The following is a 54,700-nucleotide window of genomic DNA, read 5'->3' on the forward strand; positions in this document are numbered from 1 at the left end:
CGCCCGCACGCTGGTGGCGCTGGGGCACTATATCTTTACCCCGCGTGAGGACGCGTTATTGATCAACCTGTATGTCGGTAACAGCCTGCAGGTGATGGTCGGGGGGAAGCCGCTTGATATCACCATTAGCGGCAACTACCCGTGGGACGAGCAGGTTACGATAAGCATAAATTCGCCTGAACCGGTGGAGCATACGCTGGCTCTGCGCATTCCGGGCTGGTGCGACGCGCTAAAGGTGACGCTGAACGGGGAAGTGTATTGCGGGGCGATCGACAAAGGCTATCTGCACATTCACCGCAGTTGGGCGGCGGGCGATGTCATTACCCTCCAGCTGCCGATGCCGGTGCGCCGGGTGTATGGCAATCCACTGGTGCGCCACCTTGCGGGCAAAGTCGCCCTGCAGCGCGGCCCGCTGGTGTATTGCCTAGAGCAGGCGGATAACGGCAGCGAGCTACAGACCCTGTCGCTGGATAAGGGCAGCGAGTTTGTGGAAGTGGCCGGCACCGGTGTGATGGCGAATAAGATCCTGATTCAGGCCCAGGGTCATAGGCAGACGCTGGATGCCTCGCAGGACAAGCCCCTGTACCAGTTCGACCAACCGATGACCCGCTCCGCGCCGCAGACGTTGACCTTTATTCCGTGGTTTAGCTGGGCTAACCGTGGGGAAGGGGAGATGCGTATCTGGGTGGATGAAGACTGCTGACAACAAAAGCGCCGCCGGGATTGTCCGGCGGCGCGTGTATCAGCAGCTAAACGCCTTGTCCTTCGCCAGCAGGAACGGGCGCAGGTAAGCCACGGTATTCGACAGCGGGATCACCTCATCGGTGAGATTTATCTTCAGCACGTTGCGAATATAGTCCCGGCGGGTGGCGATCCGCTGCCACAATTCAGGATAGGCCGTCTGGATGTTGGCCTGCAACGCGGCATCCGCGAGGGCGATACTCTCTTCGGCACTGACCCCGGTATAGCCCGGCACGGAAGGGATAATATCAATCTGCAGGATCATCCCGCTTTTTAGCGTCTCGGCAGAGTGCGGATAAATCGGCGACGACATCCACTCTTCATCGGCGCACAGGTGCCCGGGGTTCAGGTGCCAGCCGTACTGTTTTTTATCGAGCACCTTTTCGATCAGGGCATACATTTCCCCGCCCGGCATCCCGATATGAATATTCTCAAGCCAATGGGCGACGGCGGTGAAATAAGGTCTGGCGACTCTGTCGAGATAATCTTTTTGATTGTCCGGCAGCTCGCTTTCATCGGCAATCACAAAGCCAGTCCGGCTTGATAGCCCCCCTTTAAAGCCGGTGGTCATCGACAGGGGCTGGCCGCGTTGCAGCCTGTTATAGGTGGGATAGAAATTGGCTTTGGCGAAACGCGGCCCGGCGGCGGCAATGGTGACGACCGTCTGATACTGACCTTCTGCTGCTAATAACGCGCCCAGCTCGGTTTCACGCACGCCGGGCTCCACCGCATTCATGGCGTCAAGAATGCAGTTCGACGCCAGATTCGCGCCGTATTCGTAATGCGCAATTTCGTTCGCGTTACCGGTGACTCGGGCCCCGTTATCACCACGGATAAACAGATGTGCCGCGTTTTCAAGCTGCGCACGGGTGCTGTTTTTAATCGCCTCGACGATAAAATAGGGTAAATCGAACAGCGCCTTATTATCGGCCACCGCCGAGGTGAACATTTTCCAGCCCACCAGACCCACTTTGGACAGGTTATTTAAACCGGCTTCGCTGAGTAATGTCTCAAGGGAATGCGCCTGTTCCATTGGCTGATTCGGCAGCGAAAAATACGCGCAATGTTGTAGCGTGACCGCAATACGCGAATGCTGGGCCATCTTCAGGTTTTCATTGCCGAGAATAACCGTTGCCTGACCCGTGTTATGCAGAATTAACAGGCCCTCTTCAAAGCGCGGAATAAACCCGGTCAGATACTCAAAGTTACCCCCATGCTCCTTGTCGGCATAAATAATGAGGGCCTCATACCCCTCGTCATTCATGCGCGTCAGCACTTTTTCTTTACGCTCAAGCAGCGTTTCATCGCTGAGCAGCACCGGCGGAACATCGGTGAATTTACGCGGTTCCGGGAGGGCCTGCAGCGGGATACGGTTAGCGATCATCTTGTTCCTCACGTTTGGCAAGAACCCGCGTCGTGGACGCCGGGGAGGTGACCAGTTTGTTCTGCGGGCGCACCGGGCGGCGCACCAGCTCGCCCTGGCAGTTAGGGCAGCGGTGGTTAAGGGCGGTTTCCGCGCAGGTCGCGCAGAAGGTACATTCAAAAGAGCAGATTCTGGCCTCGGGGGCGTCGGGCGGCAGGTCACGATCGCACCATTCACAATTTGGTCGCAGCTCAAGCATGGTTGTCTTCCTTCTTAGCGGGCGTGGCGGGGAACAATGGGATTCCTCACTATGCCAGAAAGCGGGTTTTGTTTTACATTTTTCAGCTTCCGGGATTATCCGGCGACGAGGTGAGTCATTAATAATGAAGGGGGGTAATGGAGGTTTTCTATTTATGAGCTTGATGCTTTTATTGTCGAGAATATAGTGGGTTAATAAATGGTTATTATGCAGGTTATGTTGCTGCATGTATTTATCATTGTGTGGCGTTGCGCATATTTAATAATTATGTTTGTGTTTAGTATATGTAGCTAAAATTTCAAATCTGCTTTCAAAAACCGCAATCCCATGGGGATGTTTACATATACAAGAGCGTTAAATTCAAGGATGACAATCATGGCATTGCCGCAAGCCTATTACTGGTTTTATCAGCAGGTCAGGAATCGGGGGCCGTGGGATTACAAACAGCAAAATCATAACCTGGCTAATTTCGGCAATTTTAATTATGGTGCTACTGGTTTTGCGGCAGGAATACCAGAGAACACGCTATACATGGCTGCTGGTTTCGCTCAGAAGCGCGCGGGCACATCCCAACCCCAGTGGGGAGCCTGGTACGGTGAACTACCCTATGGTGATGATCCCTATGACCAGTTCTGGATTAAACAAGGAATCGACTATGCCAAACAGCACGGTTATTAAAACGTTACACCGTATGCTGACGGCTGTGCTTGCACTCCTGGTGGTCGGCTTTAGCGTGTATCAGTATTACGCCACTCAGCCGCCCGAAGATGACCTATTTTCGCAGCAGCAAATCACACCCGACGTCTATTTGTACGTCACTAAATATAAGGGAGGAGGTGCTACGGTTTCCGATGTCTATCGTTATTATCTGGACACAAAACAAAAGGGCGACATTCTGCATTATCTGACATCGCGTAAGCCATTTTTAGTGGCTAACACGGGTAGTGCCAGAATTACCGGCTATGGCACACACGTTAACGCTACCATAACCGGACGAGTATTTTCGTTTACTAACGCCGATCTCTTTTATGCTGACGGCATGGCCGTAATACCCGTTATCAGCCTTAATGCAACGGGCGTGCGTTAATAAGAGACCAGAACACCTTACCGCCCAATCGCCGTGCCGCCATCCACCAGCAGTTCCGTACCAACGGTATAAGTGGACTCATCCGAGGCCAGATACAGCGCGGCCTTCGCCAGTTCGTCCGGCGTACCTAAGCGCCCCAGCGGCACCAGTTTGGCTATTTCGCTTTGCAGCGCGCGCTGCGCGTCGTCGTCGAGTCCCAGCTTACCCAGCGCCGGGGTGGCGACCGGGCCGGGGCTCAGGCCGTTAACGCGGATCCCGCGCGGCAGCAGTTCGATGGATAACGTGCGGGCCAGCGACAGCAAACCGGCTTTGCTGGCGGCATAGGCACTGCTGGTGGGGAGCCCGATATGGGCGCTCACCGAGCCGCATAAAATCACCGATGAAGGATTATTCAGCAGCGGCAGCAGCGCCTGAATTAAAAAGAATGGCCCCTTGAGGTTGGTGCCCATCAGCCGATCCCAGGCCTGTTCATTCCAGCTTTCCAGCGTGCCGTGCGTCACGTCTCCGGCGTTGATAAACACCGCATCCAGCCGCGGCCAGCGCGATGCAAGGGTGTCCGCCAGCTGCTGTTGTGCCCCGATTACACCTGCATCCGCATCAATCACCCAGGCGTTATCCCCAAGCCAGCGCTGCGCTTCGGCACGCGTTTCGGGGTTGCGCCCGGTAACGGCGACGTGCGCCCCTTCGGCGAGAAAGGCCTGTGCGGTAGCCAGACCAATGCCGCTGGTGCCGCCGGTGATCAGCGTATATTTACCCGTTAAACGACCCATCTTCTTCTCCTGATTTGTCTCTGGAGAAAGCACTATAGAAACGTTAGTATCCAAAAGAAACCAGGTACCAAATGGATACTAAAGAGGCGAGAGGTGTGCAATGGCGGAAATAAACGCGCGCGTGGACGAAAAAAATTTTCAGCAGCAACCCTGCCCGATGACGAGCTTTATCGGCCTGCTCTCCGGCAAATGGGCGATCCCGATTATCTACCGACTGATTGTGCTGAATACGCCGGTGCGCTTTGGCGATCTGCTGCGGGCGGCGACACCCATCACCCAGAAAGAGCTCACCCGACAGCTACGCCTGTTTGAACAGCGCGGGCTGGTCACCCGTACCGTGTACGCAGAGATCCCACCCCGGGTGGAGTACCACATCACTGACCTGGGTCTGACTCTGCAAAGTGCCCTCGATCCGCTGGCCGCCTGGATGCGGGAGTACGGCGACCAGCTTAAACGCTAGTCCTCAGCGCGACAGATAGCGTGGTGCCGGTTCGCCGGTGCGCGCGCTGTCAAACAGCGCCAGCCGCGCCTCTTCGTAGCGCGCCCACAATGATTCGTCGTGCATTGGCGGAATGGTGATCTGCTCACCTTGATCCAGTCCGGCCAACGCCGCATCAACCATATTGTCGGTGGTCATCACCGAACCTTCCGGCAGGTCGTTAACGGACACGCCCGAAATCTCCCATATTTCGGTGGCGGTGGCCGCAGGCAATACCGCCTGAATACGCACCTTGCTGTCGGCAAATTCTTCCTGCAGCCCACGGGTGAAATTCAGCACCCAGCCTTTGGTGGCGCTGTACAGCGCGCTGCCTGCCCGGGCATGAATCGACAGCACCGAGGCGATATTAATGAGCGTGCCGCGATTGTTTTCGGCAAGGCGCGGCAGCACGGCATAGGTCAGACGCATCAGGGCAGTGGTGTTCAGCATATTGATCGCCTGATGCTGCGCCACATCGCCCGCGAGGAACGGTGCCATCTGCGCGGTGCCGGCATTGTTGATCAGCGTGTCGATGGCGTTATTGCTGCGAAGCGCTTCCTCCACCGCGCGGATCCCGGTTTCCTCGGTCAGATCTGCCGTCAGGGTCGTGACCTTCACCCCGTAGCGCTGCTCTAACTGCGCCGCCAGCGCCTGCAGACGATCTTCGCGACGGGCCACCAGCACCAGGTCGTAGCCGCGAGCGGCAAGACGGTCGGCGTAAACCGCGCCAATCCCGGAAGATGCACCTGTAATCAGAGCCGTTGAATGTTGTGTCGTCATCGTGATACCTCAAGCATAGGGGGGTTAATGGTTTCAACATGAAACCAAATCAAGCGTGCGCCATTTGGTCCTATAATGCAACCAAATTGCGCGGTTTTTTTTGAACTGTGCGGTAAAGGGTTTGTGGCCGGGAAGGGAGCAACATTGAGGGTGAAAACGACAGGTATATTATTTTACTGTGCGGGTTAACAGGCGTTGAATTAACGATGTGGAATAAGCCCGCGCCACCCCGTCAGCAGCAGGCCCGGCAATAACGGTAATCACGCCTGCGGATACTGCGGTGCAATCTCCTCCGGCTGCAATTCCCGCCCGTCGCTGGCAATCAGCGCCAGCTTGCGCAGCGGCTGACGGTGCTCGGTATCCACCAGCACGGTTCCCACATCCCCCTCGGCATAGAGATGCGCATTTCCCCACTGGGAAAGAGCCACCAGCACCGTTTGCAGGGCGCGACCTTTTTCGCTCAGAACGTACTCCTGCCAGGCGCTGCCGTCGGAGGCGGGCTGCAGCACCAGGATGCCCTCATCCACCAGCAGCTTCAGCCGGGTTGCCAGCATGTTTTTGGCAATGCCGAGGCTTTTTTGAAACTCGCCGAAGCGCGTAATCCCGCGCAGGGCATCGCGCACAATCAGCAGCGACCACCAGTCGCCAATAATATCGAGCGAGCGGGCTACAGGGCAGGAACTCTCTTCCAGACGGGTGCGTTTCACGGTGACTCCTTATCAGCGGTAAGTTTAATTATAAAACCATTTTTTGCCGATCTGCAAAGTTAGCCGCCAGTTTGCGGGCCGGTTCCAGGTAATCCGTCACAAATCTGTCACACTCAATCTGACGATAAAAAAACACAATGAGGATTGAGGGATGAGAAAAGCACTAATCGCGGCCGCCGTGGCGGGCAGTATCGGCCTCTCTTGCGGCGTGCAGGCGCAGACTGCGCCAGAAGGGTATCAGCTGCAGCAGGTGTTGATCATGAGCCGCCATAATCTGCGCGCGCCGTTGGCCAATAACGGTAGCGTGCTGGAACAGTCCACCCCCAGCAAATGGCCGGAGTGGGATGTGCCGGGCGGGCAGCTGACCACCAAAGGCGGCGTGCTGGAGGTCTATATGGGCCATTATCTGCGTGAATGGCTGGCAGAACAGGGGATGGTGACCGCGGGCGAATGCCCAACGGCAGGCAGTGTGTATGCCTATGCCAATAGCCTGCAGCGCACGGTGGCGACCGCGCAATTCTTTATCACCGGCGCGTTCCCGGGCTGCGATGTGCCGGTGCATCATCAGGAACAAATGGGCACCATGGATCCTACCTTTAACCCGGTGATCACCGACAACTCTCCGGCATTCAAAGAGAAAGCGCTGCAGGCGATGGACAAAGAACGTCAGGGGATGCATCTCGGCGAAAGCTACAAACTGCTGGAGCAGATGACCGACTATGCGCAGTCTCCGTCCTGTAAAGAGAAGCAGGTCTGCTCCCTGAGCGACGCGAAAGATACCTACAGCGCCGACTACCAGAAAGAGCCCGGCGTCTCAGGTCCGCTGAAAGTGGGTAACTCGCTGGTGGATGCCTTTACGCTGCAATACTACGAGGGGTTCCCGCAGGATCAGGTCGCCTGGGGATCAATTAAAACCGACCAGCAGTGGCGCGTGCTGTCGCAGTTGAAAAACGGTTATCAGGACTCGCTGTTCACTTCGGCGGAGGTGGCGCGTAACGTGGCGAAACCGCTGGTGAAATACATCGATACTGCGCTGGTCACCGATCAGGCAAAAGCGCCGAAAATCACCCTGCTGGTGGGACATGACTCCAATATCGCCTCGCTGCTGAAAGCGCTCGACTTTAAGCCTTATCAGCTGCATGACCAGTACGAGCGCACGCCGATTGGCGGCAAAATCATCTTCCAGCGCTGGCACGATAAGAGCGGCAATCGCGATCTGATGAAGATTGAGTATGTTTATCAAAGTACGGAACAGCTGCGCAATGCCCAGGTGCTGAACTTAAAAGAACCGGCGCAGCGCGTGACGCTGGCGCTGAACGGCTGTCCGGTGGATGGCGAAGGGTTCTGTCCGATCGAGACATTTAATACTGTGCTGAATACGGCGGCGAAGTAATGGTCACCCTCTCCCATTGAGGAGAGGGGCTAAATGTCGGGTGGCGCTTTGCTTACCCGACCTACAAGATCCAAATGCAATTCGCATCCCGTAGGCCTGATAAGCGTAGCGCCATCAGGCGTTTTGCGTTTTAGACGTTTTTGCGATCGATAGTCTGCTCGCCCCAGAACAGCGAGTCTTTGTCGGTTTTTTCGAAGGCTAATACCAGCACTTCATCGTTGCCTTCTTCCCAGATTTTCTCCGCCAGTTTTTCGTCATATTTGGCGACTTCAAAGATCGCCTCGGCGATTTCCGGCGACGTATTCCGTAAGCGCGCAAATTCGCCGACGCGATGGGCTTTTGCTTCTTGAGTAGGCATGTAATCCTCCTGTTGAGAGTTAACCTTGCAGTTTAACGGCCAGTCCCGCGACGTGTTCACCCTGGTAGCGGGCAATATTCAGTTCAACCTCGGATGGCTGGCGCGAGCCGTCGCCAGCGGCAATGGTGGTGGCACCGTACGGCGTACCGCCACGCACCTGAGAAATATCAAACAGCTCTTTCGCGCCGTAGCCAATCGGCACGATCACCATTCCGTGGTGGGCCAGCGTGGTCCAGGTGGAGGTGATGGTTTGCTCCTGACCGCCGCCCGTACCGGTAGAGCTAAACACGCTGGCGATCTTGCCGTGCAGGGCATTTTTAACCCACAGCCCGCCGGTCTGATCGAGGAAGGTGCGCATCTGTCCGGCCATATTGCCAAAGCGCGTCGGGGTGCCAAAAATAATAGCGTCGTAATCCCCCAGCTCCTGCGGCGTGGCGACCGGGGCATCCTGGGCTTTACCGCCCGCGTTCGCAAAAGCCTCGGTGGGCATGGTTTCCGGGACGCGCTTAATCGTCACCTCAACCCCCTCGACTTTCCTGGCGCCGTCCGCCACTGCCTGAGCCATGGTTTCAATGTGTCCGTACATGGAATAGTAGAGCACCAGAATTTTCGTCATCTTGCTTCACTCCTCGGTTTTTATTCAGGCAGCCGCGTGCTGCATTCATTTAAAGATATGACGTGGCAGCGAGACTGCAAATCTGTAAACCATTTGTTTGATTTTAAACAACAAATTTTCACTGCATTGCGCTGTAGCAAAATGACACATTTTCCTTATCGCTAATTTTTAGAATGATAAGAAAGGCTTATGGGTTCGCTTTGCCGTCTTTCATGCGAAAGTCTGATTTCGTATTGCAGGATATTACGGTGCGCTGGCTGAATGGTCTCACTCCACTAAGCTTAGGTTCACGCGGCACAGATAAAGGCCCTGTTAATGAGCCGCCAGGTGATTGATTTCTCGCTCACCGCAGGTTGGATAAATTAATGTTTCGCAACTCTGGAGGTCAGACATGGCTAACCATCGTGGTGGGTCAGGTAATTTTGCTGAAGACCGTGAAAGAGCATCAGAAGCAGGTCGTAAAGGTGGCCAGCAAAGCGGGGGGAATTTCAAGAATGACCCTCAACGCGCATCCGAAGCTGGCAAAAAAGGGGGCAAAAATAGCCATGGCAGCAACAGGAATAACTAGCGTGCTGCCGTCTGAACGATTGGCCCTGTAACCAATCCCGCACCCCGCCGCCGGGCACTCCGGCGGTTTTTTTATGTCCGCATCATTGAACTGTCATCCCGGCCATCGCACACTAGTGGATTGATTATTTCTGCTGGTGCCTCATGTCCTCCTCCCGTTATGCCTTTTCCATCAAGCCACAGGAAGCGATCCTGATCCTCATTACCCTGTTCTGGGGTGGGACTTTTCTTGCCGTGCAGTACGCGGTCACCCTCAGCGATCCCTTTTTCTTTGTTGGCCTGCGCTTCGCCACCGCCGCACTGGCCGTGGCACTGCTGTGCCTGAAAACGCTGCCGGGCCTGACGATGACCGAGCTGAAAGCCGGGGTGGCGATTGGGGTGTCGATTGCACTCGGCTACAGCCTGCAGACCTGGGGATTGCAGACCATTCCCAGCAGTCAATCGGCGTTTATCACCGCCATGTACGTGCCATTAGTGCCGCTGCTGCAGTGGCTGTGCCTGCGCCGCACGCCGGGGTTGATGTCCTGCGTCGGAATTGTGCTGGCCTTTATCGGCCTGATCCTACTGGCGGGGCCGGGCGATAACCTGCTGGCACTGGGGCCGGGGGAGATGATCACCCTGGTGGGCGCGGTGACGATTGCTGCCGAAATCATACTGATCAGCGCCTGGGCCGGGAAAGTGGACGTCAAACGGGTGACCGTGGTGCAGCTGGCGACCGCGTCGCTGGTGGCCTTTATGGCGATGATCCCGGCCGGAGAATCGGTGCCGCCGATGGTGCCGGGGCTGTGGATCGTGGCGCTCGGGCTGGGTATTTTCAGCGCCATCATTCAGGTGACAATGAACTGGGCCCAGCGCAGCGTGTCGCCGACGCGGGCGACGGTGATTTATACCGGGGAGCCGGTGTGGGCGGGGATCTTTGGCCGTCTGGCCGGGGAACGTCTGCCGCTGCTGGCCCTGCTGGGGGCGGCGTTTATCATCGCAGGTGTGCTGGTCAGTGAACTCAAGCTCAAAAGAAAGAAAAAGGCGCTGTCGCAGATCGACAGCGCCACAGTGGATTAACGATCCTGCACCGCGACATCACCCTGCGTCGCGCTGGCCATCCGGCGGCTGAGCAGGGCGTTAAGAGCGATGGCGCCAAAGGTGGCCGTCCCGATCCCGCCCAACGTAAAGCCGCCGAGCGAAAGGGCAAAATCACCGGCCCCCAGTACCAGCGTGACGGCGACCATGATCAGGTTGCCGTTCTGACTGAGATCGACGTTGTTCTGCACCCAGATGCGCGCCCCCGCCACCGCAATCAAGCCAAACACCACAATCGACGCGCCGCCAATCACCGCCGCCGGGATGGTGTGGATCAGTGCGCCAAATTTCGGTGAAAAGCCGAGCAGGATGGCGATCGCTGCCGCCGCCACAAACACCAGCGTCGAGTAGACTTTGGTCACCGCCATCACGCCGATGTTCTCGGCATAGGTGGTCACGCCGCTGCCGCCCACCGAGCCTGACAGCATGGTCGCCAGCCCGTCACCGACAAAGGCGCGGCCCATGTACGGATCCATATTGCGCCCGGTCATCCCGGCTACCGCCTTCAGGTGACCGAGGTTCTCTGCCACCAGGATCACCGCCACCGGGGCAATCAGCATCATCGCCTGGCCGTTAAAGGTCGGCGCGGTCAGCTGGGGTAAACCAAACCAGGCGGCCTGCTGCACCAGGCTAAAATCGACCGGCGTGCCCAGCCCGAACAGGCTGGTCACTGCGGCATAGATCAGGCAGGCGACGATCAGCCCGACGAGGATCAGCAGCCGTTGGATCATCCCGCGCGTAAACACCGCCACCAGACCAATGCACAGCACCGTCACTACCGCCATCCAGCTGTCAAACGCCGAGCCGGAAACCCCTTTGACCGCAATCGGAGCAAGGTTCAGGCCAATCGCCATCACCACCGCGCCGGTCACCACCGGCGGCATCAGCCGTTCGATCCAGCGGGTGCCCATCTTCATCACCACAAAACCAATCAGGGTGTAGATTGCCCCGCAGGCGATAATTCCGCCCAGCGCCACGCTAAGCTGTGGGTTAACGCCCTGGCCGCTAAAGCCGGTGGCGGCGATCACCACCCCGACAAACGCCGCGCTGGAGCCCAGATAGCTCGGCACCCGCCCGCCGGTGATGAAAAAGAACAGCAGGGTGCCGATCCCCGACATCAAAATCGACAGGTTCGGATCGAGCCCCATCAGGATCGGCATCAGCACCGTGGCACCGAACATCGCCACCGCGTGCTGTACCCCCATTACCGCGGTTTGTCCCAGCGGGAGACGTTCATCCGGCGCGACCACGCCGCTTTCTGAAGAGGTCGATTTCAACTGCCAGTGAGGAAAATCGAATAATGCCATCAGCGGTCTCCTTAAGGAGGGTTAACAGGCGGGTCGCATTAGCGCGTGGTAGCCGCGATCAAACCACACCAGGCCTTGCGGCGCGGGGTGGCAGGTAAGAGAAACAATGTCGCAAAACAGAATGTCGTGGGTACCGACGCTCACCACCTGGCTTATCCGACAGTCGAACGAGGCCAGCGCCTCTTCCAGACGTGGGCAGCCGGTGTCGCCCGTTTGCCAGTGGGCGGCGGCGAAGCGTTCCGCCATCGGCGTTTTACCGCCGAACAGGTTTGACAGGGCCTGTTGTTCACCGCTCAGGGTGTTGACGCACAGGGTGCCGTTTTCGCTGAACGTCGGCCACACCGACGCCCCGCGATTGAGGCACACCAGCAGGGTGGGCGGCGAGTCGGTCACGCTGCACACTGCGCTGGCGGTAAACCCGGCCTGTCCGGCCGGGCCGTCGGTGGTGATGATATTCACCGCCGCCCCGATGCAGGCCATCGCATCTCGAAAGGCTTGTTTATCAATGCTCATGCGTGCTCCTTAAGCCAGTCCGCAGGCGTCGCTGAAGCTCAGACGCGGCAGCCGCCCGTACAGCTTGCTGGCGTCGCCGTAGCCAATGTTGATCAGCAGGTTGCTTTTGAGCGTGCTGCCGGTGAAGAAGGCAGCGTCGATTTTCTCCCGGTCGAAGCCGGACATCGGCCCGGTGTCGAGCCCCAGCGCCCGGCAGGCGAAGATCAGGTACGCCGCCTGCATCGCGCTGTTGCGAAACGCCGTCTCTTCGGCAAGCGCCGGGCTGGAGGTAAACCAGCTTCGCGCATCGCCGTGGGGGAACAGCTCCGGCAGGCGCTCATAAAATTCGCTGTCCCAGGCGACAATGGCCGTCACCGGGGCGGTCATCGTCTTCTCGAGGTTGCCGCTGGAGAGCGCCGGGCGCAGCTTCTCTTTACCCGCAGCGCTGCGCACAAACACCATCCGCGCCGGGGAGCAGTTGGCGGAGGTCGGGCCCCACTTCATCAGGTCGTAGATCTCGTGCAGTGTGTCGTCGCTGACCGGGGTTGCCAGCCAGCCGTTGTGGGTGCGGGCGTCGGTAAACAGCGTTTGCTGCGCCGTCGGGGTGAGGGCTTCGCTCATTGCAGCTCCTTATAAAATCGATTGTGGCTGTGCAGCAGGCTGGCAAGCCCGTTCAGCAGCAGGGCGTTGAAGATGTCGGGTTCGGTGACGTTGCAGGCGTGTCCGCCGCCGGGCATCACCGTATGCACGCTGCCGGGCAGGGCGGCGTGCAGCAGGGAGGAACAGACTGCAGGCACCAGCAGATCGTCAGCGGAGCAGATGATGTGTACCGGACAGCGGATCTGCGCTACCGCCCGGCTGTAGTCGGCCGCTTTCAGGGCGTACAGTCTGCGCAGCAGCGTCTCTTTACCCTGGAAATGGGCCAGCGCCAGCGCCTCTTCGGCCTCCATGCGCGGCATACGTGCCGCCATCCAGTCGGCCGGATAGAGGAACAGCGCCTGCGCCTCGACCCACGCCTGCGCGCCACCGGCATGCAGCAGCCGTTCGCGCACCTGGAAGCAGCGCCGGGTATGCGGGTGAAGCGTCAGCCAGCCGTTGACGCACACCAGGGCGCTCACCGCCCCCGGATGATCCACCGCCAGCTGCAGGCCAATCAGCGCTCCCAGCGCATGGCCCACCACGCAGAAGCGGGTGACTCCGGCCTGGGCCAGCGCCTGCCACAGCTCGTCGGCCATCTGCGCCAGGCTGTAATCCTCCGGCAGCGCGCCTGCGTTATTCCCCGTCCCGCGCTGGTCGTAGCACACCACCTGATACTCTTGCTCCAGAGCGGCTATCTGGGGCAGCCAGTAGCTGCCGTTGCCGCCGAGCCCGGCGATCAGCACCACCACCGGTGCGTCGGCAAAGGGCAGGGGTGAAAGGGATAGCTTCATGGCAACCTCACTTCGCAATGTGGGCAACGCTTGCGATCTCCACCAGCGCCTCGGGCTTGACCAGCCCGCACTGAATGCAGAATCGCGCCGGTTTATCGCCGGGGAAAAATTCAGCGTAGATTTCGTTAATCGCGGCGTAGTTTTTCCAGTCGGTGATAAAGATGCTGTTGAAGGTCACGTCCGCCATCGTGCCACCCGCCGTTTCGATAACGCGCTGGATAGTCTGTAGCACGTGGCGGGTTTGCGCCTTTGGGTCGTCGGGAAAGACCACGTTGTTGTGCGCGTCGAACGGCAGCGTGCCAGAGACATACACCACGCCGTCAGCCAGCGTGCCCGGCACAAAGGGGGCAATCGGGGTGCTGGTGCCCGGTGGAATAATGACAGATTTTGGCATGGTGAGATCCTCAGGCGATTCGGGCATAAGCGGCGGGAGAAAGGGCATCGCAGAAGGTGGCGACGTCGCTGACCCAGCCAAAAAAGGTTTCGATATTGAACAGGGCGGCCTGCTGGGCAAACGCCGGGCCGGCCTGGTGGGTGGCGTCTTCCAGCACCACCCCGAAATACTCGAGGAAGAACCCGTCGCGCAGGGTCGACTCCACGCAGACGTTGGTGGCGATGCCGGTAAAGATCAGATGGCGGATCCCCCGGCTGCGCAGCAGGCTGTCCAGCGGGGTGTTGAAAAAGCCGCTGTAGCGCGGTTTTGGCAGCACGATATCGCCCGCCTCCGGCACCAGATCGTTCACCAGCTGATAATCCCAACCGCCTTTCGCCAGCAGCTTGCCGTGCAGCTCCGGGCGCTGGCGCATGGTTTTCAGTGCATTCGATTTATGGAAGTTGGGCGAGCCTGGCCCGCCTGCCTCGACATACTGTTCATCCCAGCCGTTCTGGAACCAGATAATCAGCATTCCGGCTTCACGCGCGGCGGCCACGGCGGTGCGGATGTTGTCGATAACCGGCCGGGTGGCAGAGACATCAAACCCGGCCAGATCGAGATATCCCCCTGGGCTGGCGTAGGCGTTTTGCATATCCACCACGATCAGCGCACTTTGCGCGGGGTTAAAGGTGATGGCTTCCGGGCGTGCGGGCAGAGTCGTCATTACGCCACCTCCTGCGTCAGGGCGGGGAGGTGCGCCCGGCACTGCATCAGCGGCTGGATGCGCTCGCCAAAGGTTTCGATCCCGGCGAGGAAATCATCGAAGGTCAGCAGCACGCCTTCGGCACCCGGCACGCTGGCCACCTCGTCGAGCATCCGCGCCACGCTGGCGTACGATCCCACCAGGGTGCCCATATTGATATTCACCGCCGAAGTCGGGTCAGCCATCTGCCGCACGTTGGTGTCGGCCCCGGAACGGGTGTCTTTCTGGCTCTGCTCGCTGAGCCAGCTCAGGGCCTCGGTATCGGCCCCGGCTTTGTAGTGTTCCCACTTCGCCCGCGCGGCGTCGTCGGTTTCGTCAGCAATCACCATAAACAGCACGTAGGAACCGACGTCGCGCCCGGTTTTGTCTGCCGCTTCTTTCATGCGTGCCGCTGTGGGGGCAAACGCCGCCGGGGTATTGACCCCTTTGCCGAAGCAGAAGTTGAAGTCGGCGTATTTTGCCGAGAACGCCATCCCCGCGTCGCTCTGCCCGGCGCAGATCACCTTCATCGGCGCCGACGGCTGCGGGCTCACCCGGCAGTCGTTCATAGTGAAGTACTCGCCCTTAAAGTCGCTCTTGCCGGTGCCCCACAGATCGCGCAGCACCTGAACGTATTCGTTGAGGTAGTCGTAGCGTTTAGAGAAGTACTCATCACCCGGCCAGAGCCCCATCTGCTCGTACTCTGGCTTTTGCCATCCGGTCACCAGGTTAACGCCAAAGCGCCCGCCGGAGATGGAGTCGATAGTCGATGCCATGCGGGCGACAATCGCCGGTGGCAGGGTGAGGGTTGCGGCGGTGGCGTAAATCTGAATGCGGGAGGTGACCGCCGCCAGCCCGGCCATCAGGGTGAACGACTCCAGATTGTGATCCCAGAATTCGGTCTTCCCGCCGAAGCCGCGCAGCTTGATCATCGACAGGGCAAAATCGAAGTGATAGTGCTCGGCTTTCTGCACGATGGCTTTGTTCAGCTCAAAGGTCGGCAGGTACTGCGGCGCATGGGTAGAGATCAGCCAGCCGTTGTTACCAATGGGAACGAATACGCCAATTTTCATCACGAACCTCTCTTCATCTCAACATGGGGGGGGAATGTCTGACGTGGCGCTGCATCCTGCATCTCCTGTTCAGCCGCGTAAGCCTGTTTTGCAAAGGTGATGCCAGTTTTGAAATTGTCTGTGTTATTAGCGTGTTAACGGATGGTTGCCCAAATGCAGGTGAAAAAAGTGGACTGAACGGTCAAAAACCTTGCACACAAAGCAGGCAGTCGTGCGCGATGGGGGTGCAGATTGTCGTGAGAAGTCAGGGGTTTTGCTATGCTGAGGACAAATACAAAAAGGAGAGAGCAGATGGCACAAGGCGCAGTGAAAACACCCGGTAAACGTTCGCAGGCGGTGAGCGCAAAAAAACAGGCGATCCTTGGCGCGGCGCTGGAGACTTTCTCGCAGTTTGGCATCCACGGCACCCGGCTGGAGCAAGTGTCAGAGCTGGCGGGGGTGTCAAAAACCAATCTGCTGTACTACTTCCCGTCGAAAGAGGCGCTGTATCTGGCGGTGTTGCAGGACCTGCTTGATATCTGGCTGGCACCGCTGCGGGCGTTTCGCGAAGAGCTGGCCCCGCTGGCGGCAATCCAGCAGTACATCCGCCTGAAGCTGGAAGTGTCCCGGGATTACCCCCAGGCATCAAGGCTGTTCTGTCTGGAGATGCTGCAGGGCGCGCCGCTGCTGAAAACGGCCCTGAGCAGCGATCTGAAATCGCTGGTAGATGAGAAGTCGGCGATCATTGCCGGATGGGTCGCCACCGGCAAACTGGCCCCGGTGGATCCGCATCATCTGATCTTTATGATCTGGGCCGCCACCCAGCACTACGCCGATTTCTCTGCGCAGGTGGAGGCGGTGACCGGTAAATCGCTTAAGGATGACGACTTTTTCCACAGCACGGTGGACAACGTGCAGCGGATGATTATCGAAGGGATCCGGGTGCGTTAATTCGCAGGCGGCAGAGGGCAGCTCAGGTCGCCCTCTTCACACTGCATCAGCGAGGCCAGAAACGCTTCGCGCTCGAGGGTCTTTTCGGCCAGGCACTGGTTAACGATCATCGGCTGGATGCTCCCGCCTTCGGTGCCGGATCCGATAAACGCGCAGTCGGCATCACGCAGGGTGATCCACGCCTGCTGTGCCTTTTTCAGCAGCTCGCGCTGGGCGGTTTCCGCCCGCTTGCTCGCAGCCTGATAAGTCTGGTTCAGCTTTTTGTCGGCGGCCTGGTACTGCTGAGCGCTGCACGCGTTCATCTCTGTCTGAGTGTTGGCGTTGGCGCATTCGTCCGCCAGTGCATTGCCGCTGAGCAGCAATGCAGCACCCGCGATCAGTAATCTTTTCATCATTCTCTCCCTGTAAATTGTTGCCCCGGAGCAGGGGACATGCCGGGCGGCACTGCGTTTGCCCGGCCTACGATGGCATTGTCACCCCAGTAAGCACCGAACCCGTAGCCCCGGTAAGCGCAGCGCCACCGGGGAAAACCAGCCCGCGCCGAACCGTAGCCCCGGTAAGCGTAGCGCCACCGGGGACAGTTTGCACGCTTAGCCGATGGTCATCAGGCTGGCGTTACCGCCAGCAGCAGCGGTGTTGACGCTCAGCGAGCGCTCCACGTACAGGCGTTCCAGTTGTAGATTCTCTTCGCCACGGGCAAAGCCCTGCACCGAGATTATCGCCCCTTCGCGCGCCGCCACCTGCTCGCACAGCTCGCGCAACTGGTCGGAATCACCGTGATAGATAACCGCATCAAACGGCTCGGCCAGTACATCGGTTTTGGCAAAGGCAATGCGCGAGGTCACCGCTTTCGGCAGTTGCTTCGCCAGGTCGCGGTGCAGGCCATCTTCCGGCCACAGCACTTCACAACCGGTCGCCAGCGCCGCCGCCAACTGCACCAGCGTATCCTGCTCGTTATCCGCCACGCACAGCACCCGCTCACGCGGCATCAGCGTCCAGGTGTTGCGCTCGCCGGTTGGCCCCGGCAGCAGACGCTGCGTTCCTGCCTGCGCCAGCTCGCCGTACTGCTGGCAAAGTGCCTGCAGCGCCGGGCGTTTTTCTGCCCAGGCGGCCAGCGCCTCCAGCGGCTGAATCAAGACCGCTTTCAGCTGCGTATCCACCGGACGTTGTCCGTCCTGACGCGCCAGGGTCACGCCCAGGGCATTGGCCGGACGGTGCGCCAGCAGGCGATACAGGTACATCGGTCCCCCGGCTTTTGGACCGGTACCGGACAAGCCTTCGCCGCCGAACGGCTGCACGCCGACCACCGCGCCCACCATGTTGCGGTTGACGTACAGGTTGCCGACGTTGGCGCTGCCGGTAACCTGGGCGATGGTTTCGTCGATACGGGTATGCACCCCCAGCGTCAGGCCGTAGCCGGAGGCGTTAATCTGCGCGATCAGCTGGTCGAGGTTGTTACGGGTGTAACGCACTACGTGCAGTACCGGGCCGAAGACCTCTTTTTTCAGCTCGTCGAAGCTGGAGAGCTCAATCAGGGTTGGCGCCACGAAGGTGCCGCTGTTCCATTCGCGCGCGTCTTCGCGGTTCTCACGCACTGCCTGGAACACCGGACGGCCCTTGGCGCGCATCGCCTGAATGTGATTTTCAATATTGGTTTTGGCCTCGGCATCGATCACCGGACCGATGTCGGTGGTCAGACGGCCAGGGTTGCCCATCCGGCATTCCGCCATCGCGCCACGCAGCATTTTCAGGGTGTGATCGGCGATGTCGTCCTGCAGGCACAGCACGCGCAGGGCCGAGCAGCGCTGTCCGGCGCTGTCGAAGGCGGAAGAGACCACGTCCGTGACCACTTGCTCGGTCAGCGCCGAGGAGTCCACGATCATCGCGTTCATGCCGCCCGTCTCTGCAATCAGCGGAGTCGGACGCCCCTGGGCATCAAGGCGGGTGGCGATATTGCGTTGCAGCAGGGAGGCCACTTCGGTCGAGCCGGTGAACATCACTCCGCGCACGCGGTTGTCGGCGGTCAGCTTCGCGCCCACCGTTTCACCGCGACCCGGCAGCAGTTGCACCACACCTGGCGGGACGCCGGCTTCCAGCAGGATGTTGATCCCCTGGGCGGCAATCAGCGGGGTTTGCTCGGCCGGTTTCGCCAGCACGCTGTTGCCTGCGGCAAGGGCGGCGGCAATCTGCCCGGTGAAGATCGCCAGCGGGAAGTTCCACGGGCTGATACAGACCACCGGCCCCAGCGGGCGGTGAGTCTCGTTGGCAAAGTCGTCGCGGACCTGACCGGCATAGTAGTGCAGGAAGTCAACCGCCTCGCGCACTTCGGCGATGGCGTTGCTGAAGGTTTTTCCTGCTTCGCGCACCAGAATACCAATCAACTGCTGCATCTGATCTTCCATCAGCATGGCAGCGCGTTCGAGGATCGCGGCGCGCTCCTGCGGCGGGGTGGCGAACCAGATAGGGGCATTGTTCACCGCGCTGTTGAGCGCCAGGTCCACTTCCTGCTCGCTGGCTTCGCGCGCATAGCCGACCACGTCTTTCGGCTCGGCCGGGTTAACCACCGCCAGCATTTCACCGTCGGCCACCGGCTGCTCAAGGATCGGTCGGGCCATCCATTTTTGCAGGGCGCTGTTCAGCAGGGATGAGGAGAGCGACGCCAGACGGTGCTCGTTCGCCAGATCCAGCCCGGCGGAGTTCACCCGCTCGCTGCCGTACAATTCGCGCGGCAGGGCAATTTTCGGATGCGGCAGACCGATGGTCCCTTCCTGGGCGGCCAGCTTTTCGACAGCCTGCACCGGATCGGCAACCAGCTCCTCAAGCGGCAGGGTGTTATCGGCGATGCGGTTGACAAATGAGGTATTCGCGCCGTTTTCCAGCAGACGACGCACCAGGTACGCCAGCAGCGTTTCGTGGGTGCCGACCGGGGCATAAATACGGCACGGACGGTTCAGTTTGCCGTCGGCCACTTTGCCGGTGACCTGCTCGTACAGCGGCTCACCCATTCCGTGCAGGCACTGGAATTCGTACTGGCCCGGATAGTAGTTGTTGCCCGCCAGGCTATAGATCGCCGCCAGGGTGTGGGCGTTGTGGGTGGCAAACTGCGGGTAGATCAGGTTTGGCACGCCGAGCAGCTTTTTGGCGCAGGCGAGGTAAGAGACGTCGGTGTAGACCTTGCGGGTGTAGACCGGATAGCCTTCGAGGCCGTCCATCTGCGCGCGTTTGATTTCGCTGTCCCAGTAAGCCCCTTTCACCAGACGGATCATCAGGCGACGACGGCTGCGGCCGGCGAGGTCAATCAGGTAGTCAATCACAAACGGGCAGCGCTTCAGGTAGGCCTGGATGACAAAGCCAATTCCGTTCCAGCCCGCCAGCTCCGGCTCGAAGCACAGTTTTTCCAGCAGATCGAGGGAGATCTCCAGCCGGTCGGCCTCTTCGGCGTCGATGTTAATCCCGATGTCATACTGGCGCGCCAGCAGGGTCAGGGACTTCAGGCGCGGGTAGAGTTCATCCATTACCCGATCGTACTGGGCGCGGCTGTAGCGCGGGTGCAGGGCGGAGAGCTTAATCGAGATCCCCGGCCCTTCATAAATGCCGCGGCCGTTGGAGGCTTTACCAATGGCGTGGATCGCCTGCTGGTACGAGACCATATAGGCCTGCGCGTCGGCGGCGGTCAGGGCCGCTTCGCCCAGCATGTCGTAAGAGTAGCGGAAGCCTTTATCTTCCAGCTTGCGCGCGTTGGCCAGCGCTTCGGCGATGGTTTCCCCGGTGACGAACTGCTCGCCCATCAGGCGCATCGCCATGTCCACGCCTTTACGGATCAGCGGCTCGCCGCTCTTGCCGATAATGCGGTTCAGGGAGCGGGAGAGGCTGGCTTCGTTATGGGTTGAGACCAGTTTGCCGGTAAACAGCAGCCCCCAGGTGGCGGCGTTAACGAACAGCGACGGGCTGCGGCCAATGTGTGAATGCCAGTTGCCGTTGCTGATTTTGTCGCGGATCAGGGCGTCGCGGGTGGCTTTGTCCGGGATACGCAGCAGCGCTTCCGCCAGACACATCAGGGCCACGCCCTCCTGCGAGGAAAGCGAGAATTCCTGCAGCAGGCTCTGCACCATACCGGCACGGCCGGAGGCATTTTTTTGGCTGCGCAGCTTGTCGGCCAGATCGTAAGCCAGCTTGTGGGCCTGGGTGGCTATCGGCTCTGGCAGACGCGCCTGCTCGAGTAGCATCGGTACGGCGTCGGTTTCTGCCCGGCGGTACGCGGCGGTAATGGCGGCACGGCTGACCGACTGGGGCAGGATCTGTTCGGCAAAATCGAGGAACGGCGGGTGGATCTCGTCGGCCGCATCGTTCGACTCGTCGCTTTCATTGGCAGCACCGGACAGCAGGGCAGGCAGCTCTGGCAACGCGTCGTCGCTCTCCAGCTTTTCCAGATAGTTGAAGATCGCCTGCTTAATGAGCCAGTGTGGCGTGCGGTCGATGCGCGTGGCTGCCGATTTAATCCGTTCGCGGGTGGCGTCATCCAGCTTAACCCCCATGGTGGTCATACCCATGCCAAAAACTCCTGTGATTTCTCTACCGATGATGTGATTAACGTGGAATATCCACTATGTTGCAACTTTGTGCAACCTCGTTAAATGTGACCCGGTTTGCAAGCTGATAAATGAATGGATTGTTAGCGAGGCGTTAACCTGAATAAAGGTGTGGATTTTGCCGGGAAAGCCTGTTTTCATGCGGCACTTAACAGTTTTTAAAGGTGCAACCGCAAAAAGCGTGAGCGAGTGCAACCTCCAGGAAAGTGGTGTGAAACCGGGGATGAAAATGATGTGAATGCAGTGTTAAATCGTTTGTGTCGTGCCAGCGCATACGGCAGGATACGCGCGGCCACAGAAACAGACATCATCATCACCCCGTTCCGGTGATGGAATAACAGGCAGCCGGGAAGGCTGTCGAACAAATTTGCGGAGTATTTAAATGGCAATTAGCACACCGATGCTGGTGACATTTCTTATCTATATTTTTGGCATGATCCTGATCGGGTTCCTTGCATGGCGTTCGACCAAAAACTTTGACGACTATATCCTCGGTGGGCGCAGCCTCGGGCCGGTGGTGACCGCGTTGTCTGCTGGCGCATCCGACATGAGCGGCTGGCTGCTGATGGGGCTGCCTGGCGCGATCTTCATCTCCGGTATCTCGGAAAGCTGGATCGCCATCGGCCTGACCGTCGGGGCATGGATCAACTGGAAGCTGGTGGCCGGGCGTCTGCGCGTGCACACCGAAGCCAACAACAACGCCCTGACCCTGCCGGACTATTTCACCGGCCGTTTCGAAGATAAAAGTCGCGTTCTGCGCATTATCTCGGCGGTAGTGATTCTGGTGTTCTTCACCATCTACTGTGCCTCCGGCATCGTGGCGGGTGCGCGTCTGTTCGAAAGTACCTTCGGCATGAGCTACGAAACCGCACTCTGGGCGGGTGCCGCGGCGACGATCCTCTATACCTTCGTCGGTGGGTTCCTGGCGGTGAGCTGGACCGATACCGTGCAGGCCAGCCTGATGATTTTTGCCCTGATCCTGACCCCGGTGATAGTGATTATGTCCGTGGGCGGTCTGAGCGATTCGATGGCGGTTATCCAGCAGAAGAGCATCGAAAACGTCGATATGCTGAAAGGCCTGAACTTCGTGGCGATTGTCTCGCTGATGGGCTGGGGGCTGGGCTACTTCGGTCAGCCGCACATTCTGGCGCGCTTTATGGCGGCGGACTCGCATCACACCATCGTGCATGCCCGTCGTATCAGCATGGCGTGGATGATCCTCTGCCTGGCGGGTGCCTGCGCAGTGGGCTTCTTCGGTATCGCCTACTTCAACAATAACCCGGCACAGGCCGGTGCGGTGAACCAGAACGCCGAGCGCGTGTTTATCGAGCTGGCGCAGATCCTGTTCAACCCGTGGATTGCCGGGATCCTGCTGTCTGCCATTCTCGCGGCGGTGATGTCGACTCTGAGCTGCCAGCTGCTGGTCTGCTCCAGTGCGATCACCGAAGATCTGTACAAAGCCTTCCTGCGTAAACACGCCAGCCAGAAAGAGCTGGTGTGGGTAGGGCGCTTTATGGTGTTGCTGGTGGCGCTGGTCTCGATTGCGCTGGCGGCGAACCCGGAAAACCGGGTGCTGGGTCTGGTGAGCTATGCCTGGGCAGGCTTTGGCGCGGCCTTTGGTCCGGTAGTGCTGTTCTCGGTGCTGTGGTCACGCATGACCCGCAACGGCGCGCTGGCGGGGATGATTATCGGTGCGGTGACGGTGATCGTCTGGAAACAGTTCGCCTGGCTGGGCCTGTACGAAATCATTCCAGGCTTTATCTTCGGCAGCATCGGCATTGTGGTGTTCAGCCTGTTGGGCAAAGCCCCGTCTGCAACGATGCAGAAACGCTTTGCTGAAGCGGATGCGCATTACCACAGCGCCCCGCCAACGAAGTTACAGGCCGAATAAGTGTAAGACAGGCTACAAGCCGGGCTCGCCCGGCTTTTTTTATTGCTAAATTCCGTGATTTACGCTGATATCGCTGTGCTAAAAAAACAATGAGGATAGCGAAGTATGATAATTAAAACAGGGCTGATAGCGGCGGCATTACTGATGCTGGCAGGCTGCAACGCACCATCGCAAACCCGTGCGGACGCCACCTGCAAAGCCGACAACCAGATGCAGCAGACCACGCTCTATTTTGGCCTGAACCGCCCGGCAGGGGAGGCGATCACTGGTCAGGAGTGGCAGCAGTTTGTCGATCAGGACGTGACGCCGCGTTTTCGCGATGGCTTAACGGTGTTTGACGCACGAGGTCAGTGGCTGGGCAACGACGGGAAAGTGGCGCGCGAGTCGAGCAAGGCGCTGATGCTGATCCACGGCAAAGATGCCCGCAGCGAAAGCAATATTGAAGCGTTACGCGGCGTGTATAAGCAGCGCTTCGCCCAGGAATCGGTGATGCGCGTAGACCAGCCGGTGTGCGTGCAGTTTTAAACCCGCCCGGCGGCGCTGCGCTTGCACGGGCCTACGATTTTGTAGGCCGGGTAAGCGACAGCGCCACCCGGCATTAAAATTACAGTACTAATCCTGCAAAGCTCGCCGACAGCAGGCTCACCAGCGTCGCGCCGTACACCAGGCGCAGACCAAAGCGTGACACCACGTTGCCTTGCTGCTCGTTCAGACCTTTAATCGCCCCGGCGACAATGCCGATCGAGGCAAAGTTCGCGAACGACACCAGGAACACCGACAGAATGCCCAGCCCGCGCGGGGTCATCTGCGCGGCAATCTTCTGCAGTTCGATCATCGCCACAAACTCGTTGGCCACAAGCTTAGTTGCCATAATCCCGCCCGCATGCAGAGCATCGCTCAGGGGGATCCCCACCAGCCACGCCAGCGGATAAAACACGTAACCGAGGATCTGCTGGAAGCTTAAGCCGAACACGCTGGAGAACAGGGCGTTAACGGCGCTAATCAGGGCGATAAACCCGATCAGCATCGCCAGAATAATCATCGCCACTTTAAAACCAGCCAGAATATATTCCCCGAGCATCTCGAAGAAACTCTGGGATTCGTGCATTTTCTCCAGCTTAATTTCCGGCTCCGCTTCCGGGCGGGTCGGGTTAATAATCGTCAGGATGATAAAGGTGCTGAACATATTCAGGATCAGCGCCGCGACCACATATTTGGCCTCGAGCATCGTCATATAGGCGCCAACAATCGACAGCGATACCGTCGACATGGCGGTGGCAGCCATGGTGAACATGCGACGTGGCGACAGATCCCCCAGCACCCCTTTGTAGGCGATAAAGTTTTCCGACTGGCCCAGCGTCAGCGAGCTGATGGCGTTAAACGACTCGAGCTTGCCCATGCCGTTGACCTTCGACAGCAGAGTGCCGACCACGCGAATAATCACCGGCAGGATCCGCCAGTGCTGCAGAATACCGATCAGCGCGGAAATAAAGATAATTGGACACAGCACGCCGAGGAAAATAAACGCCAGCCCTTTTTCACCCATCCCGCCAAACACAAAGTTGGTCCCTTCGGCGGCATATTTCAGCAGCGATTCGAAGAAGCCCGAGACGTACTGAATAACAAACAGCCCACTTTCGGCGTGCAGGAAAAAGAACGCCAGTGCAATTTCAATCACGATAAGTTGAATGACGTAGCGAATGCGAATGTGACGGCGGTCAAAACTGACCAGCCAGGCAAGGGCGAGGATCACCACCAGCGCCAGCAAGAAATGCAAAAAGTTATACATGGTTGATTTTCAGCAGATTAGAAAGGCGCTTATTTAGCCACAGGCAGATGTTAGCGTAAATGGGCATTTACGTTAAAACCTACAAACCTTTTAGTCACAGGGGTAATTATTTCGCCGCCAGGGGTTTACATCCTGTCATTAAAACATCGCATATTTCACTTGTGTTTCTTATTGCCGTAATGATAATCACTATCACAAGAATTTACTTTTCTTTGCATCAGTTGACCGCGATAAACATTTAAGGTGTCGGCATGTTTGTTCCATTTCTCATTATGTTACGTGAAGGCCTCGAAGCGGCCTTGATTGTCAGCCTGATCGCCAGTTATCTGAAACGTACCCAGCGCGGCCGCTGGATTGGCGTGATGTGGATTGGCGTGTTCCTCGCCGCCGCCCTCTGTCTGGGGCTGGGGATTGCGATCAACGAAACCACCGGCGAGTTCCCGCAAAAAGAGCAGGAGCTGTTCGAAGGGATCGTGGCGCTGATTGCGGTGGTGATCCTCACCTGGATGGTGTTCTGGATGCGCAAAGTGTCGCGCAACGTCAAGGTTCAGCTCGAGCAGGCCGTCGACAGCGCCCTGGCGAAGGGCAACCATCACGGCTGGGCGCTGATTCTGATGGTCTTTTTCGCCGTCGCGCGTGAAGGGCTGGAGTCGGTGTTCTTCCTGCTGGCGGCATTCCAGCAGGACGTGGGGATCTGGCCGCCGATCGGCGCGTTACTGGGGCTGGCAACGGCCGTGGTGCTCGGCTTTCTGCTGTACTGGGGCGGAATTCGCCTCAACCTGGGCGCGTTCTTTAAATGGACCAGCCTGTTTATTCTGCTGGTGGCAGCCGGGCTGGCGGCAGGGGCGATCCGCGCCTTCCATGAAGCCGGTCTGTGGAACCATTTCCAGGATGTGGCTTTCGATCTGAGCAACATTCTCTCCACCCATTCGTTAACCGGGACGCTGCTGGAAGGTATTTTCGGCTATCAGGAAACGCCGAGCATCAGCGAAGTGGCGGTTTACTTTATCTATCTGATCCCGGCGCTGGTGCTGTTTTGTCTGCCACCGCGCGCCAGCACTCAGGCTTCGGGCATTTCGCGCTAACGTGCCCAGTGTAGTTACAACATACTTAAGAAAAGGGAAGGGTCATGGCTATTCATTTTCGTCGTAGTGCGTTACAGGCTGGCATTGCCGTACTGCTGTCTTCTGCGTTTTCGGTCCAGGCGGCGGATGTGCCGCAGGTGAAAGTCACCGTCACCGATAAACAGTGTGAGCCGATGAGCATCACCGTTAACAGCGGTAAAACTCAGTTCATCATCCAGAACCACAGCCAGAAAGCACTGGAGTGGGAGATCCTCAAAGGGGTGATGGTGGTGGAGGAGCGTGAGAACATCGCCCCGGGCTTTAGCCAGAAGATGACCGCCAACCTGCAGCCGGGCGAATATGATATGACCTGTGGTCTGTTGACCAACCCGAAAGGCAAGCTGATCGTCAAAGGTGAAGCTACCGCCGATGCCGCCAAGGGCGAAGCCCTGCTGAGCCTCGGCGAGGCGATCACCGCCTATAAAGCCTACGTCACCAAAGAGACGGCGGATCTGGTTGCTGGCACCAAAGCCTTTACCGACGCGGTGAAAGCGGGCGATATCGAGAAAGCCAAATCCCTGTACGCGCCGACGCGCCAGCACTATGAGCGTATCGAACCGATTGCCGAGCTGTTCTCCGATCTCGACGGCAGCATCGATGCCCGTGAAGATGACTACGAGCAGAAAGCCGCCGATCCGAAATTCACCGGCTTCCACCGCCTGGAAAAAGCCCTGTTTGGCGATAACTCCACCAAAGGGATGGAGCAGTACGCTGAGCAACTAAACAGCGACGTGCTGGATCTGCAAAAACGCATCAGCGAGCTGGCCTTCCCACCGTCAAAAGTGGTCGGTGGCGCGGCCGGTCTGATTGAGGAAGTGGCCGCCAGCAAAATCAGCGGTGAAGAAGACCGCTACAGCCACACCGATCTGTGGGATTTCCAGGCCAACATCGAAGGCGCACAGAAGATTGTTGACCTGCTGCGTCCCCAGCTGCAAAAAGATAACAGCGCGCTGCTGGCCAAAGTGGATGCCAACTTCAAGAAAGTGACCACCATTCTGGCCAAGTATCGCACCAAAGACGGTTTTGAAACCTACGATAAGCTGACCGATGCCGACCGTAACGCGCTGAAAGGGCCAATCACCACCCTGGCAGAAGATCTGGCGCAGCTGCGCGGCGTTCTGGGTCTGGACTAAGCACCATGAACAAGCACGATGACAATGACGTTGCTGAACCTTCACGACGTCGGTTGCTGAAAGGGGTCGGGGTGCTTGGCGGCGCCCTGGCCCTCGCCGGCGGCTGTCCGGTGGCGCATGCGGCCAAGCCGCAGAGCGCCCCGGGCACGCTCTCCCCGGATGCGCGGATGGAAACGCAGCCGTTTTACGGGCCGCATCAGGCCGGGATTTTAACCCCCCAGCAGGCGTCGATGATGCTGGTGGCGTTTGATGTGCTGGCCAGCGACAAAAGCGAGCTGGAACGGTTGTTCCGCCTGCTGACCCAACGGATCGACTTTCTGACCACCGGCGGCCCGGCACCCGATACACCAAACCCGCGTATGCCGCCGATGGACTCCGGGATTCTGGGCGCCTTTATCGCCCCGGATAACCTGACCATGACGGTGTCGTTGGGGGCGTCGCTGTTTGATGCTCGCTTCGGGCTGGAAAAGCACAAACCGAACGCGCTGCAGAAGATGGTACGTTTTCCGAACGATTCGCTGGATGCGGCCCTGTGCCACGGCGATCTGCTGATCCAGATCTGCGCCAACACCCAGGATACGGTGATCCATGCCCTGCGGGACCTGATCAAGCACACCCCGGATCTGCTGAGCGTGCGCTGGAAGCGGGAAGGGTTTATCTCTGACCACGCGGCGCGCAGCAAAGGCAAAGAGACGCCGGTGAACCTGCTCGGCTTTAAGGACGGTACCGCTAACCCGGATAGCCTCGACGCGGCGCTGATGGATAACGTGGTGTGGGTGACCGCTGACCAGGGCGAACCGGCCTGGGCGGTCGGGGGCAGCTATCAGGCGATACGTCTTATCCAGTTCCGCGTTGAGTTCTGGGATCGCACGCCGCTGAAAGAGCAGCAGACCATCTTTGGCCGCGACAAGCACAGCGGGGCACCGTTGGGGATGAAAAACGAGCACGACGTGCCCGACTACGCCCGCGATCCCGACGGTGACACTATCGCCCTCGACAGCCATATTCGTCTGGCGAACCCGCGTACCCAGGAGACACAAGCCAATCTGATGATGCGCCGGGGCTACAGCTACTCGCTGGGCGTGACCAACTCGGGTCAGCTGGATATGGGGCTGCTGTTCGTCTGCTATCAGCACGATCTGGAAAAGGGCTTTTTGGCCGTCCAGAAGCGCTTAAACGGCGAGGCGCTGGAAGAGTACATCAAGCCGATTGGCGGGGGGTATTTCTTTGCTCTGCCGGGCGTGCGCGATAAAAACGACTGGCTCGCACAGGGTCTGCTGAAGGCCTGAAACCTGTCCCGCTCGCCCTGAGCGGGATAGATTTTTTTACGCAGTCTATGCTGTTGTTATATTTCTGTAATCTTTTTACATCACACTCTCCAGAACTGTAGGACGACACTTAAAAGTTACATTCAGGTAAAATAAATGTTGCATTTATGATAAATCCTGTTGTACTTACTTTAAGAAAGCGGTAAATACCTACGGTGATCATGAATCACTTTGGAGATCGCGAATGGTTGGGTCCTGTACTGGACATGATAAACGAAACAACCGCAGCACCCGGCGCGGAGGCCCCACCTCCGGCAGCGATCTCTTCACCACAAAATCCTCTCCCTCCACAGCGCATCCTGATTTTTCCGACTCGCCGAATGGTGAGCATAGCAATTCGGTCGAGTCTCTTAACCAAGTAAGCTCAGGCTTAGAAGGAAGCCAACCCTCAGATGTTCGTTCGCCTAATCGCGCCGATGGCGCGAGTGATGAATACCAACAACTCAAGGTGCTATCCATGGGAAGACAAAAAGCAGTGATCAAAGCTCGTCGCGAAGCAAAACGTGTGCTGAGACGGGATTCACGCAGCCATAAACAGCGTGAAGAAGAATCGGTCACCTCGCTTGTGCAGATGAGTGGCGTAGAAGCAATTGGCATGGCGCGGGACAGCCGTGATATGTCCGCAATTGCCCCACGCAATGACGCTCAGGCGCAGTACCTGAATGCTATCGAGAGTAAGTCGCTTATTTTCGCCACCGGTGAAGCCGGATGCGGGAAGACCTGGATAAGTGCAGCCAAAGCGGCAGAAGCTCTGATTCATAAGGATGTCGAGAAGATTATTGTCACCCGTCCGGTTCTGCAGGCCGATGAAGATCTCGGCTTCCTGCCCGGAGATATTTCGGAGAAGTTTGCGCCGTACTTCCGGCCCGTCTATGACGTGCTGGTGAAGCGACTTGGTGCATCCTTTATGCAGTACTGCCTGCGCCCTGAAATCGGTAAGGTAGAAATTGCGCCGTTCGCCTATATGCGCGGACGTACATTTGAAAATGCAGTTGTGATTCTCGACGAGGCTCAGAACGTAACTGCTGCGCAGATGAAGATGTTTTTAACGCGCCTCGGGGAAAACGTTACGGTCATCGTTAACGGCGATATTACTCAGTGTGACCTGCCAGGCGGTGTAAAATCCGGCCTGAGCGATGCGCTGGCACGTTTTGTTGAAGATGATATGGTCGGAATTGTGCAGTTTACCAAAGACGACTGCGTGCGCTCGGCACTGTGCCAGCGGACCCTGAACGCCTACTATTGAGTTGAATAAGTTGTGCAAAGCCCGGGAAACCGGGCTTTGTTTTTGGTGCGAAGCCGCCACCCGACACACAGACGAAAAAAAAGCCCGTACTTTCGTACGAGCTCTTTCTCGAATATGGCGGTGAGAGAGGGGCTGACTCGCTCCGCTCGCCCTTCGGGCAGCCTGTTCGCTACGCTCTCAGTCTGTCCAACCGGCTACAGCCGGTTGTCGAACCCTGGTCGAGGATCCTCACCCCTCTCTTTCGGGGGCGTATAAAAGAAAAAAAGCCCGTACTTTCGTACGAGCTCTTCTTAAATATGGCGGTGAGAGAGGGGTTCGAACCCTCGATACGTTGCCGTATACACACTTTCCAGGCGTGCTCCTTCAGCCACTCGGACACCTCACCGTATTGTTTTGCTGCCTTACCGCGTGGGGGGCAACGGGGCGGTACTATAGGGAGTCAGGCTAAAACGGTCAAGCAGATTTTATGTATTGCTGCTCGTTCGGTTAAGCAATAAGCAAACCCGCTCCCGGTACTTTTAGATCTGACCGAAGCGACCCGAATTGAAATCACTAATGGCTTCCGCGATTTCAGCTTTACTGTTCATCACGAACGGGCCATAGCCGACAATCGGTTCGTTCAACGGCTCCCCGGCCATCAGCAGCACTTTGGCATCACTGCTGGCTTCCAGATGCAGCGTTTCTCCCTCCTGACTCAACACCACCAGCTGCGCTTCGCTGGCGTTCGCGGTCCCGTTCACCCTCACACTGCCTTCAAGTACCACCAGTGCCGTGCTCCAGCCTGCGGGCTGCTTGAGAGACAGATGGCTTCCCTGACGCAGCGCGATGTCCCAGACATTGAGCGGCGAGAAGGTATGCGCAGGCCCTGCCACATCACCGTAATGACCGGCGATGACGCGCAATTCACCGCTGTTATCCGGCAGGGCAACCACCGGGATCGCGTTTTTGGTGATGCTCTGATAGCCCGGTGCGGCCATTTTGTCCTTCGCCGGCAGGTTGACCCACAGCTGCATCATTTTTAGCTCGCCGCCCTGTTGGGCAAAGGCGCTGGAGTGAAACTCCTCGTGCAGGATCCCGGCACCGGCCGTCATCCACTGCACATCGCCCGGACCAATCACCCCGCCTTTTCCCGTCGAGTCGCGATGCTCCACTTCGCCGGAATAGACAATAGTGACTGTTTCAAAGCCACGGTGCGGGTGCTCGCCCACGCCGCGTTTCGCGCCGTCTGCCGGGAAGCTGTGCGGACCGGCGTAATCCAGCAGTAAAAACGGGCTCAGCGGCTCACCGTGAGTCTGATAAGAAAACATTGAACGTACCGGGAAACCGTCGCCAACCCAGTGCGGACGGGGGGCAGTATAGACGCCAGTGATGTTTTTCATGTTTTTCTCCTGATGTTCGGTTGATGTCATTAGCTTATAATCAGCTTTAATATCGCGGTAGAGTGCGAAAATGACATTCACAGTTCCATATATGGAACGACGAGGGGGGTATGCAGGATCTCAACGACTTTGTCTGGTTCGTGAAAGTGGTCGATTACGGTGGTTTTGCGGCGGCAGGAAGGGCGCTCGATCAGCCGAAATCCAAACTAAGCCGCCGGATTGCCCAGCTGGAAGCCCGACTTGGCGTGCGCTTAATCCAACGCACCACCCGGCAGTTTACCGTGACCGAGGTGGGGCACACGTTCTATCAGCACTGCAAAGCGATGCTGATAGAAGCCGAAGCGGCAGAAGAGGCTGTTGCGGCACTGCAGGCGGAACCGCGCGGAATGGTCAGGATCACTTGTCCAGTGACAATCCTGCATGTTCACGTTGGGCCGATGCTGGCGCGTTTTATGGCCCGCTATCCGGGGATTAACCTGCAGCTTGAAGCCACCAATCGCCGGGTCGATTTGGTGGGTGAGGGGGTAGATATCGCTATCCGCGTGCGTCCGCGCCCGTTTGACGACAGCGACCTGGTGCTGCGGGTGTTGGCCGACCGCGGACATTGCCTGGTCGCAGGCCCTCAGTTGATTGAGAGCCGGGGTAAACCTGCTATGCCCTCCGAGCTCAGCCAGTGGCCCGGATTAAGTATGGGGGCCGGTAAGCAGGTGCATAAGTGGGAATTAAACGGCCCGGACGGGGCGAAGGCGGAGATCCATTTTACGCCGCGGCTGGTGACCACCGATATGCTGGCCCTGCGCGAAGCGACGATGGCGGGCGTGGGGATCGTGCAATTACCCATTTTGATGGTGAAAGATCAGCTTGCATCCGGGGAGCTGGTCAAAGTGCTGGAAGCCTGGGAGCCACGACGGGAAGTCATTCATGCCGTGTACCCATCCCGGCGCGGGTTATTGCCATCTGTGAGGACGCTGGTGGATTTTTTGACCGAGGAATACGCCAGGATAGTGGAGGACTGATGCCTGATGGCGCTACGCTCTCAGTCTGTCCAACCGGCTACAGCCGGTTGTCGAACCCTGGTCGAGGATTCTCACCCCTCTCTTTCGGGGGCGTATAAAAGAAAAAAAGCCCGTACTTTCGTACGAGCTCTTTCTCGAATATGGCGGTGAGAGAGGGGTTCGAACCCTCGATACGTTGCCGTATACACACTTTCCAGGCGTGCTCCTTCAGCCACTCGGACACCTCACCGTTTTGTCATCCCGTTGCTGCTGGGACGGCCGCTAATGTAAGAAAAAGCCGTTGCGCCGTCAATCAACTTTTTCAGTTAATTAGCCTGTTTAGACAAACTTCGAACAACATGATTTCTAAATGTGCTGAAAGTGACTTTTTTATCGGCAACGATCTCGACGTGAAAGTTTGCTAAGCTGCAAGGCACTTGAAAATGAACATAAAACAGCACAAAGAAGGCAATCGCAATGGACATCATTTTTTATCATCCGACGTTTGATACCCACTACTGGCTGAAAGCCCTGTCGGCGGCACTGCCAGGCGCGCGGGTTCGCGAGTGGAAGCGCGGCGATAACCAACCGGCAGATTATGCGCTGGTATGGCATCCGCCGGTGGAGATGCTGCAGGGGCGGGAGCTGAAAGCGGTCTTTGCGCTGGGGGCTGGGGTGGACTCGATCCTCAATAAATTGAAAGCGCACCCGGATATGCTGGCTGACAGTATCCCGCTGTTCCGCCTCGAAGACACCGGCATGGGCGAGCAGATGCAGGAGTACGCAGTGAGCCAGGTGCTGCACTGGTTCCGTCGCTTTGACGATTATCAGGCGTTAAAACAGCAGGCGCGCTGGGAGCCGCTGGCCGATTATCAACGTGAAGATTTTACCGTCGGTATTCTCGGTGCCGGGGTGTTGGGCTCAAAAGTGGCCGAAGCGCTTGCGCCGTGGGGCTTTCCGCTGCGTTGCTGGAGCCGTACCCGTAAGGCGTATCCCGGTGTCGAAAGCTTTGCTGGCACTGATGAACTGTCGTCATTTTTACAGGGTACGCGGGTGCTAATTAACCTCCTGCCCAATACCGGCGAGACGGTCGGGATCATTAATAGCACGCTGCTCAATCAACTCGCGGACAACAGCTATGTAATGAACCTGGCGCGCGGCGTGCATCTGGTGGAGGCCGACTTGCTGAAAGCGCTGGAGAGCGGCAAACTGAAAGGCGCCATGCTGGATGTCTACAGCAAGGAGCCGTTACCCGCTGAAAGCCCGCTCTGGGCCCATCCGCGCGTGGCGATGACCCCGCACGTTGCGGCGGTGACCCGCCCGGCTGAAGCAGTTTCTTATATTGCCCACACCATTACTCAACTGGAGAAGGGCGAACCGGTCACCGGACGCGTCGACCGACAGCGCGGCTACTGAGTAAACCCGGCGATTGCCGGGTTTTTGCTAATAAACGCCTGGGATAGCTGCTATCCTTTGGGAAACACGAGAGGAGAGAATGATGTATCCCGTTGACCTGCATATGCACACCGTCGCCAGCACCCACGCCTACAGCAATCTTCATGACTACATCGCACAGGCTAAGTTAAAAAACATTAAACTCTTTGCGATCACCGATCATGGCCCTGATATGGCCGATGCACCGCACTACTGGCACTTTGTGAATATGCGCATCTGGCCTCGGCTGGTCGATGGCGTCGGGATCCTGCGCGGGATCGAAGCCAATATCAAAAACACGCAGGGTGAAATTGACTGTACCGGCCCGATGCTGACCTCTCTGGATCTGATTCTTGCCGGTTTTCATGAACCGGTTTTTGCCCCGCAGGATAAAGCCACCCATACCGAAGCGATGATTGCCACCATTGCCAGCGGTAACGTGCATATCATCAGCCATCCGGGGAACCCAAAGTTCCCGATTGATATCCAGGCCGTGGCGCAGGCCGCTGCGAAGCATGGCGTGGCGCTGGAAATTAACAACTCCTCGTTTATTCACTCCCGCAAGGGCAGCGAAGCGAACTGCCGTGACGTCGCCGCCGCGGTGCGTGATGCCGGCGGCTACGTGGCGCTGGGATCCGACTCCCATACCGCCTTTACGCTGGGGGATTTTAGCGAATGCCGCAAGATCCTCGATGAGGTGGAGTTCCCGGAAGAGCGGATCCTCAACGTCTCTCCCCGCCGTTTACTGAATTTCCTGGAGTCGCGTGGTATGGCTCCGATTACCGAATTTGCCGAACTTTAACTGTGTAATGGACTTAACAAATGAATGAATTCTCCATCCTCTGCCGCGTACTGGGCTCGCTGTATTACCGTCAGCCGCAGGATCCGCTGCTGGTGCCGCTCTTTACCCTGGTTCGTGAAGGCAAGCTGGCGCAGAACTGGCCGCTTGAACAGGATGAGCTGCTGCAGCGTCTGCAAACCAGCTGCGACATGCAGCAAATTGCGGCCGACTACAATGCGCTGTTCGTTGGCGAAGAGTGCCGCGTGCCGCCTTACCGTTCAGCCTGGGAAGAGGGCGCGACCGAAGCCGAAGTGCGTGCTTTCCTGTCTGCCCGTGGGATGCCGCTGACCGATACCCCGGCCGATCACATTGGCACCCTGCTGCTGGCGGCGTCGTGGATCGAAGACCATGCCGCAGAAGATGAAAACGAGGCGCTGGAAACCCTGTTCTCCGAGTTTATTTTACCCTGGTGCGCAGCGTTTCTCGGCAAGGTTGAAGCCCATGCCACTTCGCCATTCTGGCGCACCATGGCACCGCTGACCCGCGATGCCCTGGCGGCGATGTGGGATGAACTGCAGGAAGAGAATGAAGAGTGATCTGGATCACTTTTTGAATGTAACAGCTAATCTCATTCTACATATTATGTGTTTCTGATCTCATTTCATTGGCGCGTATCTGCTAAGATGCGCGCCATGAACATACTCTTTTCTATAGCACTGACCACAGGCATCCTCTCCGGGATCTGGGGTTGGGTCGCGGTTTCTCTGGGACTTCTCAGCTGGGCGGGCTTTTTGGGCTGCACGGCCTATTTCGCCTGTCCGCAGGGCGGGTTGAAGGGGTTCTTTATCTCGGCCTGTACGCTGATGAGCGGCGTGGTGTGGGCGATGATCATCATCCACGGCAGCGCCCTGGCACCCCAGCTGGAAATCTTCGGCTATATCATGACCGGCGTGGTGGCATTTTTAATGTGCATCCAGGCCAAACATCTACTGCTGTCGTTTGTGCCCGGCACCTTTATGGGCGCTTGCGCCACCTTTGCGGGGCAGGGCGACTGGCGACTGGTGGTGCCTTCTCTGGCGCTGGGTTTGGTGTTTGGCTACGCGATGAAAAACAGCGGGCTATGGCTGGCGGCACGGCGGGAAAAGTCGAACAGCGCGGCGGCGCTGAGCAAATAAAAAAGGCGAGACTGCGGTCTCGCCTTTTTAATGCGCTTTCGGTCAGGATTCCGGCGGCGATGACATCTCGCGGTATTTCACCAGAACATCGTTTTTCACTTCGTTCTTATTTTGCAGATCCCACAGGCCACGATCGATACCGTCGTTAATCAGGAAAATAACCCCGGTTTCGATTGCCGACATCAGGCACAGCATCACCGGCTCGTTAGAGGTATAGCCGATTTCACCTTCCAGCAGTCGTTGGTAGTCGATGAATCTGAACACCCCAGCCTGCACTTCATACGACAGAATGGTTTTACTGGTCGTGACCGATGACAGGATCTCGCCGGTACTGACGTTGACCACGCGCAGATTCACTGCAATCTGGTCAAGCTGGTACTGCGTATCACCGCCGATACCGAAGTAACGCGCCCCCACACCACCCGATTTCACGTTACTTTCGTAACCGATAATCGAACCTTCAACCATGACGTTAGCCGCCGTGAGTGAATGCAGTGGAATGCGGTTGTTCATTGCCACAGTACCGTTATCCTGCGCGGCACGAATAATTTTACGTTCGTTGAGCAGGTTTTGCAGACCCTGACGCTCCAGAGGTATAAACCAGCGAGAGTCCTTTAACGCAGTGACCAGCATTGCGGTGGCGCTCTGCGGGACAGCTGTCGAGAAGTTACTTGCCGGATAAGGTTTAAACTGTCCGGTTTCGTCCTGAATATTATAAACCGACACATAAATCTTACCGGTAGGCAGTGGGAGTTTAGTGAGATCGCGATAACTCTGCGCCCGAGGCATTAATGTCGGTTTCGCGGCTTCTTTCGGAGGAGCAGTTAAACAACCGCTCAATAAGCACACTGCAACAAGTATGAGAAAGCGCTGCATGATTATTGTCCTTATCTCGACATTATTTAAAAGTCGGTAGAATTATTTTGCAAGCCGGAAACCTGAATGGTGGATGTTCTCCCCGTTTTCCGGTCCGTCACGTTCAACTGCAATTGCCCGTCAGTGTTAGCGATATCGACAATGAAGTCGCTGGTGACCATCCGCCCGGGTTTACCTGTATTGATATTGGTTAACAGCCCGCCCAGTACCTGGGACTGAATGGCCTGGGTAAAGTTATCCAGGGCGCTTGGCGTTTCAATACCGAGGTCATCGTTAAAGCTTGGGTCTTTATAAGAGTTTTGCGCCTGAGCCCCATTTAACAGGTAGGCTCCGTTATTGGGGTTACCACCGAAGTTTGGGTTACGAAACTGGAACGTCATATTCCCGGCCAAACTTATTGATGGAATAAGCATTAAAGCAATAACTGCATATACACCACGCATGAATGCCTCCGAATTAAAACTCATCGCGCGCTAAATCGCCGGTACCCAGCAGAGCTTTATCTATCTGCAGACGATCTATTGCTTCTTCGGTTTGAGCCAGTGCAAAGACCACGTTTTGCTCAAGGTCTTGTTTCGTGGGATATAAAAAAGTCTGGAAAATAACGTCCTGATTAATCGTTATTGTGATCCAACTTCCCCAACGCGCACTCGGCCGTTCGTTGATCGTTAAATTACCTGGATAAGTACTTTCCCATTTGTCGCTGAACGCCCGGTAAAAAGCGTGCCCGACAGAGGAGACCGTATGGTCAGTTAACAATCCTGGGATCTCCACCTCAACCGCATGAAGATTCCCGGCGGCAAGCCATAAACCTGCCGCGGCAATCCATCTCATCGTGCGTTTCATACTGTTAACGCCTGAGGTTATCATTTGCCCATGAAACCGCCTGAGTCCGGTTTTTGACAGCTATCTTCTTGAAAAGATTATAAAGATGGGTCTTCACCGTATTTTCACTGATAAATAACGAACGGGCGATTTCAATATTTGAAGCTCCGATGCGTAATTTATTCAGAATTTCTTTTTCGCGATGGGTCAGCAAAGCAGACTCTGAACTGTTATAGCGATAATTCCCGGAATGGGTAATGAGGTAGCTGGCAAGTTTCTGCGAAAAGTAGCATTCGCCACGCAGAACCCCTTGCAGACCATCCACTACGCGTGTCTCGTCCTCGTTGACATAAAAGACACCATTAATATGTGGCCAGCTTTCAATATCTCTGAATGGATATTCTTCCGGGGTGTTCAATAACAACACGCGGATGTTATTGTTTTTTCTGCTTAAAATATCCTGCCAGTATTGGATAAGTTTTTTATCCGCTTCCATCATATCGAAAAGAATAATGCTACCAGGCGTAATGTCATCGAAAGAGCGTTGAATACTATGCAATTTTCCGCTCAATGTCAGACTGTGTTTTAAATGCTGTAATAACGCCGTGGCCTGTAAAGAAGGTTTGGTGACCAACAATAATGTCTGACCATGCAAGCTATGGACTTCATTAAACATGATGAAACCCCTTTTTGGGACACCTGACAGTTGCCCCCGATATATTACGGGGGCTCCAGAAGCGCTGTCAGATGTGGCACTGCTGTGTGTAGAAGAGAAATCATGTCCCTCAGAAGGGAGGGAAAATATTTAAGATACTTCTGAACTTCTGATTTCAATCTAGCCATTACGGTTTTTAAAGCAAGTGTTAATGATGTAACAGAATGTAAAATTCAATATTATTTTGTAAAAAACAAGTTCCCGAATTGCTTAGATTTCAGCATAAAGTTGTACATTTTGATATTGATGCACACATTTAAAAAATCATACAAATTATATTAACTTGTTGTTTTTTTATGGGTAATATATTTTGTCAATTATTGTATGTCAGGTATGAGCGTTACCAAAAAGCTAAGCCTATTTTTACACTGTGTAAACGTCTTAAGAAATCAGGTGCTTTGTCACAGAGTTAGCGATATATCGGTGTGGTGAGCCTGGAGGCCAGACGAAACGGCAAGTCAGTCCTTTTCCTGCTATTCATTTCTGAATTTTACATTTGCCTTTTTTTAACTCTCTGAAAAATCACTAACCCTATGGCGTGTTTTATTTTATTTAATACTTTGGGGTGATCATAGGAATAAAAATACAACTGGCGGGTGAGATATTTAAATTGTTTCGACAGACATACTCTTCATCGTAACGCCGAGTTAACAAAATATTTAGCGTTGTTAACACAAGTTATTTATTTCCACCAGGTCCAGGGTGACAACATGAAGAACAAGCTGTTATTGATGTTTGCATTACTGGGTGCACCTGGCGTAGTTTTCGCAACTAATGATTTGGCAGCATCAGAATACAACTTCGCGGTTAATGAATTGAGTAAATCTTCATATAACCAGTCCGCCATTGTTGGGCAATATGGTACGAATAATAGTACCAATGTTCGTCAGGATGGATCGAAATTGTTGTCTGTCGTATCACAGGAAGGCGGAAATAACCGTGCGAACATCGATCAATCAGGCAGTTACAACCTTGCTTATATTGATCAGACGGGCAGCGCGAACGATGCAAGTATTAAACAAGGTGCATTTGGTAATACCGCAATGATTATCCAGAAAGGTTCTGGTAATAAGGCGAGTGTTACTCAGTACGGTACTCAAAAAACGGCAGTTGTAGTGCAGAGACAGTCGCAGATGGCAATTCGCGTTATCCAACGCTAGCTATTAGTGATGAGTTAAATCAATCCGATGGGGGCTTTACGATGAAACTTTTAAAAGTGGCAGTAATTGCAGCAATCGTAGTTTCTGGCAGCGCAATGGCTGGTTCTATTCCTCAATGGGGTGGAAATGGCGGTAACCACGGTAATAATAATGGTCCAGATGAAAAGCTGACCGTTTATCAATACGGTGGTAATAACCTCGTTAACTCCTTGCAAAGTGATGCACGTGATTCAACCATTGATGTAAGACAGCATGGCTTCGGCAACACTGCTGACCTTTCTCAAGGCGCGGATGACAGCACTATCGATCTGAATCAACGTGGCTTTGGTAACTCCGCTACTGTTAGCCAGTGGAGCGGTAAAAACCTGAGCGTTGATGTATCGCAGTCTGGTGGTCGTAACGCGGTAGATATTCGTCAGACCGCAAACGGCTCTGAAGCGAACGTCACCCAGGTTGGCTTCGGTAACCGAGTTAACGCTGGCCAGTACTAAGGGCTACGTTGTTCGATAAAAAACAGGGCCTGTGCCCTGTTTTTTTTTGGGAGAAAATCATGAATACGCTTGTACTGCTGGCGGCACTGACCAGCCAGATTACCTTTCAGACGGCTACCGAAGGCGAAATGTTGACCATTGTTCCCCAGGTGACCGTGACCGAATCCTGTCTGTGTCAGGTGCAGATTGTGACTTCACGTACCGGGCCGGGCGGGCAGAGCAATTCGAATCAGCGCAATACCGTCTCGTTACCGGCGAATAAAACCGTCAATCTTTCGCGCATGACGGTCAATTCCGGGCCCAATGATAAGATCAACGTCATTGTGACGGTGTCGGACGGTAAATCGCTGCACTTAACGCAGCAGTGGCCACCCGCAAAAACCTAGCGGGATAAAACATTCATGAAATCAATGTATTGAATAATGTAGCCAGAATGTTAACACAACGCTATGCTGATATTGCTGGCATCACCGATGCTCGTCGGCACTGATAAAAAATGCGTGCTGTTAATTCATCAGGGAAGATTATGGTTAAGGATCGCTCTGATGGTCGCTTTCGCCGTTACACGGGCTGCAGGTCTGGCCCTGATTTTCGCTGTTACCCTGCCGTCTGCGTTTGCTGCCACCTCATCGCAGACGGGCACGATTCATTTTTATGGCCAGATTGTGGAAGATCCGTGCGTGATTGCCCCTGAATCACGCAACATTTCCGTTTCCTGTCTGCAGGGAAACAAAATGCAAACCCGTCAGGTGAGCTACGCCGACGTCTTAAATCATACAACGGTCGTCTCTGAACGTGCCGCGATCAGCATGACCTGGATTAACCCTGAAAAAACGCTCGGTATTGTGCAGGTTGATTACCGCTAAAACAGGCCTCTCCTGCAGCGACAGGAGAGGATTTCTGATTTGCATGCTTTCACCCGGTCTCCTCTGCGATACACTTAAGAAAAAACACTAAGCAGAGGTTATCTATGTTATCTCGCATTGAAGTCTTTCAGGGTGATATCACCACGCTGCACGTTGATGTTCTGGTAAATGCAGCCAATCCCTCATTAATGGGCGGCGGCGGTGTGGATGGTGCGATTCACCGGGCGGCCGGACCTGCCTTGCTGGAGGCCTGCAAGGTGGTGCGCCAGCAGCAGGGGGAGTGCGCACCGGGACAGGCGGTCATTACCCTGGCAGGAGATTTACCGGCCAAAGCGGTGATTCATACCGTCGGTCCGGTCTGGCAGGGCGGCGAACAGCATGAAGCGCGTATCCTGGAAGATTCCTACCGTAATAGCCTCAATCTGGCGGCAGCCAACGGCTATAAAACCCTGGCGTTCCCGGCCATCAGTACCGGGGCGTACGGTTTTCCGCGCGTTGCGGCCGCCCAAATTGCCGTGAACACGGTTTCGGATTATCTCACCCGCAAGCCTCTGCCGGAGCGGGTATACTTTGTCTGTTATGATGAAGAAGATACCCGGCTTTACCAGCGACTGCTTACCCAACGAGGACAGGAAACCGACGCATAACACGCGACTGGGGCGCGCCATTGCGCCGGTCAGTTCTGCGCATCCGGGTCTTTGTGGCCTTCTCCCCCTTGATAACAGTCTGGACGCCTTCGCCTGCCGCTACCGGCTGGCGGAGATGGCGGAAAAAACGCTCGACGTTCAGTACTACATCTGGGAAGACGATATGTCCGGGCGGCTGTTGTTCTCTGTTTTATTATCCGCCGCCACGCGCGGCGTGCGGGTGCGCCTGCTGCTGGATGACAACAACACCCAGGGGCTGGATGCGATCCTGCGCCTGCTCGATGCCCATCCTAATATTGCGGTTCGTCTGTTTAATCCCTTCTCGTTTCGCTCCCTGCGTGCCCTGGGGTACCTCACCGATTTCGCCCGGCTTAATCGCCGGATGCACAACAAAAGCTATACCGTCGATGGGGAAGTCACCATTGTCGGCGGTCGTAACGTCGGCGACGCCTATTTTGGTGCCGGTGAAGAACCGCTATTTTCCGATCTGGATGTAATGGCCACCGGCCCGGTGGTGCAGGACGTTGCCGAGGATTTTGAACGTTACTGGAACTGCGCCTCGGTCTCAACGCTCCAGCAGGTGCTGGAATTGTCAGAGAACGAAATTAAGCAAAAAATTCACCCGCCGGATGACTGGTATCAGGATGACATCACCCGCCGCTATCTGGACAAACTGCAGTCCAGCGATTTTATTGCCCACCTTGAGGCGGGAACGCTGCCGCTTATCTGGGCGAAAACCCGCTTATTGAGTGACGATCCGCGAAAAGGGCAGGGCAGAGCAAAGCGCCACTCTCTGCTACCCCAGCGACTGCTTGATGTGATGGGCTCACCGGTGCAGCAAATCGACATTATCTCGGCGTATTTTGTCCCGACCCGTGCCGGCGTGGCGCTGCTGCTAAAGATGGTGCGCAAGGGCGTGAAGGTCGCCATCCTCACTAATTCGCTGGCCGCAAATGATGTCGCCGTCGTGCATGCCGGTTACGCCCGCTGGCGTAAAAAGCTGCTGCGTCATGGCATAGAACTGTATGAACTCAAACCGACGCAGGAGGGCGTCCCGGTGGTGCACGACCGCGGGATCACCGGTAACTCGGGCTCCAGCCTGCATGCGAAAACGTTCAGTATTGATGGCGAGAAAGTGTTTATCGGTTCACTTAACTTCGATCCCCGCTCCACGATGCTCAATACCGAGATGGGCTTTGTGATCGAAAGCGAAACGCTGGCCAGATTGATCCATCACCGTTTTGTACGCAGCCAGCGTCAGGAAGCCTGGCAGCTGCGGCTGGACAGATTTGGTCGGCTGAACTGGATCGAGCACAAGGACGGGCAAGAGATCGTGTTAAAGAAAGAGCCGAAAACCCGGTTTATGCAGCGGGTACTGGTGCGGCTGGCGTACTGGCTGCCGGTGGAATGGTTGCTGTAAACGCGGCGCCGGTGCGTTGACCGACGCCCCGCGTTTTAGCTGGCAGGCTGTTGGCTCTTATCGGCTTTGGTGGCCGGTTTGCCGGAAAACAGAAAGCGTAGCAGCGGAATGCGCAGATGAATTTCGTACAGCACAATCGCAATACCCACCACAAATACCAACCCGGCGGTAAAGCCGAGCAGATTTGAGCTGATATGCGGCGTGATATACGCGCCGAAGAACAGCGTCAGCGGGTGGTGTACCAGATAAATAAACAGCGATGCATTCACAAAATAGGTGACGCGTGCCGATTTAAAATTCAGCAGGCGGTGCCCCAGCGAGAAGACCACGTTAACCATCCACAACCCCAGAAGCATGGTGATCACGCTTTCGGTTTCGTACATCCAGGCATCACCGCTGCCATAGCGCTGATTAAGCAGGTAAGCGATAAACGCCAGTCCTGCCGCAAGGGCGCAGCCGCGCGACGGGGTGGTAAACAGCGCTTTGAGCTGTGGATGCACAAACGCCAGCGCGCCAAGAATAAAGAAGGGCAGATAATACAGGGTCTGCATCACCACAAAGTTAAACAGTCCGTCGCTCAGTATTGGCGGATACACTATAAACAGCGTGCGGCGCAGCCCGGCATAGGCAATGCCCGCCAGTAAAAACAGCACCGAGAGTTTGCCGTAAGTCATATTGGCAAAAAATGTTTCTGAACGGGTGCTCAGGTGGCGGCGCATGCGGCTGAACAGCCACAGGCAGAGGGTGGTCATTACCACCAGCACCAGCAGGAACCACAGGTGCGACACCAGTTCCCAGGCAAGCGTGTTGTATTTTTCGTACAGCGACAGGTTCTGCCAGTTATCGGCTTTACCTTTGACATCCTGCAGCATGATAAACTGCGGCAGCGTTAGCAGGGGGATAGCGGTGAGCATCGGAATGCCGACCCGCTCGACGCGGACTTTCCACCAGCGCTTGAGCGGATAGCGCAAGAACAGCATGTAGGAAAAGTAGCCGGAAATAACGAAAAAGACCTGCATGCGAAACGAGTGTATAAAGTCGTTGAACAACGTCAGCCACCACGAGGATTCGGCGCTATTGACGTGCCAGACATGGCTCGAATAGATCAGGGAGATGTGGAACGGGATCCCCAGCAGCATCAGCCAGGCGCGTATAGAATCAAGGAAATATTCGCGTTGTGCGGGTATGGTGCTCATATAACGTTGTACATTCTCAGACTTTTCGTCTTATCCATAAGACCAATAGTGTTTACATTCGGAGCCAACCCTACACGAAGTCCGACAAACTGTCTCCAGGATAAGCACACAAAGTGAATACGGGTTGCTTTCACTTGCTTAATCCATGAGCCAGCGCGCTTAACAAAGCGGTGATTATGTTGTCGGATTGCCTGATTTTCCATTAAAATGGATCGGATCGATATAAGCACACAAAGGGGGAAGTGCTTACTTATTATGAAACATAAACTACAAATGATGAAAATGCCTTGGTTAGGGGCGGCAGTATTGCTGTCTCTGTATACCTCATCGGCCTGGTCTTTTACCATCGACGACGTCGCAAAACAGGCGAAAACGATGGCAGGCAAGAGCTACGAGGCACCTAAAAGTAACTTGCCCTCCGTTTTCCGTGACATGAAGTATGCGGACTATCAGCAGATCCAGTTTAATCACGATAAAGCTTACTGGAACAAAATTAAAACCCCATTCAAGCTTGAGTTTTATCATCAAGGGATGTACTTCGACACGCCGGTCACCATCAATGAAGTGACCTCCACTGCGGTTCGCAAAATTAAGTACAACCCGGATTATTTTAATTTCGGTGATGTACAGCACGATAAAGACACCGTAAAAGACCTGGGTTTCGCGGGCTTCAAAGTCCTGTACCCCATCAACAGTAAAGATAAGAACGACGAAATTGTCAGCATGTTGGGGGCCAGCTATTTCCGCGTTATTGGTGGCGGCCAGGTATACGGTCTTTCTGCCCGTGGACTGGCGATCGATACCGCGCTGCCGTCCGGCGAAGAGTTCCCGCGTTTTCGCGAGTTCTGGATCGAACGTCCAAAACCGACCGACAAGCGTCTGACTATTTATGCGCTGCTGGACTCACCGCGTGCCACCGGTGCGTATCGCTTTGTGGTCATTCCGGGCCGCGATACCGTGGTGGACGTGCAGTCTAAAGTCTATCTGCGCGACAAAGTTGGCAAGCTGGGCGTTGCTCCGCTGACCAGTATGTTCCTGTTTGGACCAAACCAGCCGTCACCGGTGTCAAACTTCCGTCCGGAACTGCATGACTCCAACGGTCTGTCGATCCTGGCCGGTAACGGCGAGTGGATCTGGCGTCCGCTGAACAACCCGAAACACCTGGCGGTAAGCAGCTTTAGCATGGAAAACCCACAGGGGTTTGGCCTGCTGCAGCGCGGTCGTCAGTTCTCCCGCTTTGAAGATCTGGACGATCGTTACGATCTGCGCCCAAGCGCCTGGATCACCCCGAAAGGCGATTGGGGCAAAGGCAAAGTTGAGCTGGTAGAAATCCCAACCAACGATGAGACCAATGACAACATCGTCGCCTACTGGACGCCGGATCAACTGCCGGAAGCCGGGAAAGAGATGAACTTCAACTACTCCATCACCATGAGCCGCGATGAAGACAAGCTGCATGCACCAGAAAGCGCCTACGTCACCCAGACGCGTCGCTCCACCGGTGATGTGAAACAGTCGAATCTGATCCGCCAGCCTGATGGCACCATTGCCTTTGTGGTGGATTTCTCCGGCCAGGAGATGAAAAAACTGGCAGCAGAAACCCCTGTCACCGCACAGGCGAGCATTGGCGACAACGGCGAAATCGTTGAAAACACCGTGCGCTATAACCCGGTCACTAAAGGCTGGCGTTTAACGCTGCGTGTGAAAGTCAAAGATGCCAAACAGCCGACTGAGATGCGCGCCGCTTTGGTGAACGCTGACCAGCCGCTGAGTGAAACCTGGAGCTATCAGCTACCTGCCAATGAATAAGACAAATGAGTATATCGATGCCCTGCCGCTGAGTGATATCGAGAAGGCGGCACTGCCAAAGGGGGATCTCAGCGCGGTTCATACCGCGCTGGATGCTGATCATCATCCGTTTACCCGCGATGATGACACCCCATTGGGCTCTGTAAAGAGCCGTCTTGAGCAGGCCTGGCCCGATTCGCTGGGCGAAGGGCAGTTAATTCGCGATGACGAAGGACGCGCTCAGCTTCAGGCGATGCCGAAAGCCACGCGCTCCTCGATGTTTCCCGATCCCTGGCGCACCAACCCGGTGGGCCGTTTCTGGGATCGTCTTCGCGGTCGTGACGTCACCCCGCGCTATCTCTCCCGCCTGACCAAAGAGCAGCAGGCCAACGAGGAGAAATGGCGTACCGTCGGCAGTATTCGACGTTATATCCTGCTGCTGCTGACTATCGCGCAGACCGTCGTCGCCACCTGGTACATGAAAACCATTCTGCCGTACCAGGGCTGGGCGCTGATCAATCCGGCCGATATGTTTGACCAGAATCTGCTGGTCTCGTTTATGCAGCTGCTGCCGTATATTTTGCAAAGCGGCATTCTTCTGCTGTTTGCCATTCTCTTCTGCTGGGTCTCGGCCGGTTTCTGGACCGCGCTGATGGGCTTCCTGCAGCTGTTGATTGGCCGGGACAAGTACAGTATTTCTGCGTCGACGGTGGGGGATGAAGCACTTAATCCTGAACACCGTACTGCGCTGATCATGCCTATCTGTAATGAAGACGTGGATCGTGTTTTCGCGGGCCTGCGCGCCACCTGGGAGTCGGTAAAAGCGACCGGGAACGGGGCACATTTCGACGTCTACATCCTGAGCGACAGCTACGATCCTGATATCTGCGTCGCTGAGCAGAAAGCATGGATGGAGCTGATCGCCGAAGTACAGGGCGAAGGGCAGATCTTCTATCGCCGTCGTCGTCGTCGTGTGAAGCGTAAAAGCGGTAACATCGATGACTTCTGTCGTCGTTGGGGCAACCAGTATAGCTACATGGTGGTGCTTGACGCCGACTCGGTGATGACCGGTGATTGTCTGTCTGGCCTCGTGCGCCTGATGGAAGCTAACCCGAATGCCGGGATCATCCAGTCTTCGCCGAAGGCGTCAGGCATGGATACGCTGTATGCGCGTTGCCAGCAGTTTGCGACCCGCGTGTACGGGCCGCTGTTTACTGCGGGCCTGCACTTCTGGCAGCTGGGCGAGTCTCACTACTGGGGACACAACGCTATCATCCGCGTGAAGCCGTTCATTGAGCACTGTGCGCTGGCACCGCTGCCGGGTGAAGGTTCGTTTGCCGGTTCAATCCTGTCACATGACTTCGTGGAAGCGGCGCTGATGCGTCGTGCCGGTTGGGGGGTGTGGATTGCCTACGACCTGCCGGGCTCCTATGAAGAGCTGCCGCCGAACCTGCTGGATGAGCTGAAGCGCGACCGTCGCTGGTGTCACGGTAACCTGATGAACTTCCGCCTGTTCCTCGTTAAAGGGATGCACCCGGTACACCGTGCGGTATTCCTGACTGGCGTCATGTCCTATCTCTCCGCGCCGCTGTGGTTTATGTTCCTGGCCCTGTCGACCGCGCTGCAGGTGGTGCATGCCCTGACCGAACCGCAGTACTTCCTGCAACCGCGCCAGCTGTTCCCGGTGTGGCCGCAGTGGCGTCCGGAGCTGGCGATTGCGCTGTTTGCCTCGACGATGGTGCTGCTGTTCCTGCCGAAGCTGCTCAGTATCATTCTGATCTGGTGCAAAGGGTCGAAAGAGTTCGGCGGATTCTTCCGCGTAACGCTCTCTCTGCTGCTGGAAGTGCTGTTCTCGGTTCTGCTGGCACCGGTGCGCATGCTGTTCCACACCGTATTCGTGGTCAGCGCCTTCCTCGGCTGGGAAGTGGTCTGGAATTCACCGCAGCGTGATGACGACTCCACCCCGTGGAGCGAAGCCTTTATGCGTCACGGCTCGCAGATGCTGCTCGGTCTGGTGTGGGCTGTCGGCATGGCCTGGTTGGATCTGCGCTTCCTGTTCTGGCTGGCACCGATCGTCTTCTCACTGATCCTGTCGCCGTTTGTGTCGGTGTTCTCCAGCCGTTCAACGCTGGGCTTGCGCACCAAACGCTGGAAGCTGTTCCTGATCCCGGAAGAGTACTCCCCGCCGCAGGTGCTGGTGGATACCGACAAGTATCTGGAGCTGAACCGCAGCCGTTCGCTGAGCGATGGATTTATGCACGCGGTGTTTAACCCGTCATTCAACGCCCTGGCAACGGCGATGGCGACGGCTCGCCACCGCGCCAGTCACGTGCTGGAGATTGCCCGCGATCGCCATGTGGAACAGGCACTGAACGAGACGCCGGAGAAGCTGCACCGCGATCGTCGTCTGGTGCTGCTGAGCGACCCGGTCACGCTGTCGCGTCTGCATTACCGCGTGTGGTCCGCCCCGGAGAAATACTCGTCCTGGGTAAACTACTACCAGACGCTGAAGATGAATCCGTTGGCACTGAAAGTGAAATAAAGCGCCACCGGCAAATAAATACCGGCTCATGAGCCGGTATTTTTTTATATTGAGGAAGGAATGAGAATACTCATTGTTATCATGATGGCGTTACTGCTGAGCGGCTGCGGCAGTATCATCAGCCGTGCCGTACCCGGACAGGGGCACGGCAATCAATATTATCCCGGCGTGCAATGGGATGTTCGCGACTCCGCCTGGCGTTACCTGACGGTGCTGGATCTGCCGTTTTCGTTGGTCTTCGATACCCTGCTGTTGCCGATCGACGCGCAGCATGGACCCTATGAGTAACTAGCGCTCGTCCCACTCGTCCGCTGCGGCTCGCCCCTCTTCGGTATCCAGTGGGGGTTCAAGCTGAAATTCACCCTCATCCCATTCATGCAGGGTGTTTTCTTCCAGCCACTCCTGACGCAGCTCAATTTCGTCAAAGTCATCATCAAAAACGGCCTGCGCCGCAGCGCCACTGAGTATCGGCAGACATTCGCCATCTTCGCCCTCGTCTGCAAAGAATTCGGCCTGCCACATAATGTCGCCGTCCTGCAGGACATACTTTTGTATATTGAGTTGCTCAATATTCGCGTCCGCTTCCTCAACGCCAGTATTGTTGGCGAGGAACTCTTCGCGAGCGGCATCAATAGCCTCTTCCAGCGTGGCATACATAGTCATTGGCGTCTCCCTGTGATTTGACGAAGTATTCAGGGAAAGAATAGCTGATTCTCACTGCTTGCAAGTAAGAATGCGGCAAAAGGTGTCACGGAGTTGTCTTAATCTGGCGCTGACTGCGGCTGACGGACTGCCCGCGACAGGCTGAGCCAGGAATAAAATACGTTGAACAGTACCACGCCGGCGGTAACGATAAACACCGTGCGAAAACCAAAGCTGGCAGCAATTCCCGATCCCAGCAGCGGGCCGGTGACGTTGCCAATATCGCGAAACGACTGGTTATAGCTGAAGATACGCCCGGCGATCTCCCGGGTGGAGTTATACACCAGCAGCGTCTGCACGGCAGGCAGCAGCGCACCGTCGGCCGCGCCGAGTAAAAAGCGCAAAATCCCCAGCTGCCACGGCGTTTGCACCAGCGACATTGGGATCAGCAGCAGCACCGAGAACACCAGGGCAACGATCAGGATCCGTTCCGGGCCAATACGATCGCCCAATTTCCCCAGTCGTGGGGCGCTGAGCAGTGCCGCCACGCCCGGTACGGAGGCGATCATCCCGCTGATAAACGCAATATTGCCGACGTTGCCTGCCAGGTCACGCACGTACAGCGTGAGGATCGGCGCAATCGAGCCGGTCGCCACCTGAATAATCAGGGTCGTGACGAACAGACTTAACACCAGTTTGGGGTTTTTCAGCGAGGCAAAGACCTGTCGGGCGTGGAGCATCTCTTTTTTAGGCACCGGGGTAAAATTCTCCCGGATGCAGAACCAGGTCAACAGGAAGCAGATAAACAACACCACCGCAGTAATAAAGAACACCGGACGCAGGCCGTAGCTGTCGGCCAGCAACCCGCCCGCCAGCGGGCCAAGCAGTGCGCCGCTCACCGAACCGGTGGACAGCGTACCCAGCGCCCAGCCGCTTTTGTGGCGCGGGATTTGCGTGGCGATCAGCGCGTTAGCGTTCGGCACAAACCCGCCCAGCAGCCCTAACACGGCGCGCAAAATAAGAAACTGCCAGATATTTTGCGCCATCCCCATCAGCAGCATGATGATCGCCATCCCCAGCGCCGAGCGCAGCAGCATGATCTTTCGCCCCTTGCGATCCGCCAGCCCACCCCAGAAGGGAGAGGCAATGGCCGAGAACAGAAAGGTGATGCTAAACACCAGCCCTGACCACATGTTCAGCGCGCTGTGGCCGCTGACGCCAAGCTGCTCGACGTACAGCGGCAGAAAAGGCATCACCAGGCTAAAGGCAGCGCCTGTGAGAAAGCAGCCCAGCCAGGTAACCGTCAGGTTACGTTTCCAGTTTATTGGCGTTTCTGAGGATGACATAACGATCCGCGTTCTGATGCGCGACGGCATCATTAAAAAAAGAAGGTAATAAGCCTGCTAATTATGCGCCTGCGTTATGATTGCTGCAATGGCAGAAGAGGGTAAAAACAGTAAGAAAACTGCGGCCAACCGGGCCGCAGGGCGTATTAATAGCGGGAAGGAACGCCTTCCGGGCGGGTTTTGAAGCGCCGGTGCAGCCACATATACTGCTCGGGCGCCAGCAGGATGCATTTTTCAACGATGTCATTCATCCACGCCGCAGTGGTTTTGGCGTCGTCCAGCGGTGGCGAACACTCCGGGTTCAGCATCATCAGCTCGTAGCCTTTGCCGTTGGCTTTACGGCGTGGGACAAACGGCACAATCGCTGCACTCGACAGCCGTGCCAGGGTCCAGGTTCCGCTGGTGGTGGCGGCATCGTCAACGGCAAAAAACGGCACAAAGACGCTGGCGCCAGGGCCGTAGTCATGATCGGGTGCATACCAGATCACTTCGCCGGATTTCAGTGCGCGGATCATCCCCTTCAGATCTTTACGGTCGATCATGCTCTTGTTGGAACGCATCCGGCCTCGGGTCTGCAGCCAGTCAATCACCGGATTGTCGTTCGGACGATAGACCCCGATCCCAGGCGCCTGCATACCGAACATACGCGCGCCAATCTCGAGGGTCAGAAAATGAATCCCGATCAGCAGTACGCCCGTATTTTGCGCCTGCAGGCTATGGACCGGTTCCATGCCGGTGCCGGTGACTTCCATCCAGCGGTTCATGCGTTTGTCCGACCAGAACCACGCCATCCCGGTTTCCATCAGTCCCATCCCGACCGATTCAAAATTTTTGACCACTAAAGCTTCGCGCTCTTGCTCGCTCATATGCGGAAAGCAGAGTTCCAGATTGCGCCGGGCAATCCGGGCACGGCGAGTCATGAAACGCATGGCCAGGCGGCCCAGACCACAGCCCAGACGATAGATCACTGGATACGGAAGTTGCACCAGTAACCATAATAAACCGATGCCGGCCCAGGTGAACCAGTGACGCGGATGCAGCAGCGCAATCGAAAATTGAGGTAAATGGGTCATGCCGTTCCCTTTTTTGTTCTGTCCTGGTGTCAGATTCTCGCATTTTTCGATTCATAACCAAAACTCATCGCAACGGAATGTTCATAAATACGACAAATGTTATTGACTGATCACGTTAGAGAAAGAAATGTAGCGCAAAATGAGAGGATGTAAATTCTCAATCTTTGCTATATGATGCCGCCCGATTTTCATTATTCAACGATTGCAGGAACCGTACACCATGCCAGTGTTACACAACCGCATTTCGAACGAAGAGTTAAAAGCGCGCATGCTGGCCGAAACCGAGCCGCGCACCACGATCTCGTTCTATAAATATTTCACTGTCGTTAATCCGCAGCAGACCCGCGATGCGCTGTATAAAGCCTTAACTGAGCTGAATGTTTTTGGCCGCATTTATCTTGCGCATGAAGGTATCAACGCCCAGATCAGCCTCCCGGCAAGCCAGGTCGATGCGTTGCGCACCTTCCTGGATGGTTTCGACCCGGCCCTGAAGGGCCTGCGGATGAATGTTGCGTTGGACGATGACGGAAAGTCGTTCTGGGTGCTGCGCCTGAAGGTGCGGGAACGCATTGTCGCCGACGGTATCGACGATCCGACGTTTAACGCCAGCGACGTGGGCGATTACCTGAAAGCGGCAGAAGTGAATGCCATGCTCGACGATCCCGACGCCCTGTTTATCGATATGCGTAACCACTACGAATATGAAGTGGGCCATTTCGAAAATGCGTTGGAAATTCCGGCCGATACTTTCCGCGAACAGTTGCCGAAAGCAGTCGAAATGATGCAGGAACATAAAGATAAGAAGATTGTGATGTATTGCACCGGCGGGATCCGCTGCGAAAAAGCCAGCGCTTTCATGAAGCATAACGGCTTCAATAAGGTCTGGCACATCGAAGGTGGGATCATTGAGTATGCCCGTCGCGCACGCGACCAGGGGCTTCCGGTACGCTTTATCGGCAAGAACTTCGTCTTTGATGAGCGGATGGGCGAGCGTATTTCTGAGGACGTTATCTCAAACTGCCACCAGTGCGGCACCGCCTGCGATACGCACACCAACTGCAAAAATGACGGCTGTCATCTGCTGTTTATTCAGTGTCCGGCCTGCGCGGAGAAGTTCCAGGGCTGCTGTAGCGAGCTGTGTAGTGAAGAGAGCGTCCTGCCTGAAGAAGAGCAGCGTCGTCGTCGCGCCGGGCGCGAGAATGGCAATAAGATCTTCAATAAGTCGCGGGGTCGTCTGAACACCCGTCTGGGTATTCCTGACCCGGAATAAGCGTACAGCCTTGCCCGGTCACGCCATGCGGACCGGGCGAGGGGCTTACTTCTGCTGCACCCCTTCCACAGAGATGACCAGCTCAACATCCTGCGATGCCGGACCCAAATCGGTGGTGATGTTGAAATCTTTCAGGTGAATTTTACCCGTCGCTTCAAAGCCCGCACGTTTCCCGCCCCACGGATCATCACCCTGACCGATCAGTTTTGCATCGAGTGTTACTGGCTTGGTCACGCCGTTAAGCGTCAGGTTGCCGGTAATATCCAGACCGTCGCCGTCTTTCTTCACTTCCGTTGAGGTGAAGGTCGCCTGCGGGAATTTCGCCACGTTGAGGAAGTCTGCGCTGCGCAGGTGCTTATCACGCTCGGCGTGGTTGGTATCCAGGCTGTTGGTATTCAGGGTGACATTAACTTTGTCGGCGGCCGGATTTTTTTCATCGAACGTAAAGGAACCGTCGAAGTCTTTAAAGGTGCCGTACAGCCAGCTGTAGCCCAGATGTTGAATGCGGAAATTGACAAAGGCGTGCTGACCTTGCTTATCAATTTTGTAGTCAGCCGCAACGGCTGAACCCGTAGCGAACAGCAGCGAGGCGACGGTTAATCCCAGCAGGCGTTTTTTCATTTTATGCTCCAGAGTCAGGTGACGCTTTGCCCAACATTCGTGTCAGGGTGGCGTCTTTATCAATAAAGTGGTGTTTCAGGGCGGCGAGGCCATGCAGTGCAGAGAGTGATACCACGCCCCACGCCAGCCACAGGTGGACGGAACCGGCCAAATCGGCCTGCGTTCCGGCATCGGCGAGCAGGGCAGGCACATCAAACAGGCCAAAGACGCTGATCGGTTTTCCATCCGCCGTCGAAATCAGATAGCCGCTGATTAGGATCGCGAAAAGTACGGCGTACAGGGCGAGATGGGCCGCTTTGGCACCGATACGCGTCAGGCGCGTCTGGCTTTTCAGCGCCGGAGGCGGCGGGGAAACACGGCGCCACAGCAGACGAACGACCAACGCCGTCATCAACACAAAGCCGATGCTTTTGTGCAACTCAGGTGCCTGGTGATACCAGCCGTCGTAATAGCTCAGGGTGACCATCCATAATCCAAGGCCAAACATGGCATAGACCGCGATGGCCATTGCCCAGTGTAAACACATGGAAATAACGCCATAACGTGTAGGGGAATTACGCACCTGCATCATGAATACCGAAATTAAATAGTCAGGGCTCAAAATGGCGTGTGGAAAACATTATTGCAAATAATATTTAATGATTTGGATTGTTAATTTATTTAGAACAATATTTTTGAATGATTGAAGCGATTAATGGTCAGGGTGGCTGTTAAAGAAGTGTTGCTGCCGTTCTAAATGGCGGGATAACGCTTTTTTATGACATTCAAATAATTTGCGCTGAAATTATAGTTATCTTAAGAATCGTCAACTTTTGTCAGTATTTATTATCAGAAGAATACAATATAAGCGATATCGAGGATAAGTAGCACGACGGACAGCAAAATATAGAGAATTAGATGCTCGCGAATATTATTGACCAGATAAAGAAAAATACGCCGCATAAAGGTTTCGACTTTGAGGTAAATAACAGGCTTCGGTAACCCGAAGCCTGACAAGATTAGCGGTTAAAACGCGACAGAGAGAAGGGCGCGAGATCAAACTCAGGGGTTTGACCCTGCGCGAACTGCGCCGCAATCTCGCCCAGCACGCTGGCGAATTTAAACCCATGCCCGCTCAGGCCGGTGATCAACAGCGTGTTGTCATGACCCGGCAGGGTGTCGATGATGAAATCTTCATCCGGGGTGTTGTCGTAGGTACAGGCTGCACCGTGGAGCAGACCGCCGATGCCCGGCAGGACGTTACGCAGAAACTTGAACGCTTCTGAGCCATCGCTGGGATAGTCGCCAAACGGCTTACGCTCGTCCGGGGAATTGATAACCTGTCCACCGTTGTGTTTGCCAATCTTGAGGGCATCTTTTTCTGACGGGAAACCGTAGAACTGATCGCCGTCAGGCAGCTCACCGGTAAAGGCCGGGAAGCGGTTCTGGTGGCTGTAGCGGCCATCGGCCTGGAACCAGGAAAACACTTTACGCACCGGCTGTACCGGCAGGTTGGGCACCAGCTGTGAAACCCAGGTCCCTGCGCTCACCAGCAGGCGGTGCGCGCTGTACTGACCTTCCGGCGTGTCGACCGTGACGCCATCGTCATGATGGGTAATTGTGCTGACCGGGCAATTAAACAGCTGCGCACAGCCGGCCTCATTTGCCAGCGCAATCCAGGTTTTAATCGCCAGCTCGCTACGCAGCACGCCAGAATTGGCTTCAAACAGCCCGATGTAATCCTCTGGCACCTGAATTTCTGGCCAGCGGCGCATCACCGTGGCGGCATCCAGCCGTTCAAGATCCAGATTAAACTGTCGGGCGCTTTGTTCGACG

Annotated in this window: 59 protein-coding genes, 2 tRNA genes and 1 other RNA gene (2 of these 62 running past the window's edge); 29 read left to right on the plus strand and 33 right to left on the minus strand. The window is 56.2% G+C overall.

The window, feature by feature from the left end:
- Positions 1–703, plus strand: the final stretch of a protein-coding gene (locus tag M8013_RS19895) for a glycoside hydrolase family 127 protein (RefSeq protein WP_271269500.1). It extends 1,265 nt beyond the left edge of the window; the window shows 703 of its 1,968 coding nt (coding positions 1,266–1,968); the start codon falls outside the window, past its left edge; its stop codon occupies positions 701–703.
- Positions 704–742: 39 nt separating this feature from the next.
- Here the strand turns inward: M8013_RS19895 and M8013_RS19900 are convergent, their stop codons facing one another.
- Together M8013_RS19900 and M8013_RS19905 are read right to left on the minus strand one after the other, a co-directional pair.
- Entirely contained in the window at positions 743–2,125 is a 1,383-nt protein-coding gene (locus M8013_RS19900) for a M24 family metallopeptidase (protein ID WP_271269501.1), read from the minus strand.
- On the minus strand, positions 2,115–2,363 hold the full coding sequence (locus tag M8013_RS19905) for a DUF1272 domain-containing protein (RefSeq protein ID WP_271270164.1): 249 nt from the start codon (positions 2,361–2,363) through the stop codon (positions 2,115–2,117). Before M8013_RS19905 ends, M8013_RS19900 begins: the two co-directional genes overlap by 11 nt.
- Positions 2,364–2,738: 375 nt before the next feature.
- Between M8013_RS19905 and M8013_RS19910 the strand changes: the two genes are divergently transcribed.
- Entirely contained in the window at positions 2,739–3,041 is a 303-nt protein-coding gene (locus M8013_RS19910; protein ID WP_271269502.1) for a polymorphic toxin type 44 domain-containing protein, read from the plus strand.
- The gene (locus tag M8013_RS19915) at positions 3,019–3,450 is read left to right on the plus strand and encodes a hypothetical protein (protein ID WP_271269503.1); all 432 of its coding nucleotides are present in this window, start codon (positions 3,019–3,021) and stop codon (positions 3,448–3,450) included. Before M8013_RS19910 ends, M8013_RS19915 begins: the two co-directional genes overlap by 23 nt.
- 17 nt (positions 3,451–3,467) lie before the next feature.
- Here the strand turns inward: M8013_RS19915 and M8013_RS19920 are convergent, their stop codons facing one another.
- Positions 3,468–4,220, minus strand: coding sequence for an SDR family oxidoreductase (locus M8013_RS19920; RefSeq protein ID WP_271269504.1), 753 nt, complete (start codon positions 4,218–4,220; stop codon positions 3,468–3,470).
- Between the two features lie 100 nt (positions 4,221–4,320).
- Here M8013_RS19920 and M8013_RS19925 point away from each other — a divergent pair, with 100 nt between their 5' ends.
- Positions 4,321–4,680, plus strand: a complete 360-nt coding sequence (locus M8013_RS19925) for a winged helix-turn-helix transcriptional regulator (RefSeq protein ID WP_271269505.1) — start codon at positions 4,321–4,323, stop codon at positions 4,678–4,680.
- A gap of 3 nt (positions 4,681–4,683) precedes the next feature.
- Here the strand turns inward: M8013_RS19925 and M8013_RS19930 are convergent, their stop codons facing one another.
- Together M8013_RS19930 and M8013_RS19935 are read right to left on the minus strand one after the other, a co-directional pair.
- On the minus strand, positions 4,684–5,478 hold the full coding sequence (locus tag M8013_RS19930) for an SDR family NAD(P)-dependent oxidoreductase (RefSeq protein ID WP_271269506.1): 795 nt from the start codon (positions 5,476–5,478) through the stop codon (positions 4,684–4,686).
- A gap of 260 nt (positions 5,479–5,738) precedes the next feature.
- Positions 5,739–6,185, minus strand: coding sequence for a winged helix-turn-helix transcriptional regulator (locus M8013_RS19935; RefSeq protein ID WP_271269507.1), 447 nt, complete (start codon positions 6,183–6,185; stop codon positions 5,739–5,741).
- Positions 6,186–6,336: 151 nt separating this feature from the next.
- On the opposite strand from M8013_RS19935, the gene agp reads away from it, so the two are divergent.
- Positions 6,337–7,578 carry a bifunctional glucose-1-phosphatase/inositol phosphatase gene (gene agp, locus M8013_RS19940; protein WP_271269508.1) on the plus strand — a complete coding sequence of 414 codons (1,242 nt, stop codon included), beginning with the start codon at positions 6,337–6,339 and terminating at the stop codon, positions 7,576–7,578.
- 130 nt (positions 7,579–7,708) lie between these two features.
- Here agp and M8013_RS19945 read toward each other — a convergent pair whose 3' ends face one another.
- Positions 7,709–7,936, minus strand: coding sequence for a YccJ family protein (locus tag M8013_RS19945; RefSeq protein WP_271269509.1), 228 nt, complete (start codon positions 7,934–7,936; stop codon positions 7,709–7,711).
- A gap of 19 nt (positions 7,937–7,955) precedes the next feature.
- A complete protein-coding gene (gene wrbA, locus M8013_RS19950; RefSeq protein WP_271269510.1) occupies positions 7,956–8,552 on the minus strand; it encodes an NAD(P)H:quinone oxidoreductase in 597 nt (198 codons plus the stop codon).
- Positions 8,553–8,943: 391 nt separating this feature from the next.
- Here wrbA and M8013_RS19955 point away from each other — a divergent pair, with 391 nt between their 5' ends.
- Together M8013_RS19955 and M8013_RS19960 are read left to right on the plus strand one after the other, a co-directional pair.
- Positions 8,944–9,120 (plus strand): con-10 family general stress protein, encoded by a 177-nt coding sequence (locus M8013_RS19955; protein ID WP_271269511.1) that lies wholly within the window; start codon positions 8,944–8,946, stop codon positions 9,118–9,120.
- Between the two features lie 143 nt (positions 9,121–9,263).
- Positions 9,264–10,178, plus strand: a complete 915-nt coding sequence (locus tag M8013_RS19960; RefSeq protein WP_271269512.1) for a DMT family transporter — start codon at positions 9,264–9,266, stop codon at positions 10,176–10,178.
- Here M8013_RS19960 and rutG read toward each other — a convergent pair.
- The 7 genes from rutG to rutA are packed head-to-tail and all read right to left on the minus strand — an operon-like array spanning position 10,175 to position 15,613.
- Positions 10,175–11,503, minus strand: a complete 1,329-nt coding sequence (gene rutG / locus M8013_RS19965) for a pyrimidine utilization transport protein G (protein ID WP_271269513.1) — start codon at positions 11,501–11,503, stop codon at positions 10,175–10,177. The genes M8013_RS19960 and rutG overlap by 4 nt on opposite strands.
- 21 nt (positions 11,504–11,524) lie before the next feature.
- Positions 11,525–12,016 carry an NADH-dependent FMN reductase RutF gene (gene rutF, locus M8013_RS19970; protein ID WP_271269514.1) on the minus strand — a complete coding sequence of 164 codons (492 nt, stop codon included), beginning with the start codon at positions 12,014–12,016 and terminating at the stop codon, positions 11,525–11,527.
- Positions 12,017–12,025: 9 nt separating this feature from the next.
- On the minus strand, positions 12,026–12,616 hold the full coding sequence (locus M8013_RS19975; protein WP_271269515.1) for a malonic semialdehyde reductase: 591 nt from the start codon (positions 12,614–12,616) through the stop codon (positions 12,026–12,028).
- Positions 12,613–13,425 (minus strand): pyrimidine utilization protein D, encoded by an 813-nt coding sequence (gene rutD, locus M8013_RS19980; protein ID WP_271269516.1) that lies wholly within the window; start codon positions 13,423–13,425, stop codon positions 12,613–12,615. The genes M8013_RS19975 and rutD overlap by 4 nt, the downstream gene beginning before the upstream one ends.
- A gap of 7 nt (positions 13,426–13,432) precedes the next feature.
- Positions 13,433–13,819, minus strand: a complete 387-nt coding sequence (gene rutC, locus M8013_RS19985; protein ID WP_271269517.1) for a pyrimidine utilization protein C — start codon at positions 13,817–13,819, stop codon at positions 13,433–13,435.
- A gap of 10 nt (positions 13,820–13,829) precedes the next feature.
- Positions 13,830–14,522 carry a pyrimidine utilization protein B gene (gene rutB / locus M8013_RS19990; protein WP_271269518.1) on the minus strand — a complete coding sequence of 231 codons (693 nt, stop codon included), beginning with the start codon at positions 14,520–14,522 and terminating at the stop codon, positions 13,830–13,832.
- Positions 14,522–15,613, minus strand: a complete 1,092-nt coding sequence (rutA, locus tag M8013_RS19995; RefSeq protein WP_271269519.1) for a pyrimidine utilization protein A — start codon at positions 15,611–15,613, stop codon at positions 14,522–14,524. The genes rutB and rutA overlap by 1 nt, the downstream gene beginning before the upstream one ends.
- 291 nt (positions 15,614–15,904) lie before the next feature.
- Between rutA and rutR the strand changes: the two genes are divergently transcribed.
- Positions 15,905–16,543: an HTH-type transcriptional regulator RutR gene (gene rutR, locus M8013_RS20000; RefSeq protein WP_271269520.1), complete on the plus strand. Its 639-nt coding sequence runs from the start codon at positions 15,905–15,907 to the stop codon at positions 16,541–16,543.
- On the opposite strand, the gene M8013_RS20005 is transcribed toward rutR, so the two are convergent.
- Both M8013_RS20005 and putA read right to left on the minus strand, forming a co-directional pair.
- Complete coding sequence (locus tag M8013_RS20005) at positions 16,540–16,935, minus strand: lysozyme inhibitor LprI family protein (protein WP_271269521.1); 396 nt, start codon at positions 16,933–16,935, stop codon at positions 16,540–16,542. The two genes, rutR and M8013_RS20005, sit on opposite strands and share 4 nt — an antisense overlap.
- Positions 16,936–17,133: 198 nt before the next feature.
- Positions 17,134–21,093 carry a trifunctional transcriptional regulator/proline dehydrogenase/L-glutamate gamma-semialdehyde dehydrogenase gene (gene putA / locus M8013_RS20010; RefSeq protein ID WP_271269522.1) on the minus strand — a complete coding sequence of 1,320 codons (3,960 nt, stop codon included), beginning with the start codon at positions 21,091–21,093 and terminating at the stop codon, positions 17,134–17,136.
- A gap of 421 nt (positions 21,094–21,514) precedes the next feature.
- Here putA and putP point away from each other — a divergent pair, with 421 nt between their 5' ends.
- Positions 21,515–23,023, plus strand: coding sequence for a sodium/proline symporter PutP (gene putP / locus M8013_RS20015; protein WP_271269523.1), 1,509 nt, complete (start codon positions 21,515–21,517; stop codon positions 23,021–23,023).
- Between the two features lie 105 nt (positions 23,024–23,128).
- The gene (locus M8013_RS20020; protein ID WP_271269524.1) at positions 23,129–23,548 is read left to right on the plus strand and encodes a DUF3574 domain-containing protein; all 420 of its coding nucleotides are present in this window, start codon (positions 23,129–23,131) and stop codon (positions 23,546–23,548) included.
- A 79-nt stretch (positions 23,549–23,627) separates the two neighbouring features.
- Here the strand turns inward: M8013_RS20020 and M8013_RS20025 are convergent, their stop codons facing one another.
- On the minus strand, positions 23,628–24,812 hold the full coding sequence (locus M8013_RS20025; protein WP_271269525.1) for a NupC/NupG family nucleoside CNT transporter: 1,185 nt from the start codon (positions 24,810–24,812) through the stop codon (positions 23,628–23,630).
- Positions 24,813–25,063: 251 nt separating this feature from the next.
- Here M8013_RS20025 and efeU point away from each other — a divergent pair, with 251 nt between their 5' ends.
- The 4 genes from efeU (at position 25,064) to phoH (ending at position 29,643) form a co-directional block, all read left to right on the plus strand.
- A complete protein-coding gene (efeU, locus tag M8013_RS20030) occupies positions 25,064–25,897 on the plus strand; it encodes an iron uptake transporter permease EfeU (RefSeq protein WP_271269526.1) in 834 nt (277 codons plus the stop codon).
- A 44-nt stretch (positions 25,898–25,941) separates the two neighbouring features.
- Positions 25,942–27,069: an iron uptake system protein EfeO gene (gene efeO / locus M8013_RS20035; protein ID WP_271269527.1), complete on the plus strand. Its 1,128-nt coding sequence runs from the start codon at positions 25,942–25,944 to the stop codon at positions 27,067–27,069.
- Positions 27,070–27,074: 5 nt separating this feature from the next.
- Positions 27,075–28,358: an iron uptake transporter deferrochelatase/peroxidase subunit gene (efeB, locus tag M8013_RS20040; RefSeq protein WP_271269528.1), complete on the plus strand. Its 1,284-nt coding sequence runs from the start codon at positions 27,075–27,077 to the stop codon at positions 28,356–28,358.
- A gap of 496 nt (positions 28,359–28,854) precedes the next feature.
- Entirely contained in the window at positions 28,855–29,643 is a 789-nt protein-coding gene (phoH, locus tag M8013_RS20045) for a phosphate starvation-inducible protein PhoH (protein WP_271269529.1), read from the plus strand.
- A 115-nt stretch (positions 29,644–29,758) separates the two neighbouring features.
- Here phoH and M8013_RS20050 read toward each other — a convergent pair.
- The 3 genes from M8013_RS20050 to M8013_RS20060 form a co-directional block, all read right to left on the minus strand.
- Positions 29,759–29,896, minus strand: a non-coding RNA gene (locus tag M8013_RS20050) — RtT sRNA.
- Positions 29,897–29,940: 44 nt separating this feature from the next.
- Positions 29,941–30,028: transfer RNA gene (locus M8013_RS20055), tRNA-Ser, on the minus strand.
- A 133-nt stretch (positions 30,029–30,161) separates the two neighbouring features.
- Positions 30,162–31,022 (minus strand): pirin family protein, encoded by an 861-nt coding sequence (locus M8013_RS20060; RefSeq protein ID WP_271269530.1) that lies wholly within the window; start codon positions 31,020–31,022, stop codon positions 30,162–30,164.
- A gap of 110 nt (positions 31,023–31,132) precedes the next feature.
- On the opposite strand from M8013_RS20060, the gene M8013_RS20065 reads away from it, so the two are divergent.
- Positions 31,133–32,038, plus strand: coding sequence for a LysR family transcriptional regulator (locus tag M8013_RS20065; protein WP_271269531.1), 906 nt, complete (start codon positions 31,133–31,135; stop codon positions 32,036–32,038).
- A gap of 141 nt (positions 32,039–32,179) precedes the next feature.
- Here the strand turns inward: M8013_RS20065 and M8013_RS20070 are convergent.
- A tRNA-Ser gene (locus M8013_RS20070) sits at positions 32,180–32,267 on the minus strand.
- Between the two features lie 227 nt (positions 32,268–32,494).
- Between M8013_RS20070 and ghrA the strand changes: the two genes are divergently transcribed.
- The 4 genes from ghrA to M8013_RS20090 all read left to right on the plus strand — a co-directional run bounded on the left by ghrA (position 32,495) and on the right by M8013_RS20090 (position 35,407).
- A complete protein-coding gene (gene ghrA, locus M8013_RS20075) occupies positions 32,495–33,433 on the plus strand; it encodes a glyoxylate/hydroxypyruvate reductase GhrA (RefSeq protein WP_271269532.1) in 939 nt (312 codons plus the stop codon).
- A gap of 82 nt (positions 33,434–33,515) precedes the next feature.
- Positions 33,516–34,253 carry a phosphatase gene (locus M8013_RS20080; RefSeq protein ID WP_271270165.1) on the plus strand — a complete coding sequence of 246 codons (738 nt, stop codon included), beginning with the start codon at positions 33,516–33,518 and terminating at the stop codon, positions 34,251–34,253.
- 20 nt (positions 34,254–34,273) lie between these two features.
- Positions 34,274–34,828: a TorD/DmsD family molecular chaperone gene (locus M8013_RS20085; RefSeq protein ID WP_271269533.1), complete on the plus strand. Its 555-nt coding sequence runs from the start codon at positions 34,274–34,276 to the stop codon at positions 34,826–34,828.
- Positions 34,829–34,915: 87 nt separating this feature from the next.
- Positions 34,916–35,407 carry a DUF1097 domain-containing protein gene (locus M8013_RS20090; RefSeq protein WP_271269534.1) on the plus strand — a complete coding sequence of 164 codons (492 nt, stop codon included), beginning with the start codon at positions 34,916–34,918 and terminating at the stop codon, positions 35,405–35,407.
- A 42-nt stretch (positions 35,408–35,449) separates the two neighbouring features.
- On the opposite strand, the gene csgG is transcribed toward M8013_RS20090, so the two are convergent.
- From csgG to csgD, 4 genes are read right to left on the minus strand one after another with little or no spacing between them, the layout of a single operon-like run.
- Positions 35,450–36,283, minus strand: coding sequence for a curli production assembly/transport protein CsgG (csgG, locus tag M8013_RS20095; RefSeq protein ID WP_271269535.1), 834 nt, complete (start codon positions 36,281–36,283; stop codon positions 35,450–35,452).
- Positions 36,284–36,309: 26 nt separating this feature from the next.
- Positions 36,310–36,726: a curli production assembly/transport protein CsgF gene (gene csgF, locus M8013_RS20100; protein WP_271269536.1), complete on the minus strand. Its 417-nt coding sequence runs from the start codon at positions 36,724–36,726 to the stop codon at positions 36,310–36,312.
- Between the two features lie 13 nt (positions 36,727–36,739).
- Positions 36,740–37,129, minus strand: a complete 390-nt coding sequence (gene csgE, locus M8013_RS20105; RefSeq protein ID WP_271269537.1) for a curli production assembly/transport protein CsgE — start codon at positions 37,127–37,129, stop codon at positions 36,740–36,742.
- Positions 37,130–37,133: 4 nt separating this feature from the next.
- Positions 37,134–37,784 (minus strand): biofilm master transcriptional regulator CsgD, encoded by a 651-nt coding sequence (gene csgD / locus M8013_RS20110; RefSeq protein WP_271269538.1) that lies wholly within the window; start codon positions 37,782–37,784, stop codon positions 37,134–37,136.
- 749 nt (positions 37,785–38,533) lie between these two features.
- Here csgD and csgB point away from each other — a divergent pair.
- The 6 genes from csgB to M8013_RS20140 all read left to right on the plus strand — a co-directional run bounded on the left by csgB (position 38,534) and on the right by M8013_RS20140 (position 42,407).
- Positions 38,534–38,983 carry a curli minor subunit CsgB gene (csgB, locus tag M8013_RS20115; RefSeq protein WP_271269539.1) on the plus strand — a complete coding sequence of 150 codons (450 nt, stop codon included), beginning with the start codon at positions 38,534–38,536 and terminating at the stop codon, positions 38,981–38,983.
- A 41-nt stretch (positions 38,984–39,024) separates the two neighbouring features.
- Complete coding sequence (gene csgA, locus M8013_RS20120) at positions 39,025–39,474, plus strand: curli major subunit CsgA (protein WP_271269540.1); 450 nt, start codon at positions 39,025–39,027, stop codon at positions 39,472–39,474.
- Positions 39,475–39,533: 59 nt separating this feature from the next.
- Positions 39,534–39,860, plus strand: coding sequence for a curli assembly chaperone CsgC (gene csgC, locus M8013_RS20125; protein ID WP_271269541.1), 327 nt, complete (start codon positions 39,534–39,536; stop codon positions 39,858–39,860).
- Positions 39,861–40,019: 159 nt separating this feature from the next.
- Positions 40,020–40,340, plus strand: a complete 321-nt coding sequence (locus M8013_RS20130; RefSeq protein ID WP_271269542.1) for a fimbrial protein — start codon at positions 40,020–40,022, stop codon at positions 40,338–40,340.
- Between the two features lie 104 nt (positions 40,341–40,444).
- Complete coding sequence (gene ymdB, locus M8013_RS20135) at positions 40,445–40,987, plus strand: O-acetyl-ADP-ribose deacetylase (RefSeq protein WP_271269543.1); 543 nt, start codon at positions 40,445–40,447, stop codon at positions 40,985–40,987.
- Positions 40,920–42,407: a phospholipase D family protein gene (locus tag M8013_RS20140; RefSeq protein ID WP_271269544.1), complete on the plus strand. Its 1,488-nt coding sequence runs from the start codon at positions 40,920–40,922 to the stop codon at positions 42,405–42,407. The genes ymdB and M8013_RS20140 overlap by 68 nt, the downstream gene beginning before the upstream one ends.
- Before the next feature lie 35 nt (positions 42,408–42,442).
- Here the strand turns inward: M8013_RS20140 and mdoC are convergent, their stop codons facing one another.
- The gene (gene mdoC, locus M8013_RS20145; protein WP_271269545.1) at positions 42,443–43,603 is read right to left on the minus strand and encodes a glucans biosynthesis protein MdoC; all 1,161 of its coding nucleotides are present in this window, start codon (positions 43,601–43,603) and stop codon (positions 42,443–42,445) included.
- A gap of 273 nt (positions 43,604–43,876) precedes the next feature.
- Between mdoC and mdoG the strand changes: the two genes are divergently transcribed.
- From mdoG to M8013_RS20160, 3 genes are read left to right on the plus strand one after another with little or no spacing between them, the layout of a single operon-like run.
- Positions 43,877–45,412, plus strand: a complete 1,536-nt coding sequence (gene mdoG / locus M8013_RS20150; protein ID WP_271269546.1) for a glucans biosynthesis protein MdoG — start codon at positions 43,877–43,879, stop codon at positions 45,410–45,412.
- Positions 45,405–47,933 (plus strand): glucans biosynthesis glucosyltransferase MdoH, encoded by a 2,529-nt coding sequence (gene mdoH / locus M8013_RS20155; RefSeq protein ID WP_271269547.1) that lies wholly within the window; start codon positions 45,405–45,407, stop codon positions 47,931–47,933. Before mdoG ends, mdoH begins: the two co-directional genes overlap by 8 nt.
- Before the next feature lie 60 nt (positions 47,934–47,993).
- Positions 47,994–48,221: a YceK/YidQ family lipoprotein gene (locus M8013_RS20160; RefSeq protein WP_271269548.1), complete on the plus strand. Its 228-nt coding sequence runs from the start codon at positions 47,994–47,996 to the stop codon at positions 48,219–48,221.
- On the opposite strand, the gene M8013_RS20165 is transcribed toward M8013_RS20160, so the two are convergent.
- From M8013_RS20165 to M8013_RS20175, 3 genes are all read right to left on the minus strand, one after another.
- Positions 48,222–48,596 carry a MysB family protein gene (locus M8013_RS20165; RefSeq protein WP_271269549.1) on the minus strand — a complete coding sequence of 125 codons (375 nt, stop codon included), beginning with the start codon at positions 48,594–48,596 and terminating at the stop codon, positions 48,222–48,224.
- Between the two features lie 98 nt (positions 48,597–48,694).
- Positions 48,695–49,921, minus strand: coding sequence for a multidrug efflux MFS transporter MdtG (gene mdtG, locus M8013_RS20170; protein ID WP_271269550.1), 1,227 nt, complete (start codon positions 49,919–49,921; stop codon positions 48,695–48,697).
- Positions 49,922–50,067: 146 nt separating this feature from the next.
- Entirely contained in the window at positions 50,068–50,994 is a 927-nt protein-coding gene (locus M8013_RS20175; RefSeq protein WP_271269551.1) for a Kdo(2)-lipid IV(A) acyltransferase, read from the minus strand.
- Between the two features lie 220 nt (positions 50,995–51,214).
- Here M8013_RS20175 and trhO point away from each other — a divergent pair, with 220 nt between their 5' ends.
- Positions 51,215–52,264: an oxygen-dependent tRNA uridine(34) hydroxylase TrhO gene (trhO, locus tag M8013_RS20180; protein ID WP_271269552.1), complete on the plus strand. Its 1,050-nt coding sequence runs from the start codon at positions 51,215–51,217 to the stop codon at positions 52,262–52,264.
- Between the two features lie 45 nt (positions 52,265–52,309).
- On the opposite strand, the gene M8013_RS20185 is transcribed toward trhO, so the two are convergent.
- The 4 genes from M8013_RS20185 to solA form a co-directional block, all read right to left on the minus strand.
- Positions 52,310–52,885, minus strand: coding sequence for a YceI family protein (locus tag M8013_RS20185; RefSeq protein ID WP_271269553.1), 576 nt, complete (start codon positions 52,883–52,885; stop codon positions 52,310–52,312).
- 1 nt (position 52,886) lies between these two features.
- Entirely contained in the window at positions 52,887–53,453 is a 567-nt protein-coding gene (locus M8013_RS20190) for a cytochrome b (RefSeq protein ID WP_271270166.1), read from the minus strand.
- Positions 53,454–53,713: 260 nt separating this feature from the next.
- The gene (locus tag M8013_RS20195; RefSeq protein ID WP_271269554.1) at positions 53,714–53,827 is read right to left on the minus strand and encodes a DUF2770 family protein; all 114 of its coding nucleotides are present in this window, start codon (positions 53,825–53,827) and stop codon (positions 53,714–53,716) included.
- Positions 53,828–53,883: 56 nt separating this feature from the next.
- Positions 53,884–54,700 carry the 3' portion of an N-methyl-L-tryptophan oxidase gene (solA, locus tag M8013_RS20200; RefSeq protein ID WP_271269555.1) on the minus strand. The gene runs 302 nt beyond the window's last position, so the window shows 817 of its 1,119 coding nt (coding positions 303–1,119); its start codon lies off the right edge, out of view; its stop codon occupies positions 53,884–53,886.

The sequence above is a fragment of the Silvania confinis genome (genome assembly GCF_025564085.1).
Classification (GTDB): Bacteria; Pseudomonadota; Gammaproteobacteria; order Enterobacterales; family Enterobacteriaceae; genus Enterobacter; species Enterobacter confinis.

What these genes read in the sequence shown, in the direction of transcription:
- efeO (WP_271269527.1), top strand. Translation starts at nt 25,942, where the DNA reads ATGGCTATTCATTTTCGTCGTAGTGCGTTACAGGCTGGCATTGCCGTA.
- M8013_RS19900 (WP_271269501.1), bottom strand. Translation starts at nt 2,125, where the DNA reads ATGATCGCTAACCGTATCCCGCTGCAGGCCCTCCCGGAACCGCGTAAA.
- M8013_RS20005 (WP_271269521.1), bottom strand. Translation starts at nt 16,935, where the DNA reads ATGAAAAGATTACTGATCGCGGGTGCTGCATTGCTGCTCAGCGGCAAT.
- M8013_RS19955 (WP_271269511.1), top strand. Translation starts at nt 8,944, where the DNA reads ATGGCTAACCATCGTGGTGGGTCAGGTAATTTTGCTGAAGACCGTGAA.
- rutR (WP_271269520.1), top strand. Translation starts at nt 15,905, where the DNA reads ATGGCACAAGGCGCAGTGAAAACACCCGGTAAACGTTCGCAGGCGGTG.
- ymdB (WP_271269543.1), top strand. Translation starts at nt 40,445, where the DNA reads ATGTTATCTCGCATTGAAGTCTTTCAGGGTGATATCACCACGCTGCAC.
- M8013_RS20190 (WP_271270166.1), bottom strand. Translation starts at nt 53,453, where the DNA reads ATGCAGGTGCGTAATTCCCCTACACGTTATGGCGTTATTTCCATGTGT.
- M8013_RS19915 (WP_271269503.1), top strand. Translation starts at nt 3,019, where the DNA reads ATGCCAAACAGCACGGTTATTAAAACGTTACACCGTATGCTGACGGCT.
- M8013_RS19975 (WP_271269515.1), bottom strand. Translation starts at nt 12,616, where the DNA reads ATGAGCGAAGCCCTCACCCCGACGGCGCAGCAAACGCTGTTTACCGAC.
- wrbA (WP_271269510.1), bottom strand. Translation starts at nt 8,552, where the DNA reads ATGACGAAAATTCTGGTGCTCTACTATTCCATGTACGGACACATTGAA.
- mdoH (WP_271269547.1), top strand. Translation starts at nt 45,405, where the DNA reads ATGAATAAGACAAATGAGTATATCGATGCCCTGCCGCTGAGTGATATC.
- rutF (WP_271269514.1), bottom strand. Translation starts at nt 12,016, where the DNA reads ATGAGCATTGATAAACAAGCCTTTCGAGATGCGATGGCCTGCATCGGG.
- mdoG (WP_271269546.1), top strand. Translation starts at nt 43,877, where the DNA reads ATGATGAAAATGCCTTGGTTAGGGGCGGCAGTATTGCTGTCTCTGTAT.
- M8013_RS19910 (WP_271269502.1), top strand. Translation starts at nt 2,739, where the DNA reads ATGGCATTGCCGCAAGCCTATTACTGGTTTTATCAGCAGGTCAGGAAT.
- ghrA (WP_271269532.1), top strand. Translation starts at nt 32,495, where the DNA reads ATGGACATCATTTTTTATCATCCGACGTTTGATACCCACTACTGGCTG.
- trhO (WP_271269552.1), top strand. Translation starts at nt 51,215, where the DNA reads ATGCCAGTGTTACACAACCGCATTTCGAACGAAGAGTTAAAAGCGCGC.
- M8013_RS19945 (WP_271269509.1), bottom strand. Translation starts at nt 7,936, where the DNA reads ATGCCTACTCAAGAAGCAAAAGCCCATCGCGTCGGCGAATTTGCGCGC.
- M8013_RS19930 (WP_271269506.1), bottom strand. Translation starts at nt 5,478, where the DNA reads ATGACGACACAACATTCAACGGCTCTGATTACAGGTGCATCTTCCGGG.
- M8013_RS20140 (WP_271269544.1), top strand. Translation starts at nt 40,920, where the DNA reads ATGATGAAGAAGATACCCGGCTTTACCAGCGACTGCTTACCCAACGAG.
- rutG (WP_271269513.1), bottom strand. Translation starts at nt 11,503, where the DNA reads ATGGCATTATTCGATTTTCCTCACTGGCAGTTGAAATCGACCTCTTCA.
- rutB (WP_271269518.1), bottom strand. Translation starts at nt 14,522, where the DNA reads ATGACGACTCTGCCCGCACGCCCGGAAGCCATCACCTTTAACCCCGCG.
- mdtG (WP_271269550.1), bottom strand. Translation starts at nt 49,921, where the DNA reads ATGTCATCCTCAGAAACGCCAATAAACTGGAAACGTAACCTGACGGTT.
- csgC (WP_271269541.1), top strand. Translation starts at nt 39,534, where the DNA reads ATGAATACGCTTGTACTGCTGGCGGCACTGACCAGCCAGATTACCTTT.
- M8013_RS20025 (WP_271269525.1), bottom strand. Translation starts at nt 24,812, where the DNA reads ATGTATAACTTTTTGCATTTCTTGCTGGCGCTGGTGGTGATCCTCGCC.
- rutA (WP_271269519.1), bottom strand. Translation starts at nt 15,613, where the DNA reads ATGAAAATTGGCGTATTCGTTCCCATTGGTAACAACGGCTGGCTGATC.
- mdoC (WP_271269545.1), bottom strand. Translation starts at nt 43,603, where the DNA reads ATGAGCACCATACCCGCACAACGCGAATATTTCCTTGATTCTATACGC.
- phoH (WP_271269529.1), top strand. Translation starts at nt 28,855, where the DNA reads ATGGGAAGACAAAAAGCAGTGATCAAAGCTCGTCGCGAAGCAAAACGT.
- rutC (WP_271269517.1), bottom strand. Translation starts at nt 13,819, where the DNA reads ATGCCAAAATCTGTCATTATTCCACCGGGCACCAGCACCCCGATTGCC.
- csgF (WP_271269536.1), bottom strand. Translation starts at nt 36,726, where the DNA reads ATGCGTGGTGTATATGCAGTTATTGCTTTAATGCTTATTCCATCAATA.
- M8013_RS19960 (WP_271269512.1), top strand. Translation starts at nt 9,264, where the DNA reads ATGTCCTCCTCCCGTTATGCCTTTTCCATCAAGCCACAGGAAGCGATC.
- M8013_RS20160 (WP_271269548.1), top strand. Translation starts at nt 47,994, where the DNA reads ATGAGAATACTCATTGTTATCATGATGGCGTTACTGCTGAGCGGCTGC.
- csgA (WP_271269540.1), top strand. Translation starts at nt 39,025, where the DNA reads ATGAAACTTTTAAAAGTGGCAGTAATTGCAGCAATCGTAGTTTCTGGC.
- M8013_RS20020 (WP_271269524.1), top strand. Translation starts at nt 23,129, where the DNA reads ATGATAATTAAAACAGGGCTGATAGCGGCGGCATTACTGATGCTGGCA.
- M8013_RS20080 (WP_271270165.1), top strand. Translation starts at nt 33,516, where the DNA reads ATGTATCCCGTTGACCTGCATATGCACACCGTCGCCAGCACCCACGCC.
- M8013_RS20175 (WP_271269551.1), bottom strand. Translation starts at nt 50,994, where the DNA reads ATGACCCATTTACCTCAATTTTCGATTGCGCTGCTGCATCCGCGTCAC.
- efeU (WP_271269526.1), top strand. Translation starts at nt 25,064, where the DNA reads ATGTTTGTTCCATTTCTCATTATGTTACGTGAAGGCCTCGAAGCGGCC.
- M8013_RS20065 (WP_271269531.1), top strand. Translation starts at nt 31,133, where the DNA reads ATGCAGGATCTCAACGACTTTGTCTGGTTCGTGAAAGTGGTCGATTAC.
- M8013_RS20090 (WP_271269534.1), top strand. Translation starts at nt 34,916, where the DNA reads ATGCGCGCCATGAACATACTCTTTTCTATAGCACTGACCACAGGCATC.
- putP (WP_271269523.1), top strand. Translation starts at nt 21,515, where the DNA reads ATGGCAATTAGCACACCGATGCTGGTGACATTTCTTATCTATATTTTT.
- M8013_RS19920 (WP_271269504.1), bottom strand. Translation starts at nt 4,220, where the DNA reads ATGGGTCGTTTAACGGGTAAATATACGCTGATCACCGGCGGCACCAGC.
- M8013_RS20185 (WP_271269553.1), bottom strand. Translation starts at nt 52,885, where the DNA reads ATGAAAAAACGCCTGCTGGGATTAACCGTCGCCTCGCTGCTGTTCGCT.
- csgB (WP_271269539.1), top strand. Translation starts at nt 38,534, where the DNA reads ATGAAGAACAAGCTGTTATTGATGTTTGCATTACTGGGTGCACCTGGC.
- M8013_RS19925 (WP_271269505.1), top strand. Translation starts at nt 4,321, where the DNA reads ATGGCGGAAATAAACGCGCGCGTGGACGAAAAAAATTTTCAGCAGCAA.
- M8013_RS20195 (WP_271269554.1), bottom strand. Translation starts at nt 53,827, where the DNA reads ATGCGGCGTATTTTTCTTTATCTGGTCAATAATATTCGCGAGCATCTA.
- M8013_RS20165 (WP_271269549.1), bottom strand. Translation starts at nt 48,596, where the DNA reads ATGACTATGTATGCCACGCTGGAAGAGGCTATTGATGCCGCTCGCGAA.
- putA (WP_271269522.1), bottom strand. Translation starts at nt 21,093, where the DNA reads ATGGGTATGACCACCATGGGGGTTAAGCTGGATGACGCCACCCGCGAA.
- efeB (WP_271269528.1), top strand. Translation starts at nt 27,075, where the DNA reads ATGAACAAGCACGATGACAATGACGTTGCTGAACCTTCACGACGTCGG.
- csgE (WP_271269537.1), bottom strand. Translation starts at nt 37,129, where the DNA reads ATGAAACGCACGATGAGATGGATTGCCGCGGCAGGTTTATGGCTTGCC.
- csgG (WP_271269535.1), bottom strand. Translation starts at nt 36,283, where the DNA reads ATGCAGCGCTTTCTCATACTTGTTGCAGTGTGCTTATTGAGCGGTTGT.
- M8013_RS19905 (WP_271270164.1), bottom strand. Translation starts at nt 2,363, where the DNA reads ATGCTTGAGCTGCGACCAAATTGTGAATGGTGCGATCGTGACCTGCCG.
- csgD (WP_271269538.1), bottom strand. Translation starts at nt 37,784, where the DNA reads ATGTTTAATGAAGTCCATAGCTTGCATGGTCAGACATTATTGTTGGTC.
- M8013_RS20060 (WP_271269530.1), bottom strand. Translation starts at nt 31,022, where the DNA reads ATGAAAAACATCACTGGCGTCTATACTGCCCCCCGTCCGCACTGGGTT.
- M8013_RS20085 (WP_271269533.1), top strand. Translation starts at nt 34,274, where the DNA reads ATGAATGAATTCTCCATCCTCTGCCGCGTACTGGGCTCGCTGTATTAC.
- rutD (WP_271269516.1), bottom strand. Translation starts at nt 13,425, where the DNA reads ATGAAGCTATCCCTTTCACCCCTGCCCTTTGCCGACGCACCGGTGGTG.
- M8013_RS20130 (WP_271269542.1), top strand. Translation starts at nt 40,020, where the DNA reads ATGGTCGCTTTCGCCGTTACACGGGCTGCAGGTCTGGCCCTGATTTTC.
- agp (WP_271269508.1), top strand. Translation starts at nt 6,337, where the DNA reads ATGAGAAAAGCACTAATCGCGGCCGCCGTGGCGGGCAGTATCGGCCTC.